This is a genomic window from Novosphingobium sp. PY1 (assembly GCF_017312445.1).
Lineage (GTDB): Bacteria > Pseudomonadota > Alphaproteobacteria > Sphingomonadales > Sphingomonadaceae > Novosphingobium.
This window is the reverse complement of the sequence record NZ_BLTI01000006.1, coordinates 287,869-345,539: the sequence shown is the minus strand read 5'-3', so window position 1 is coordinate 345,539 and position 57,671 is coordinate 287,869. Positions and strand designations below refer to the sequence as shown.

Below are 57,671 nucleotides of genomic sequence, written 5' to 3'. Positions count from 1 at the left end.
GCCATGGCCGCGCGCAAGTCACTTGAATTGCGCGGCGACGAATCCACCGGTTGGGCAACGGCATGGCGCGCCAATCTATGGGCTCGCCTGCGCGAGGGCGATCATGCGCACCGTATCCTGCGCTACCTTCTCGGTCCCGACCGGACCTATCCCAATATGTTCGACGCGCATCCCCCATTCCAGATCGACGGAAATTTCGGCGGCGCAGCGGCGATTGCCGAGATGCTTGTCCAGTGCCGCGATGATGAGATCCGCCTTCTGCCTGCCCTTCCCCGCGCGTGGCCGGATGGCTCCGTAAGAGGCTTGCGCATACGCGGCGCCTGCAAGGTCAGCCTGGAATGGCGCGCTGGCGAACTTGTCTGCGCAAGACTGATCAGTCGCATTGCGGGAATGCGGATCGTCCATCTGAACGAGCGCAGCGCTGAAGTGGAACTGGTCCCAGGGCGACCCGTCACGCTGAACGGGCCGCTGCTGAGGACCTGAACAGTGGTTACTTCGGCAGCGTAACCGCCTTGTCGACCGAGAAATCGGCCGATTGCGTCGCGGCACTGAAGCCCGGCTGACCGCTTCCCACCGTCACCCTGTAATGGCCTTTCAACACCTTGCGAACGCCATCCGGGGTGACCGAGCTGAGATCGCGCGGGGAAAGAGTGAAGGTTACGTGACGCGTTTCTCCCGGTTGCAGCGACACTTTCTGGAATCCGCGCAAGGCGATGTTGGGCGTGCCGGGTGCATCGGGGAAATCGAGATAGAGCTGAACGGCATCGCCGCCGGCGCGCTGGCCGGTGTTGCTCACCTGCGTGGTTACCCGAATGCCATCTTGCGCCCCGCCCGAAGCAGGTTCAACTGCCACCGGGCCATAGCCGAATGTCGTGTAACTGAGACCGTAGCCGAAGGGATAGACCGCTTTCCCGGTGAAGTAGCGATAGGTTCGCCCTTTCATGTCGTAATCGTCGAAGGGAGGCAGATCCTCGACGCTGCGATAGAAGGTCAGGGGCAGCTTCCCGGTCGGATTGGCCTTGCCAGTCAGAACATTGGCAATGGCAAGCCCCCCCGACTGGCCCGGATACCATGCCTCCAGGATAGCATCGGCGTTTTCCTTCGCCCAATGCAAGTTGATCGGGCTGCCGTTCATGGCCACGACGATCAGCGGTTTACCGGTTGCCTTCGCCTGCTCAAGCAACTCTCGCTGGTCCGCCGGAATATCGAGGGTGGTCTTGTCGCCGCCCTTGAACCCCGGAATCTCGATCGGCGATTCTTCTGCTTCCAGATCGGACGTAAGGCCGACCACAGCGACAAGGACATCGGCCGCCTGAGCAGCGCGGCGCATGTCACCGGCGGGGTCCGTCGAAATCCGCTTCCAGGCAAAACCGATCCCGGCCGTGCCGGTATGCGCCTCGCCGATGATCCGGACCGGATAGCGATGCCCTTTCTCAAGGGTTAGCGTCTTCATGGTCGGCAGGCTGCCCCATTGGGCATCCTTGAGGTCCACGAACGGCTTACCGTCGAACTCCATCCGACCGCTCTGGAAGCCGGAAAGCCCGAGGCGATAAGTGCCGCTCTCCGGCGGCACGAGGTAGCCTGTCCAGACCACCCGGTGATGATCGGAGACCTGCGCCAGATCAAGGCTCCGTCCGTCGACGCTTCGCTCTCGGCGGGTCACGACCGGCTTTTCGGAGAACTTAACGGTCTTCAGGTATTCGTCACGCTTCCCCGGATCGAAGAGCTTGGGCGGCGTGCCCTGCACATTGTAGTAGCGCGCCGTGAGACCCGGCTTGCCATCGTCGCTCACCAGTGCCGATTCCGGCACCGGATCGCCATCGGTCACAGTCTCGCCGAAGGGCACGTAGGAAACAGTTGCCTTCGGCATGGCCTGTCGCAATCCGTCGACCACCGAGATCGGCGGGGCCGAAATAGTCGAGGAATAATTGCCCCGAAGCACGCGGGTGGCATCACCGAAGGGACCGATCACGGCCACTTTCATTCCGGCAGTCTGGAACGGCAGGATTCCGTCATTCTTGAGAAGCACCAGGCTCTCTTCCGCGGCCTTGAGCGCCAGCGCCCCATGGGCCGGGGTGCCGACATCGGCGGCAGAGGACGTAAAGGTGCTCAACTTGCGCACGCCCGGCAAGTCGCCATTGCGCAGCCGAGCGGAGAAGAGGCGGATGAGTGTCCTGTCGACATCGCTTAACGTGATCAGGCCGCGCTCCAGCGCCTCGCGATAGCGGTCGGTCAATCCGTCGGTGTCGGACAGGGTCCATGTGTGGCATTCGCTGTCGACGCCCATGCGCATGGCGGCAGCGACGGCTGCTGCGCCATCAGGCGCATACTTGTGATTGTCGCTGATGTCCTTCACCGCATCGCAGTCGGACACGACGTAGCCCTGGAAGCCCCAAGCATCGACAAGGTGCTCTTGCAGAAGTTCCTGGCTGGCGCAGGCTGGTTGTCCGTCGACGCGGTTGTAGGCGCACATGACCGAACCGGCCCTGCCCTCGACGATAGCGGCGCGGAAAGCGGGGAGGTATGTGTCCTCCAGATCGTGGCGCGAGACGAAGACATTGGCGTGATGGCGCGTCGATTCCGGACCGTTATGGACAGCGAAGTGCTTTGGCGTGGCGATCACATCCGGAAGATCGGGATCGGGCCCCTGCATCCCTTCCACGAAGGACACGCCCATGCGCGCTGTCAGATAGGGATCCTCTCCATATGTTTCCTGCCCGCGGCCCCAGCGCGGATCACGGAAGATGTTGATGTTGGGAGACCATGTGTCGAGCCCGGTGCCAATGCGCCCCATCCGGCCCGTCTTGCGTGCCAGTGCGTGAAGTCCTCGGACTTCGGTGCTGATTGCACCGGCAACATCCTTCACAAGCGACGCATCGAAAGTAGCGGCAAGGCCAATGGGCTCGGGAAAGTTGGTCGTCGGAAGGGAACCCAGCGCCCCATGCAGCGATTCCGTCCACCAGTTGTAGGCCGGAATGTCGAGACGCGGAATGGCCGGAGCGGTATTCAGCAACTGACCCAGTTTTTCATCCAGCGTCATCTTTGCGACGAGATCCGCCGCCATGGCTCTGGCCTTCGCGCGCACTGGCGAGATCCCGGTCATGGAACCGGCCTCCTGTGCCGCTACGGAAACCGGCGAAATTGCGACAGGGAACACCATGACACCGGCAAGGAGCAGGGACGTCAACCGGTGAAGGCGCGATGGGGGGTGAGTCATGCGTATTCCTCGTCGTTTGCTGGAATGGTTCGTGCTCTGGAATGGTGAGAAACTTACGTGGGCAGTTCGGTCAGCTCACACCGGGAGGCTCCACAACACCCGCAAGCCCCGTCGAGACGCTTGCGGACGGCAACTCGTGCGCCATCCGCACGTTCGAAAGGGATGAATTCCCCCTGCAACTGCACCCGCGACAGGATCGCCTTCAGACCGGCTGCAAACCATGATCGACGATCTTCCGGATCAGGTCCCTGTGACGGGGAAGCCCTGCCCGCAGCCGCTGCGTCTGAGCCGCGTTTTCTCGCATGGCCCTGGCGGCAAGTCCGGCGTCGCCTGCCAGAGCTTCGTGCTCCACCTCCGTGCGGAAACCCATGCCGTAAAGGACATATTGATAGCTTGCCGGAGGAAATACTTCCTCAACCCGGTCGAACTCGTCGTGGAACCACGGGCCCTGGTATTTCCAGAGGAGCAGAAGCTCCTGCAATCTTTCGGGAATGGATTCGGGCCGCAGGTTGTCCTGCCAGAACGCGCTGTCCCTGCGCTGCGTCAGGACATAGTGAAGCTTGAGGAAGTCGATGATCCTGCCCCAACGATAGTCGGTGGTGGCGTTGAACCGCCGCGCGATGGGGTCCATGACCTCGCGGCAGGCGGGCATCTGCTCGGCAATCAATTTGGCCGACAGCTCGATCAGGACGATGGCGGAGGCTTCCAGCGGCTCGAGGAATCCCGCAGCCAGGCCGACAGCCACGCAATTGCGCTTCCAAAAAGTCTCGCGGTGGCCAGAGCGGATCGGGATCTTGCGGATCGGCAGATCCTTGCCCGCAGCGCCAAGATAGGTGCGCAATTCGCGCTCGGCATCGTCACCGCTCGTGTGATCGCTGGAATAGACATAGCCGATACCGCGCCGGGTCGGCAGCCCGATGTCCCAGATCCACCCGGCGGACTGCGCGGTGGATATGGTGTGCGAGGCTATCGCGCTCGTCTCGCTTTCGTAAGGCAGTTGAACCGCCAGCGCCGTGTCGCAAAACAACACATCGCTGCAATCCTTGAATGGCACGCCCAGCGCTTCGCCGATCAGCAGCGCCTTGAAGCCGGTGCAGTCGATGAAAAGATCGCCTTCGATTTCACCGGCCTGCTCGGTGACCACACTCTTGATATCGCCATCTTCGGTCATTTCGACACGCTGGACGTCTGCCAGAACATGGCGAACGCCAAGCTTCTGCGTACAATGACGCTGCAGGAAGGGCGCGAACTTGCCCGCATCGAGGTGATAGGCATAGTTCGCCAGCGCTTCGAATTCGGGTGTTGCGATGGTCTTGGGGGCAAGGCCATCGTCGCAGATGCGCCCTTGCGGACAAACCGCGTCGCAAAAGCTGCTTTCGCCATTTGCCAACCAGTGCGGAGCGAGGTTCAGTTGCGCGAAAGACTGAGGCAGCATCAACGGGTGGTAATACGCGTCATCGTGCGCGCCGGTGGTCCAGCGGGCGAACTTGGCTCCCTGCTTGAAGGCCGCATCGCATTCCCGGAAAAAGTCCGTTTCCGATACGCCGATCTTGGCCAGCGTCGTCCGCAAGGTCGGCCAGGTCCCCTCGCCCACGCCAATGATCGGCGTATTCGGCGATTCGATGAGGGTAACCGAAAATCCGCCAGGCATCCGGCTGAGGTGCCTGGCGGCGATCACGCCGGCGGTAAGCCATCCGGCCGTGCCGCCGCCAACGATAACGATCTTCTTGGTGGGTCGCTGCATGAGCTGAGGCAAAACCAGTTTGCCGGAGGTGTCAATCCTTTCGACACCTCCGGCCAGGGAGGAGCTAGAAGCGGTAACGGACACCCGCGGTGAAGCGGCGACCGTAACCGTAAACGTCAAGCAACTGGTTCTTGTAGCGACCGTGCGTGCTTTGCGTTTCGTTGGTCAGGTTCAGGATCTCGCCGAAGACGTTCAGGCCTTCGGTGATCTGGTAGCTGGTGCTGAGGTCGATCTGCGTGCTGGCATTCACGAAGGTCGGCTCGGCTCCGAAGGCACCGGTGTTCTGAACCTGTCCGAACTGGAGCAGATACTCGTCACGCCAATTGAGCGCTGCGCGGAACTCGAACCCGTACTTGTCGAAGAAGCCGACGAAGTTTGCCGAATTCGCAAGGCCGGTGACAGCAAAGCCGCTCTGGCTGATGTCGCTGCGGTCATAGGGCTTGTTGGTATCGACGAATGTGGCGTTTGCGATGAAGCCAAAGCCGGAGTCACCGAAGGTATGCTGCAAGGCAAGCTCGATGCCGCGAACGGTGGCATCAGGACCATTGAGGCGCTGAGAAACCGTAAACTGCGCAGGCTGCCCTGTCGACGGATCGACGACACCGTTGATCGTCTGACGCTGCGTGCCCTGAACGATAAAGTTCGAGACGTTCTTGAGGAAGAGGTTGACTGCGAAATAGGAATTTCGCTGGTAATACCATTCCGCCGCAAGATCGAAATTGTCCGAAAGATAGGGCTTCAGGGTCGGGTTTCCGCCATCGGCCGTGAGCGCGCCGATACGCTGGCCGGTACCGATGTTGAGAACCGGAGTCAGCAAGTTGAGCGTCGGCCGGGTCAAGGTACGTGACGCATCGAAGCGCAGGACGAGATCCGGCATGACCTCTAGTTTCACATCAACAGCGGGCAGGAAGTAGCTGTAATTGTTCTTGGTCGTGACCGGCTGCACCGGGCCGAAATTGACCGTCAGCAGGGTGGGATCGGTCGTGCTCGGCGTGATCGACAATGGCAGGCGGCCGAGGCCGCTTGAGCTCAAGTGCGTCGTTTCCTGGCGCATGCCCGCCGTGAAGGTGAATGGCATCCCCGCCAGTTCGGTCTCGAACCGGGCCTTCAGGAAGAGCGACCAGGTCTTTTCGCTTATGTTGCGGTAGCTACCAACATCGTCAGCGACATCGAACGTGCCGGTGAAATCGCCATTGCAGCATCCGTAGTTGTAGCCTGGAATATTGCCAGCCTGTGGATTGCCCAGCGACGTCAGGAAGTTCTGATAGTCGACCGCGTTGAAATTGATCAACGTAGGCGGCAGCATTCCGTCAAATCCGGGAATGAAACCGCCGGTTCCCACCATTCCGTTGTAGAGATCCAGCGGAATTGCAACACCACCGCTGGTGCCCGAAGCTGGGCCATAGCCGGAATAGGCCTGCCAGAAGTTGTTCCCGAATGTATTGGCGCTACGGAACTTGAAGGTATCATCGAGGTAGGTCCCCCCGAAGGTCAAGGTCAAGTCGTCCTGGGTCCACTTGCCCGACAGCCGGGCCTGCTTGATTGTATCCGTATTCTTGTTGGCGATATTGACGGTGACATGCGAACCGATGACCGACGTGTCGGCCCAGCGGCTTGGATCGCCATTCGCACCATAGTCATGGAGCGAGGGGAACGCACCGCTGCTGTTGCCATCGATGGAGATACCCAGCGTCGGGCCAATGCCGAAGCCATAGCCGATGTCCGCACCGCGCGAGCTGATCCGGCCGTCCGGATTGAGCCAGCTCTTCGAGAAGCTGCCATCGGCCTCGACTTCGAAGTTGTCGCTGACGTTCCACTTGACATTGAGGCCAGTCTGATTGGTTCGACGCAGGTTGCTGGCGCGCTCAGCCGTGAAGTCGGTCTGCGAACCTGCCTGCGTGAAGTCCAAAGGTACGCCGTTGTCGTCGAGAACGACGTTGCGCAGCGAACCCTGGTTGAACCAGATACCGAAGCCAAACGTATTCGAATTGATGCGCTGCTCGGTATAGTTGTCGTCGAGCGTAAGCAGAATGTCGTCGGAAGGACGCCATTGCAGCGCGATCCGTCCATCGATGCGCTCATCCTTGGTATAGGTCTGCTGGGCGCCGTACTGCTGCTCGAAGAAACCCACGACCGACTTGACCTGGCTGGGATCAGCCGTCGTATCGTCCGTGGGATTACAGACGGCCGCCGTGCTGCCCTGAAGCTGGCAAGGCGCGTAGAAGCCGCCCGGAAAGCCATGCACGTAGACGTTGTTGGTGCGCGTATCGTGGCGGGTATAGATGACATCGGCGAGAATGCCGAAGGTATTGTCGGCGAAGGTGTCGCTGATCAGCAATCCGACAGAGGGCACGACCTTCTTGGCATAGTTCTGGATCGATCCGGATGCGCTCGCAGCCATGTGGAAGCCGGGCCTGTCGAGCGGCTTGGGATAGGCGATATCGATGGTGGCACCGATCGAATTCGAGCCTACCGCTACGTCCGGCGTCTTGTATACAGCCAGCGACCCGATGAAATCGGAACCGACCGTGCTGAAATCGATGGAACGGCCGCCGGTTGCCGTCGAAAGGCGACGACCATCGACCAGCGTCTCGTTGAAGTCGCCGCCAAAACCGCGAATGGTCACGCCATTGGCTTCGCCGCGCGGTCCGTCGCGCTGGATCGAAACGCCCGGAAGGCGCTGAAGCGATGCCGCCACGTTAGAGTCAGGAAACTTGCCGATTTCTTCAGAAGAGATGACGTCTACTACGCCAGGGGCTTCGCGCTTGGCATCAAGATTGCGCTGCAACGAACCGCGAATACCGGTGACGATAATGACGCCGTTCTCGCCATCACGGGCTTGCGGAGCGGTATTTCCGGCCTCGCCTCCCGCTTCCTGCGCATAAGCAGGAGCCGTGAGCGCAAAGGCGAGGACGCCCGATGCACTGGCTGCAAAAAGACCATGCCTAAGGCGACTGCTCAAAGTTCGGCCAGTATGATTGGAAATCATCATATCCCCTCCATGCCCTTTTATGTATCGACCGCGTTGATCCGGTTCGATCAGACATCGCTTGCGCGACAGATAGAAATTAACTTGTCCAGAGAGGCCGACGCTGCCAGCCGTCATCAGCACGGCGCTTCGCCCTGATCCTCCCCGATTCCTTTCTTCTGACCAATTCGTAGCACCGGAAGGTAGCGCTATCAATAGTCTTTTGTAGGTGTATTGATTAAAGTTCTGCAGTGCTTGGCGAGAGCCGGTTTTTGCGCTATTTGCTGCGGAATACGGCGATAAGAAGCACCGATTTACGCCGTCTGCAGCATGCGGACGCCGTCCGGGAGAGAAGAATATGGCAAATCAATTGGTAGCGCTAAATTCCCATGAACATCGGAGCTTGCGCTTGCGGCAACGGCATTCCGAAGCGGCGCATTTCACCGAAATCATGCCGAGTGAATTTGCCGGCGCGGCCGCGAGCTGTCCGATCCTGCTGGCAAAGAGCCCGGAGACCGGCGCCTTCTATGTTGGCGCCATGTTCGGCTTCAAGCCGGGTGAGAACCTGCTTTCCGACCATCGGGATGGTGCTGCGCCCGCATACCGGACGCTGGACCAGCAGCGCGAGGGTTTTTACGTATCGGAGGATGAAATCGCCATCGACCCGACCTGCCCCAGGTTCAGCGAATACGAAGGAGAACTCTTATTCGATATGGATGGGCGGCCCGCCACGCCTTTACGCCATATTCGGCGGGTCCTGACTCAACTGGTAACCGGCAAGCGCGAATCAGAAACCTTCACTGCCACCCTCCTGCGCCTCAAGTTGATCGAGCCGATCGATATTTCACTGAATTTCGACGATGGCGAGAAGCTGGTGCTGCAAGGCCTCTATACAGTTAGCCTTGATACGGTGAATGAACTGGAAGACGCTGCGGTGCTCGACTTGTTTCGCAAGGGCTATCTTCAACTGATCTACACCATGGTCGGCTCGCTCAAGCATGTCAGCGCCCTGGCCCATATTCGCAATCACCGACTCAGCCGGGCTGCTTGAAAGCGATGCCGGAAGAATCGGTTGCCGAGATTTCTCTCGAAGAGATTTCCGGTCCGGAGGCATTTCAAAGGAATGTCATCGAGCCGTGCCAACCGGTCATCCTGCGCAAGGGTTGCGCCGATTGGCCCGCGCATAGAGTGGCGACGAAGTCCGACCGAGACCTGCGGGAATACCTTTGTGCGTTTGACAGTGGGCAGCCGGCAATGGCTTTCGTTGGCGACACCTCGATCGCAGCCCGGTATCATTACGGTTCGCACCGCGATGGTTTCAATTTCGAGCGTGAAACCATGGCCATCGGCCCCGCATTGGATCGGATTGCCCAGTGCGCCGAGAATCCGTCACTGGGCTCTGTCTACATGGGATCGCTCCCGGCCGAGGTCCACTTGCCCGGCTTCGCCGAAGAAAACGTACTGCCCTTTGTGCCGCCGACTGCAAGGCCACGAGTCTGGATAGGCAATGCGTCGACAGTCGCATGTCACTACGACACGTTCGACAACGTCGCTTGTGTAGTGGCCGGCCGACGAACATTCACACTCTTTCCTCCCGAAGCCGTCAGCGATCTTTATGTCGGCCCGATCGATCACACGATGGCGGGCCAGCCTGTAAGCCTGGCCACTGGATCAAGCCGCGAAGATCCACAATATCCTCGCTTCGAAGCCATCCGCGATCGTGCGCTGGTCGTCGAATTGGAGCCGGGTGACGCGCTCTATCTTCCCAAGCTGTGGTGGCATCAGGTAGAGGCGCAAGGCGATCTCAATCTGCTCGTCAATTACTGGTGGGACGCTTTCGCTGCCGGACCCGATGCACCATTCACGACCATGATGCTGGCCATGATTGCCATCGCCGAACGTCCTGCGCCTGAACGTGCGGCCTGGCGGGCGTTTTTCGATCACTATGTTTTCCGTCCGAACGGTCATCCCCTGGCTCATCTGCCGGCAGAGCAACATGGCATCCTCGGCCCGCTCGATCAGGGGAATTACGGCAGGATACGGGCGATGGTCATGCAATTGCTGCGGGGCAGCTGAGCGCAATCCGCAAGGGTCGAAAAGAAGGGCGGAACCGCAACCGCGATCCCGCCCAGTTCGCCCGTCAGGCATTCGGACTAATTTCTCAAGGGAAACTCGTAGACCACTATCGAGATCGGCGGGACCGACAGCGCCCCCTGATACGGCATTGCCTGGCTACTGGTAATCGTGACTTGAGGCGTAGCGCCGACCTTGTTTGCAGCGTCTACCGACTTACCGGTCAACACCCAGCGCTCGCCGGCTCCCGCGATCGAGAGCCCCTTGAAAGAGAGATCTGCCGACTGCTTCTGGAACGTGGCGTTGACCAGGCCGATGCGTAACGACTTGCCGTCCGGACCCAGTGCAGCGATGATGTCCAGCGGATAAGTCGGACTGCCGGCGCGCACTTGCGGATGATCGTAACCGACCGGGTAACGGGGCTCCGGCTGCGGCGAATTTCCGGTAACTGCCAAGGGAACCGTGCCTTCACCGAAATGCTCACCGTATAATTTGAACACGAGACCGGTGCTGTTGAGAACCGAGTCGGTGGCCGTGATGTCCATCGTCGATGCCCCAGTGGTGAAGGCACTCATCTTCAGAAAATCGGTATGGCGCAGCATCTCCTGCATGACCATTGCATAGGCCAGTGCTGACTTCAGGTTGGCGCCGCCGAAGTAGGCATATTCGTCGATCGACAGGAAGATATGGTCCTTGTCGATCCTGGGGAACCGTTGCCGATAGATATCCCAGATTTCCGCTTTCATTCTCACCTGATTCGAAGGCGAACGCGCGTACTCCATGAGTTCGGCATCGGCCGGTGCGTCAGGGCGCTTTTCCGCTGAGTCATACCAGTGCTCACTAACGCCGTCGAAGTTCCCCCACGCCTTGGCGAACAGTCCGCCAGTCCAGTCTTCCTCGGTTCCAAACTTGTGACGGATACTTTCCAATGACGGGTTTTCCTTGGTATCGCGCGGCTTGAGCTGATCGGGCATCGCACCCGATCCAATCAGAACGATCGACGGATCGACAGCCCGCATGGCTTCCGCAAAGCGGTTATGCTTGATCATGAAATAGTCAAGCGTCGTCCGGCCGATCTGCCACCAGCCATAGGGTTCATTGCCGATGTTCCAGTACTTGACCGCATAAGGCTTCGGGTGCCCGTTCGCGGCCCGCCTGGCTCCCCATTCACTGGTGGCCGGACCGTTGAGATATTCGACTTCCTCGGCAGCAGAATGGGCATCGCCAAGACCGGCATTGACCGTGACATAAGGATCGACACCGAGAATCTGCGTCAATTTCATCCATTCGTCCATGCCGAGGTCGTTTGGTTGCATGGCGCTCCAAGCATGGTCGAACATCGGAGCACGCTTGTCGCGCGGGCCCAGTGCGCCGTGCCAGTCCCAATCGGACAGGAAGTTTCCGCCGGGTAGACGCCACATGCCGGAATTCAGCGAACGGGCAATCGCTGTCGTATCGGCGCGCCAGCCATCGATATTGTCATCGGGCATGAGGGAGATCGCATCGACCCTGAAGGTGCCGGAGCCTGTACCGGTGATCTCCAATCGCGCATCGCTCGCGTCAGTATTGGGCGAGAAGGCGAATTCGGCTTTCTGCCAACCGCGTCGGGGAGCCTGGAGCGCCACGACCATGCGATCCGCGCGTCCTTTGCCCCAAACCAGTGCGACCTGAACCTTGACACCGGGATCCCCCGACAGCCAGAGGTGGCCGACATAGCGCTTACCGGCCGCGATGCCGATACCCGATTGGCCGAGGCCGCGCACTTCCTTGCCCTGGACAACGACTTTGGGGGACTGCTTGCCAACGAATGGATCGGAGGTATCCATTTCCACGGCACCGTCATTTCCGATGGGACGCCATTTCCTGTAGGTTACTCCCGGCCTGCCCTCCGGGTTCGGCGGCGGGGGCACGTCTTTCGCTGCGGTCACAACCGGATAGTAGAACTTGCGGTCATCGAGCATCTCGGCCCAGAGGCTGCGCGCCACAAGGCCTCCAATGGGCTCGATGAACATGCCATAGGCATGGCGCGTCACCGGCTCCGACCGGTTGCGGGCGTCGATCGTTGCGCTAACGGTATCGGGTGTCTGCGCCCGGATTGTCGCGGGCAGCGCTATCGATGCGCCCAGTGCCAGAACCAGCCCTGTGCACGCGCCATTCAGCGCAATCCGCATGGCATTCTCTCCCCATTTTCACTCTGAGTTATTAGTGTACCAGCGATTCTATGATATCGCTACCTCAAATACATACTCAGGCGACCTCAGGGAGGCGTCCGGCTTATATATCTGTAATACCGCCATTAATATCGCACGAAAGGCGTGTTTGGCCAGCGCCGTGAACACCAATCATTACGATCTGCAATTGACACTCAGAATATTTACGCTGACAAAACGGCCATTACCGGGCCGACGTGTTTCGAAACTCAGATCCGGTACCATTCGCAAGGGGACAGGATGAGATGGCGCAATTCCGCGAAGTGATGTCTTTTGCCGTGCAAGGCCTCAGCGGCATGGCGACGTGCTGGTCGAGGCCGTCGCGACCATTCATGGTATCGACGGCGCTGGCACTCGCATCGGTAGCCTTGCCCGGGCATGCGCAAGTGCAGACCCTGGTGCCCACGCCAGTGGCGGGAGCGAAACCGGCTACGGTTGAGCGCATCAAGGTCCATTCCATTGCGATCGAAGGGAATCTCGAAGGCGAATCCGCAGATCGGGATGTCGTCGTCATTCTTCCACCAAGCTACGGCAAGGAGCCGAGCAGGCGCTATCCGGTTGTCTATGCGCTTCACGGCTACTCTATCGGTGCAGAACAATGGATGAAGGAAATCCACGTTCCCCAGACAGTCGAAGGCGCCTTTGCGGAAGGTGCAGCAGAGATGATCGTGGTCCTGCCGGACAGCAAGACCGCCTATAACGGATCGATGTATTCCAGTTCGCAGACGACCGGCGATTTCGAGACGTTCGTTTCGCGCGATCTCGTGGGTTATGTCGACAGTCATTACCGCACACTTCGTGACAGGCGCAGCCGCGGGCTGGTTGGGCACTCAATGGGTGGCTACGGAGCGACGCGGATCGGGCTGAAGCATGCCGACGTATTCGGGGCGCTCTATCTTATGAGCCCATGCTGTCTTTCGGTGCGCGATCCGCAGAGCTTCGAGCCGGACCTGGAGGCCAAGGTGGCCCAGCTCAGGATGCCAGCCGATTCGGAGGACTTGTCGTTCGGCCCGCGCGGAGCGCTGGCCATGGCTGCGGCATGGTCTCCCAATCCCCGAAATCCGCCCCTCTATCTCGACCTGCCGGTAAAAGATGGCACGGCCCGGCCTGAAATCATCGCCAAGTGGATGGCCAATTCCCCCCTCGCCTTCGCCGATCAGTACATCGACAACCTGCGCAAGTACGCGGCGATTGCCATGGATGTCGGCGATCAGGACGGATTGAAGGTGGATACCCGAAAATTGCACGCCCTGTTCGACAGCTACGGCATCGCCAACAGCCTCGAGATCTATCCGGGCACGCATACCAGCGCGGTGGCCAATCGGTTCCAGAATCACGTCATGCCTTTTTTCAGCGCCCACCTCGCCCATTGATCGCGCTGCAACGCTGGACCCTGCGGATATGCGCCTGACAATTCTTGCCGCGGCGGCCGCCCTGTGCGCCTGCACATTCTCCCGAACCCCCGCCATGGCGCAGGTCTGGCAGGCCGATCAGGGCGATGGCACATTCCGCAATCCGGTGCTTTACGCTGACTATCCCGACCCCGACATCATTCGCGTGGGCGAAGATTTCTATTTTTCCACCACGACTTTCGTGAACACTCCCGGTATCACCATCCTGCATTCGAAGGACCTGGTGAACTGGGAATTCTACAGTCATGTGGTCCAACGTATCGATGGCACGCCGGCCTATGATCTGAAGGGCGGCAATGGATACAGACGCGGACTCTATGCAACGAGCCTGCGTCACCATCGGGGCATGTTTTACCTTGCGGTGACGCCCGTGGGGCTCAATACCCGTATCTACTATGCCCCGGATCCGCGCGGTCCCTGGCAATATCACGAACTGAACCGCGAGGCGTTCGATCCCGGCTTGTTCATCGATGACGATGGTACAGGCTATATCGCCACAGCTGTCAATTCGGACGGCACAATCACGCTGCTGACGCTCGCTCGCGATTTCGACAGGATCGTGGGTTCGCGCAAGATCCATTTCGTACCGGGCGGCGAGGGTTCCAAGATCGTCAAGCGCAACGGATGGTATTACATTTTCAACGCCGTGCCGCCGCGCATGGCGCTTACGGTTTCGCGCTCGCGCAACCTCTCTGGCCCCTGGGAAACCCGAGAGCAGATTGACGACAGGACCGGTGGCCACCAAGGCGCGCTTGTCGACCTGCCTGACGGTCGCTGGTTCGGCTTTGTCATGGCCGATGCCGGTTCGATAGGGCGAATGACCAACCTCAGTCCCGTGTTCTGGAAGGATGACTGGCCCATCTGGGGCACACCGGAAGAACCGGGAAAAGTGCCCGGACGGGCGCGCAAGCCGATCGATGGATTTGCGCCATCGCAGCTCGCCGCGTCGGACGGATTCACGCAAGCCCGGCTTGGTATGCAGTGGCAATGGAACCATAATCCGGATGATAGTGCATGGTCCCTCAACGAGCGGCCGGGATGGCTGAGACTTCATGCGATGCGTGCGGATAACCTCTGGTCGGCGCGTAATACGCTGGTGCAGAAGGCCCAGGGACCGCGCAGCCGCGCCGTCGTGAAACTCGACATCGCAGGCTTGCAAAAAGGCGATCGGTGCGGGTTCGGCACTTTCGGGCAATACAGTGCGACCATCGCTGCAAGCCGCGATCCCAAGGGGCGCCCGTTCCTGACCATGGGCCTTCTGGAAAGCACGCAGAGCGGCCCGCGCGAGGAAGTGAAGGTGGCCGGAACAGCTATCGCGGGCTCGGAACTTTGGCTTTCCGTCAATGCCGATTTCACGAGGGACAAGGCCAGCATGGCCTACAGCCTCGATGGTAAGGACTGGGTCCCGCTTGGAGGCACGTTTCCGCTCGCCTTCGCTTGGCGGACCGGCACGTTCCAGGGCGAACAGTTCGCGCTCTCCTGCTTCAACACGCAGGGCGAGGGCGGCTTTCTCGATATAGACAGCTTCATACTCCAACCGGGAGATCCCGAATGAAACGAGGTTTTCGCCTCCTTGGCGCGGTTGCCATCCTGGCTCTGACCGTGACTGCGGCCCATGCCGACGAACTCGATCCGAAAGGCGATTGGACCGCCTATGATAAAGGCAATGCCGCCCTGCCACCGATGGGATGGAACAGTTGGAACGCCTTTGCTCTCGAAATCAATGAAGCCAAGATTCTCGGCGCTGCCGAAACCATCGTCACATCCGGGCTGGCTGCGAAGGGCTATCGCTATGTCGACCTTGACGAAGGCTGGTGGGCTCGGCGCGGGGCAGACGGCCGTCTCGTCATCCGCACCGACCGTTTCCCTTCGGCAATCCGTAGCGACGGGACGACCAGCTTTCGCCCGCTGACGGACAAGCTGCACGCCATGGGACTAAAAGCCGGCATCTACTCGGAGATCGGGCGCAATTCCTGCGGTCAGATCTACAGCGAGGAAAAGGCCAGTCTGCCCAGCGGCACCGTGGCCGAGCGCGAAGTGGGCCTTTACGATCACGTCGACCGGGATATCGGCCTCTATTTCGCGGAGTGGGGCTTCGACCTGATCAAGGTGGATGGCTGCGGCATCAGGGGCCTGCCGCAGGGGAGCCCGCGCGTGGCCTCCGGAGAGTTTCGCGCCTTTCCGCCGCTGATCGATTCCGATTCGCTGGGCCGGACGAACATTCCGGCGGTGCGTGCCCTGTTCGACAAGGTGGCCGACGCCCTGGAACGCTACAATCCCGACAACGACTTCGTGTTCTCGCTATGCATCTGGGGATCGGCCGATGTGCGCTCCTGGGCGAAGAACGTCGGGAACCTCTCTCGCACCAGCGAGGATATCTTCCCGATCTGGGGCCGCATGCTGTTCAACATGGATAGCACTTCGCGGCGAGCCCTCTACGCACAGCCCGGATCGTGGAACGACCCGGACATGCTTTATATTGGCAGCGGGGAATTCGACGCGGATCATCTGACCGAGGCACGCACCCATTTCTCGATGTGGGCAATGCTCAACGCCCCCCTGATCATCGGCTACGACTTGCGCCATGCCGCGCCCGAGCTGATGGCGATCCTCGGCAATGAACGGATCATCGCGCTCGATCAGGATCCGGCCGGAAATCAGGCGGTACTGGCCTACGACTCCGACGATGTGCAAATCTATGCCAAGACTCTTGCCGACGGCACCAAGGGCGTAGCGATCCTCAATCGCACCTCCGCGCCGCTGGACGCCGTGCTCACCGCCGAACACCTCAAGTTCCTCGCGGACGCCCAGATCGAACTCACCGATCTTTGGACGGGCAGGACCGCGCAGTTCAAGGGCGAGCAGAAGTTCAGGCTGGCCCCGCGCGAGACGCTGGTATTCAAGGCGAAGGGCAAGCGCGTGCTGGCCGATGGCTACTATCTGTCGGAAATGCCGGGCAGCGTGAATCCGGCCGTGGATGGTGTTACCGTTCCGCAAGCAGAACCGATGACCCATCGCGCGATCCTGCCCTGGCAGTCAACCCACGGCAATGGAGAACATCCGCGCTATGGCGGTTGGGGCGGCGCCCAGGCGGATGCAACACCATATGGCGAGGAACTGGCCGTTTCCGGGCAACGTTACCAAAACGGGATCGGAGTTCTTGCAAATTCGCGACTGGAAATCCGCAATGCCGGATACAAGCACTTTTCCGCTGAGGTCGGTGTGGATGACAGCGCGCGGGACAGGAGCGAGCCTGTGACATTCTTGGTCTACGGCGATGGCAGGTTGCTTGCCCGGTCCGAACCCAAGCGCTTCGGCGAGGCTCCCTCCACGATCAAGGCTGACGTCTCGGGTGCAAAGCTTGTGGAGATCGTCGCCCGGACCGCGACGCCTGTGCGTTTTCCCGATCCCGTGACTTGGGGCAATGCTGCCCTGACCCACTGATCTGGAGGGACTTGGCGGCCCACCTCGGTCGGGTGGGCCGCTGCCATTTCCTTATTCGTCAAGCCGAAAGACCGCGACGGACTTGGCCGGAAGGTCCACGGTGACCTTGTTATTGCGCACCGTTCCGGAGATCGGTCTTGGCACGACCACATCGGGACCATCGAAGCTGTTTATCGAATTGACCTTTGGGCCGGTCAATACTTCGCCTGCCAGCGCCTTTATCGTCAATCCATCGAAGCTGGCGGAGATCGTCGCCTTTCGTGAGGGGTCGAGATTTGTCACGGACAGCCAGAGCTTGCCGTCCCTTCCGCGCGCGGCAATCGCATCGACGCGCGGCAGTTCAACGCTTCCTTCACGATAGGTGCCAGCGTCGAAACTCACCGGTACGAAGCGCGCATCCTGAAACGGCACATACATCTTGTAAATGTAATAGGTAGGCGTCAGCAGCATCTTTTCGTCCTGGGTCAGGATCATGGCCTGCAGGACGTTCACCATCTGGGCGATGTTCGTCATCCGCACGCGATCGGCATGACGGGCAAAGATGTTGAGGTTCAGGGCCGCGATGATCGCATCGCGCAGCGAGTTCTGCTGGATCAGGAACCCCGGGTTGGTGCCCGGTGCGGGTTCCAGCCAGACGCCCCACTCATCGACCACCAGCGGAACTTTCTTGTCCGGATCGTACTTGTCCATGATGGCGGAATGGCTGGCGATCATGGCGTCCATCCCCAGCGTTTCCTTGACGAGCGAGGCATAAGCATCCCGGCCGAAATCGGTGCTCGACATCGATGGCGGCCAACCGCCAGTCGTGTAGGAGTGTAGTGAAAGGCCCTCGATATTCCAGGCCCAGTCGTGCTGCGTCCAGGTCTTCATGACCTGCTCTGTATAGGCTGTATCCGGACCATTGGGCCCCACGGCTATACGCTGCATGGGAGCCGTGCCCTTTTCCATCTGCTCGGGCCGGTAGTTGCGGACAAAGCGGGCGTAGCGCTTCATCAGATCCGTATAGTATTCTGGGCGCATGGCGCCGCCGCATGACCAACTCTCGTTGCCGAGGCCGAGATAGCGAACCTTGTAGGGCTCCGGATGACCGTTCGCCGCCCGCTCCTTGCCCGCAGCGCTGCTGGCAGGCGCTGTCATGTAGGCGAGCCAGTCCGCGGCTTCCTGCACCGTGCCGGAACCGACATTCACCGAAATGTAGGCTTCGCTGTCTATCTGGCTGACAAAATCCATGAATTCGTCCGTTCCGAATGTATTCGGCTCGCCCGAGTCGCCCCAGTTCGCGTTGACCGTCGCACGGCGCGCACTTTGCGGTCCGATCCCGTCACGCCAGTGATACTCGTCGGCAAAGCAGCCACCCGGCCACCGGACATTGGGCACCTTTATAGCCTTCAGTGCGCTGACCACGTCCTTGCGAATACCCCGAACATTGGGGATCTCCGAATCCTTGCCTACCCAGACTCCGCCATAGATTCCGTAGCCGAGGTGCTCTGCAAATTGACCGAAGACATTCCGGTCAATCGTGGCACCGATCTTGTCAGCCTCGACCTCGACCGGAATGACATCATCATCGCTGGCGGCTGAGGCCGCCTGTGCAAGCGACATCAGGCCCAAGGTCGCGGCATACCGCCATCCTGTTCGGTACATTCTTTCCTCTCCGCAAAATGTGACATGCCCGGCAGCACATCGATGCTTCAATCAAATTGATCCTTGCATTTTCGCACCCTGCATTCACGGATACCGTGACTTTCCATGTTCACCGGTTGAATTAATCGATCTGCTTGCACAGACCTCTTGCGCAGTTGCTGGATTCTGTTTTAGGTAGCGCTAACAAAATGGCAAGTCCGCATGTTGGGCGGGTGAGAGGAAAACTGATGAACGATAGCGGGCAAGACAATGTCAGGATGTCGCTGGTCGGCGCAATCGTCGCGGTTGCGACTATCGGCGGATTGCTTTTCGGTTATGACAGTGGCGCAGTCAACGGAACCCAGGCAGGTCTTCGGGACGCTTTCGCGCTCGACGACGCCGGGCTTGGCTTCACCGTCGGCTCTCTGCTGATCGGCTGCGCCGCCGGCGCCTTCCTGGCCGGACGTCTGGCAGACGCCATGGGGCGCAAGCGGGTCATGATGATTTCGGCAGTCATCTTCCTGATCGGTGCCCTCATCCAGGGTCTGACGCCCGATCACACGATCTTCGTGATTGCACGCTTTGCCGGCGGCATGGCAGTGGGCGCGGCCAGCGTTCTTTCTCCGGCCTACATTTCGGAAGTCGCCCCCGCTCACATGCGCGGCCGCCTTACATCGGTTCAACAGGTCATGATCATCACCGGCCTGACGCTGGCTTTCGTGGTGAACTACTTCCTGGCTCAGGCAGCGGGCGATTCGCTGGGCATGATCGGCGGTCATCCTGCCTGGCGCTGGATGTACCTTGCACAATCGGTGCCAGCGGCGGTCTACCTGATCGCGCTATTCACCATTCCTGAAAGCCCGCGCTATCTTGTCAGCCGCAAGCGCGACACCGAAGCGGAAGCCATTCTCGCAAGGTTGTTCGGCGCCTTCTCGGCAAGCGCCAAGGTCAAGGAAATCCGGGCCAGCTTCTCGCACGACCACCGCCCGCGCCTGCGTGACGTCATGGCACCCGGCACAATCCTGCGGCCGATTGTGTGGGCCGGGCTCGTTCTGGCGGTTTTCCAGCAACTCGTCGGCATCAACGTGATCTTCTACTACGGCGAAACCCTGTGGAAGCTCGCCGGTGCGTCCGAGGAGACTGCCCTGCAACGCAACATCGTATCCGGTATCGTATCCATTGCGGCCTGTTTCGTGGCCATGGGCCTTGTCGATCGGATCGGACGCAAGCCGCTCCTGCTGATAGGCTCGGCCGGCATGACAGTGACGCTGGGCACAATGACCTGGGTCTTTACCAGCGGAACGCTCGATGCGGCAGGTAACCTGGTGCTGGATCAGTCGATCGGCCTGGTCGCGCTGGTCGCAGCCAATCTCTACGTTATCTTCTTCAACGTGAGCTGGGGCCCGGTCATGTGGGTCATGCTGGGTGAAATGTTCCCCAATCAGTTGCGCGGCTCGGCTCTCGCCGTGTGCGGTCTTGCCCAGTGGGCCGCGAACTACGCAGTGGTCCAGTCCTTCCCCGGTATGGCAAGTGGCTTGGGCCTTGGCCTCACTTACGCGTTCTACACCATCTGCGCCGCCATCAGCTTCTTCCTCGTGCGCTCTTTCATCAATGAAACGAGAGGCAAGGAACTGGAAGAAATGGAGGGCTGGGACGAACGCTGAACCTCTCCCCCCGAGGCCGGGGAACTCTCTCTCCTCCTCCCCGGCACAAAGAAGGGCGCGGTCTTACAGTGCGGAAAGGCCGCGCCCTTCCATTTCCAGGATACGAGAACGGAGGCTTCATGGTGCAGATGGATCGATCGTACGGCACGTCCCGGCAGCTATCGAATGCGCGAGTTGACGCTGATGAGCCCGTAGAAGGGCCAAACATTGCGGATAAGAGCCATTACGCGCCCATCATTTGCTTGCGGTATGCCGGAAACCGGTACTAGATCGCAACATGGCGAAGGATGACGCAACAAGCCGGAAAAAGAGGGGCAACCGCAAGCAATTAGGTCGGCCGACGATTGCCGACGTGGCGCGCTTGGCAGGTTGCTCGCCGATGACGGTCAGCCGCGTGATCAACCACGAAGCAAGCGTACGCGAAGACACCCGCAAGGTTGTGCAGGCGGCGATAGAACAGCTCAACTATTCGCCCAACCGCGCCGCCCGAAGCCTGGCCGGCGCGTCGCAATTACGCATTGCGCTGCTCTACACCAACCCGTCTGCTTCCTATCTCAGCGAATTCCTGATGGGCTGTCTGGAAGAAGCGAGCCACAGTGACGTTCACCTCGTAGTCGAACGCTGCGCGTTCGGCGAAGACGAAGACGAAGTCATCCGACGTCTCACGAAAAGCGGCATCGACGGTTTCCTTCTGCCCCCACCTCTGAGCGACGAAAAGCCGCTTCTGGAACTGCTTCGCCAGTTGGACAGTCGTGCCGTTCTGGTCGGCCCGGGCACGGCGGAAGCAGACGACTGGGCGGTAATGATCGATGAGTATCAAGCCGCCTATGACATGACGAACCACATTATCGGGCTTGGCCACAAGCGCATCGGTTTCGTCATCGGCAACCCCCACCAGACGGCAAGCGGACAACGCCTGTCCGGCTATCTTGACGCGATGGCGGCGGCCGGGCTCGATGTACCTGAAGGTCTCGTGCGGCAGGGTCTCTTCACATATCGCTCGGGCATCGATGCAGCCATGTACCTGCTCGACCAGCCAGATCCCCCTACCGCGATTTTCGCCTCCAACGACGACATGGCGGCAGCCGCAGTGGCGGTGGCGCAGCGCCGTCACCTCGACGTGCCGCTAGACCTTACGGTTTGCGGCTTTGACGATACGCCGATTGCCAGCACGATCTGGCCTGAGCTGACGACCATCCGCCAGCCCATCCATGAGATGGCAAGCAAGGCGCTCGAAATGCTGGCCACTGAACTGCGGGCAGAACGTAGCGGCAAACCCGGCGTTCCCGTGCATCTCAAGCTCGATTACTCGATCGTGCGGCGCCAGTCCGACAACGCGCCGGGCCTTGCCCGCAAGGCCATGAGGGGCAGCAGGCAGGAGGAATGATACCCCCCGTAACGGCATCCACAATGCGGGCCTGTTCAGCGCGAGGCGATATCGAGTTCGAAACCGGGTAAGGGCATGGCCTTGTCATCGTATGCGTTGACGACCGGGCTGTCGGCCCAGGCGTAGCGAACACGGGTCGCAGGCTTCCCATCGTCAGCCAGCAGCACGCTGGCGCCGTCCACCCGCGCCGCTGCATAGCGGCAGGTCGACTGGGTATCGCCGCACAGTTCGAATGCGAGCGGGCTGCTTGCGCTCCATGCGACGAGCTTCCCAGCAACACCGGCAAAGCGGACCCGCACATTTTCTCCGTCGCGCATGGCATTCACCGGCTCAGGCAAGGCAATGCCTTGCGCTGCAAGGGCAAGCCGATGGCCGAGCACCTGTTTGTTGGCAGGATGGATATCGGTGCGCTCACCTATGTCGATGGCAGTCACCAGTTCGGCGTTCTTGTCAGCCAAGACCGATTGACGCTGCTCTTCGCGCAAGTCTGCCCAACCGGAATTGGTCGGAGCCAGTTGCACCGGCCCATAGTTGGCAAGCTGAACCACGAGCATACGCATGTCTGATGAGAACTGTTTGCGCCAGCCTGCAAAGAGTTCGCGCATGCGGTCGCGATAACCGGGAAGGTCGACATCGCTCTCACCCTGATACCATGCCGCGCCCTTGAGCGCGACATGGCCTAGCGGCGCGACCATGGCATTATGGCGAACGCCGATACCGGCATTGGTATCCCAGGGACTGCGCGGGGGAAGCTCCTTCATCGGTGCCTTGCTGTAGCGCCAACCGTCAGCCAGCGGAACCGCGGCCCCACCGGCGGGCGTGAGGCTCAACTTGTCCGCAGGCGAAGTAAATCCGCCCGTGCTCCACGTATTGGTGGCGGCAACGATGATTTCATTCCTCCCCGGCTTGAGAAAGCGAGCGGGCACTTCATAATTACGCTCGACGTCCCAACCGAAGGTATTGCCGACCGGATGGCCGTTGACCCAGGTCATGTCGATTTCGTCGATGACGCCAAGCGACAGTTTGGCCCCACCTTTCGCCTGAGCCGGAGTCAGATCGACTTCCCTGCGCAGCCAGACGGTTCCGATCGGGCTTTCGACAAGGGGCGAGCCCTTCCATTCGTTCCATACGCTGATCTGCGGCACGGGCTGCCATTGCAGACTGTCCGGCTTGACCCAGGGCGCCGTGCCGCCGGAATGCTGAAGATACCAGTTCTCCCAGGTGGGAGCGAAACGCGCGACTGTACCCAGTTCATCCGAACCGAACGATTGCAGCATGTCCATCTGCTCGGCGCCGTAAAGAGCCTTGCCGCTTTCGGGAGTGAGCCAGACGCGGATTTGCGAACCGCCATAACTGGAATTGATCACGCCCACGGGCACGCCAAGGGTGGCGCGCAGCTCGCGCGCCATGAAATAGCAGGCGGCGGAAAAATCGCGAACTGTATCGGGAGCGGCTGCCGCCCACTGTGCAGGCGTGCTGAAACGCGCTTGCGGACTTACCGCTGATCCGTCGGGTACGCGCAGCAAGCGCAAGCCATCGTCCGCAGATGATGCGATTTCCGTGGCGGCATTGAGGCCCTGTTGCACCATGAAGGCCATGTTGGACTGCCCCGAGCACAGCCAGACATCGCCCACCAGCAGATCGCGGACCTGACGGTTGCCGACCGTGAGGGTGAGAGGAGACCGGCTTGCTTCATGGGCCTTGAACTTCAGCGTGAAATACCCGTCGCTGCCTGCCACGGCTTCGCTGCTCTCATCGCCGAGCGAGCCGCTTACGCGCTCACCGGGATCGGCGCGCCCTTCAACTGCAATCGGCTTGCCGCGCTGGATCACTGCATGATCGGTCCAGTACGGTGAAAGAGCGGGAGCCGCGAGGGCCGGCATTGAGGTACCGAGAAGGGCAAGCGCCAGGGGAATGCGATAGGTCATTTCATCTCCACCGGTGTCGTGGCCAATCCGGCCACTTCGCTGCGGAAGGTAAAGAGCCCGCCTGCCTGCGGCTGGGCTTCCAACGCGGCCCCATCGAGGCCCTTTCGCGCGGTCGTGACGAAGGCAGTCCGCAGATCCGCTCCGCCAAAGGCAAGTTTGGTGACGTTTGCGACCGGCAAGGGCACGGTTTCCAATAGCCGCCCCTCAGGTGAATAGCGGGCCACTGCCCAGCCATTCCAAAGGCCGGTCCACACGCATCCTTCGGCATCGACGACAGGACCGTCCGGATAGGCCTCGGCAAAATCCTGCGCGATGTCCGCGAAGAGGCGGGGTGCGCCAGGCAAGCCGTCTTCGCCCAGCTCCGCTACGTATATCTTTCTGCCAAGGGTATCGGCGAAGTAGACGAGGTCTGCGTTTCCGTTCACCGCCGGACCGTTGGTAATGGTGACGCCCGTAGGACCGACCGCGACGATGGAGCCGCGTTCATAGCGATAGAAGCGCCCTGTTTCCTGCTGCTCGCCATCATCCATCGATCCGAACCACACGCGCCCTGCCCGGTCGGTGCAGGCATCGTTGAGGCGATTGTCCGCCGGTTCGCCGGGAACCGTCGCCGTCTTCTCAAAATGCCCCAGATGCGGATCGATCAGGTGCAGGCCGCTCTTCAGTCCGGCAAGCAACCGACCAGCACTGGTCGGAAGGACCCAACCCACCTGGTCGGGTGCATCGATCCGGCGCGATGTGCCGCCTTCAGGATCGAAGCGCCATACCGCGTGCCCCTTGATGTCGACGAACCACAAGCACTGACGCGCCGTGTCCCAGACAGGCCCCTCGCCCAGCATCGCGCCGGCATCGAGGGCAAGCGATACCGGGCCGCTCACCGCCATCCGGCATCCACCCAGTAATTGTGCGATGTGCAGAACCGCCCGTCATCGGATGCCAGAAACAGCGCCATGGCAGCAATGTCCTGCGGCTGAATACGACCGTCCAGACATTGCGCAGCGACAATCTCGGCCTCACCCTCGGGCGAGTACCACTGCATCTGCCGCGGCGTCTGGACATTGCCGGGAATCACCGAATTCACGCGAATGCCGGAACGGCCCAATTCCCGCGCGAGACTGCGTGTGAGACCCTCTATGGCCGCCTTTGCAGTCTGGTAGATGACCAGGTCTTCAAGGCCGAGATGCCAGCTGATCGATCCGAGGTTGATGATGCTACCGCTGCCGGCTGCCTTCATCGCCGGGATCACGGCCTTTGCGGCGAAGAACTGATGCCGCAGGTTCACTGCCATGCGTTCGTCCCAATAATCGGGCGTGATGTCTTCAATTGCGTGGCGGTCGTCGTTTCCAGCATTGTTGATCAGGACATCGCAGCCGCCAAGGGAAGTGAGCATCTTGTCGAGCACCTGACCAAAGGCTTCGATATCGGTTATGTCGCAAAGCTCGAAGTCCGGCTTGAACGGTGCATTCGCAAGTCTCTTGACCAGGGCCAGCGACGCCTCTTCCTGGATGTCCAGGAAAGTCACCTGCGCACCTTGGAGGGTAAACGCCTCGACCATGCCCTCACCGATACCGGAAGCGCCACCGGTTACGATCACCCGCTTGCCCGACAGGCTCGGATAGATCGCGTGCCGCGCCTCGACGTTCGCTTTATCTGCCATTATCTGAGCCGACCTGTCGCAGCTGTGTTTTTCATTACCATACTGGTTCATTCCTTATCGACGCTTTCGGCACTTCTGACCGGCAACTGCGCCTGTCCGGTCGGATAGCTACCGTGTGCCATGCGCTTCAGACCTTCTCGATCAGGCCTCGCGCGGCGAGATTTCGCATCAGGGCCGCAATGCCCATCGTCCAGGGGGGAGCTTCACGGGAAGTGGTTACCACATTGGACAGGCTTCCGAGCTTTTCCGAACGAATGGTGACCTTGTCGCCGAGCTTGTGCGTGAACCCACCGCCGGGCGTGTCGCGATCCTGGGTCGGCGCGAACAGTGTGCCACAAAAGAGCACGAAACCATCCGGATAGTGATGCTCGCTCAAAGTCTGGTTCACCAGATCGAGCGGATCGCGGCTGATCTCGCTCATTCGGTTCGTGCCTTCGAGCCGATACCCGTCGGTGCCCTCGATCAGAAGGTCGACATTTGCGGAACGCACATCGTCGATCGTGAAACCGTCGTCGAAAAGACGGATAAAAGGGCCGATCGAGCAGGACGCGGTATTGTCCTTGGCCTTGGACAGCAGAAGCGCCGAACGACCCTCGAAATCGCGGAGATTGACGTCGTTGCCGAGGGTCGCGCCGACAACCGTGCCACTCGCATCGGCGACAAGCACCACTTCGGGTTCGGGATTGTTCCAGCTCGAATCCGAGCGCACGCCAATCAGTGCGCCATGGCCGACCGTCGAAAGAACCGGCGATTTGGAAAAGACTTCGGCGTCGGGTCCGATCGCGACCTCAAGATATTGCGACCACATACCCTGATCGATCAGCGCAGTCTTGAGCGCAATGGCCTCGTCGCTTCCCGGAACGACGGACCGGATGCCGCTGCCGACACGCTCTTCCAGCAGATCGCGGATTTCGGCGGCCTTCGCCGCATCCCCGCGCGCCCGTTCCTCGATCACCCTCTCGATTGCAGAGAGGGCAAAGGTGACGCCGCAGGCCTTGATGCACTGCAGATCGACAGGTGAAATCAGGCGCCAGCCTTCGGGCAGGCCGTCCTGCACTGCACCGATGTGGCGCCCACCCGAGAAGCTGCGCCGCGCGACGGCACCCGACATCGTCGCAACCTGCTCGGTAATGTCGAACAATTCGCCATTCCGGATTGCGATAACATGGGGCCCGCACTCACTTTCTGCACGTCCGGCGAACAAGCCTTCGCGGAAATCCGCGGGCAGGATATCTACTAGATTGTCGGGCATTGACCCCGAATCCCCTCCGTTTGATAGCGCTATCATAGATTGATTCATGCCTTTCGGCAAGTCCTGCACGTTCGATAATGGCAAGTATTCGCCTATTGATTAGCGGAGGCCTGCTGCGCGAATGGACCGATTACAGTTCCGGTGAACAAACCGCCGTGCACAGAAGCCATGTGTTCAACGTTCTGGCCGCGCACAAGATATCGCCAGTCGCCCTGCCCTGCCGGACGCCAGGCGAAGTCGGCGGTTCCCCGGTCGAGAGAAATGGCGAATTCGACCGGTCCTCCATCCGATAAGGGCATGCTGGCAACGGTTACGCCGCTTTCAGGCTGATCCGCGCTGCGCCTTTCGCGCAAGGCTATCCTTTGCTGCCCCTCGACCCTCGTGATCCCGATGCTGATGAAATGGTCTTCGTTCATAAAGGCCATCAGGCCGGCATAGTCGTCGTCCCGTTCGGGCGTAAAGGCAATCTGCGCGCTGACGCGTGCCGTCTGCTGGCGCAGGCGCCGACCGAGAAAGGCGGGCTGCCCATCCAGGCTCCCCGGCGCGACCGGGCGTGCCGTCAGGTCCAGCCCATTGTCGATCCGATACCACGGCGGTCCCGACGGATCGCGCAGTTGCAGCCATTGCGCCGCCAGTTCTCGACCGGCGAACGTGTCCCGCCAGCGAGTCCAGTCCACTTTACCGTCGGTGGCTAGGGCCGGCCGCTTTGCCGTCAGGGGAACGGCGGCGCCTTTAGGCAGGATCAAGGGCCAACCGTTCTTCCAGGTCACCGGGAGTAGAAACGTTTCGCGACCGAGCAGCGTCGACTGCCCTTCGAAGGGCACTGTGGCAAGGAAGACCGCCCACCAGCTGCCATCGTCCAGACTCACGAAGTCCGCGTGGCCGGTCGCTTCGACACGCGAGGGGCGATCCGCCGGCAGATCGCGCTGCGTCAGGATCGGATTGACCGGACCGGCTTCATAAGGGCCATCGGCCCGCCGCGAGCGATAAATGGTCTGCGAATGGTCCTCTGCAGTGCCTCCTTCGGCAGCTGTCAGGTAATACCATCCGTCGTGCTTGAAGATATGCGGTCCCTCGGCCCAGATTGGCTTGTCTTCAGGATGCACTCCGCCATCGACCAGGACCTTGCGCGGGCCGAACATCTTGCCCGAGGCAAGATCGATGCGCTGGATCCAGATGGCGCGATGCCCCTCATAACGGGGTTCGCCTTCGGGCGCACCATTGTTGACCACCCATGCGCTGCCGTCCTCGTCGACGAACAGCGACGGGTCGATGCCTTCGAAGTCTAGCCAGACCGGATCGGACCAGGGACCCTCAGGCCGGTCCGCCACGAGCATGAAGTTTCCGCCACATCGCACGCATGTGTCGAGAATGCGAAACTTGCCGCCGTAATGGCTGATGGCGGGTGCGAATACCGCATCGTTGGTACGCATGCCCTTGAAGGAAAACATGCCGGGCCGGTCGATGGCGTTCCCGATCTGCCGCCAGTTCACAAGGTCGCGGCTGTGGTAGATCGGGATCCCCGGAAACCAGGCGAAGGTCGAATTGACGAGGTAGAAGTCCTTGCCCACCTTCACCAGCGAAGGATCGGGCTGGAAGCCGGGCAGGACTGGATTGCGGAATTCGCCCGGAGCCGTATCTGGCTGGGGACCAGCCTGATATTCCACCTCGGCTACGTGCGCGACAGGTTGTGCGGCGATGGCTCCCGGCAAACTGGCCGCGGCCATGGCAAGGATCAGGTACCTGCTGCGGATCACGTTGCTCTCCTTCTTGTCTCGTTCGCCAAAGTCATGGATTGCCCGGGGCATCGGGAAAGCGCAGGGCCTCGTACCAATCGAGCCCATGCGCAGGTGGCCGGGCTCCGGACGGCAAGGGGCAGCCGCAGACCGTGCTGAAATAGGCGATAGACGCATCGCGCCACCAACGCGCTTCGCGCTTCTGGATCGCCAGGAATTGCGCAACATCGCGATGGCGCTGCGCATCGACATAAGGTGACAGTTCGGCCCACTGCGCAGCCATCGCGTCCACCCCGGCAACGCCGCGATCGTACCGCGCGACCAGTTCGGCCCACAATGTGCTGCCGGACCGTGTCCGAAATTCCCACGGAAGATGATGGAACCAAAGCAGGTAGTCTTCATTGCCTGTCGCGGGATCCGCCCATTGCGCCGCGACGCTCGGCGCGTATTGGGCCAATGCATTGCTGCCTGTTGCCATCCGGTCAAAGCCGATACCCGACTTGTCTGCGCGGTTGTAATAGGTTGGGTTCCATTCGGGTCGCGGCAGATCCGATACCCACGGGGCCGGTCCGTAATGATGTCCGGTGCCCATCTGGTGGGCAAGCCCAAGTGGGGTCATGTAATCGACTACGGTCTGCCGGCTGCCGACCATCATCTCCGCCAGAGGCACTGTAAAGGCGGGATCACGGCTAAAAGTCTGGGCGGCCCATTCGCGCGCGATAGCATCGGCTGTCAGCTCCGGGTACCAGGCGAGCCGACCAAAGGCATACCAATTGGCCTGATCGAAATGCCCGCCCGTCCAGTTGCGGTCAGATCCCGTATTCGCGACGCCAGCCATGCCACCCTGCGCCAAAGTCTGCGCTACGCTGAGGGTCCGGTTGCCCTTGCCATGGCCGGTATCCGCATCCAACGTTTCGGTCCAGAGCGGTGCGAGGAACGCAAGATGGGTCGCAAAGCCCAGATATTCCTTGGTGATCTGTGCTTCCAGCATCATTCTGGTGTGCGGCATTGCGCCGAACAGGGGGTGAAACGGTTCGCGCGGCTGGAAATCAAGGGGGCCGTTCTTGACCTGAAGGATCACATTGTCGGCGAATTTTCCGTCAAGAGGCTTGAATTCCTCATAGGCGAGTTTGACCCGATCGGTCTCCGAACCGCTTGCGTAGACGAAGGCACGCCAGATCACCGTGCCTCGACTTCCGAGCGCCTGCGCCAGCATGTTCGCGCCATCGGCATGGGTGCGACCATAGTCCTGCGGACCGGGCTGGCCTTCCGAATTGGCTTTGACCAGGAATCCGCCGAAGTCGGGAATGGAGGTATAGATCTCGTCGGCCTTTTCCTTCCACCAACGGCGAACTTGCGGATCGAGCGGGTCGGCAGTGGTCAGTCCGCCCAGGTCGCGGGGAGCAGAAAAGCGCGCTGACAGGAATACGCGGATGCCGAAGGGGCGCCATGCATTCGCCAGGCGGGCGAGCTTTTCGATGTAACGCGGCGTCAGCATCAGGGGCGACGCATTGACGTTGTTCACGACCACCCCATTGATCCCGACCGACGCGTTGGCGCGGGCGTAATCGATGAGGCGCGGATCGAGATGATCCGGAAGCAACCACCAGTCGAATATCGAGCGGCCGGCATAGCCGCGCTCCACAAAGCCATCGGGGTCATCCCAATGGTCCAGCATTCGCAGCGGAAGGGCAGGAGCCGAGGTCAGATCGATGGCGTCCAGATCCTCGCCGCTCGCCACATGACGCAGCAGCGCAAAGCTGCCGTAGAGGAGCCCGATATCGTCATTGGCGGCGATGACGACACGGCCATCATGCCCCAGTGCAATACGATAGGCCCCGCTCGGCAATCCTGCCAGCGGCCTTGCCAGACCGGCATCTTGTCCGAAAAGGCGCCCGGCCCGGGCGAGGACTGGCGCTTCGCCCTTACCCGACTGACCGAGCATGGCCTCCAAGCCGCGCGCCAGCTCCGCTTGAGCAGCCTGCGTGATCGGCGAGGATTTGCCGAGCAGTTCAGGAGTACCAAGGCGCGCGTTCACCGCGCTTGCGGTTGCCTCGTCCAAGGGAGCGTACCGCAGCCAAAGCGCATAGCCGTCTTCGGCGCGGGCAGGCCCTGCCTGGATCGCGCACAGCGATACCAACAGCAACATGCCAATGCGCGCAAGGATCGACACCTGTCCGGCGCCAGAAGCGAAACCTCTCCCAATCATTCTGGTAGCGCTATCATACGGGCGCGCACAGTCAAGTCTCGATAGTTCGGCTTGCAAATGAGGTCATGGTAGCGCTATCTATCACGCGATGAGGTGGGGAATGGACCCATATCGCGGAGAGGAATAGATGCGCAGATCCCATGTTTTGTTCATAAGAACCGCGATTCTCGCGGGGGCGGCGGCAGCGATAGCCGGTTGCTCCAAGCCGGAGGAAGCACCCAAGGCGCAAGAGACGGACAAGTACATCGCGCAGCCTCTCGTCACCGAGATCTTTACTGCGGACCCTTCGGCCCATGTATTCGACGGGAAGCTCTACATTTATCCCAGCCACGACATCGATACCGGAATTCCCGACGATGACCTGGGCAATCAATATGCGATGCGTGACTATCGCGTATTGGAGCTGGACAAGCCCGGCGGGAAAGTAGCCATCGGGCCAGTCGCGCTGGATGTGGACGATGTGCCCTGGGCCAGCAAGAGCATGTGGGCGCCTGACGCGGCATACAAGAACGGCACCTATTTTCTCTACTTCCCGGCCAAGGACAAGGACGGAATCTTTCATATCGGGGTGGCGACCAGCGACCACCCGATGGGTCCGTTCAAGGCGGAACCCGAACCGATCAAGTCCAGCTTCTCCATGGACCCTGCGGTATTCACGGACGATGACGGTACCAGCTACATGTATTTCGGCGGCATCTGGGGCGGACAGCTACAGAAATGGGCGAGCGGGAAATACGATCCCTCGATCGGCGATGTCGATCTGAAGCAGGACGACAAACCCGCCCTGATGCCGAAGGTCGCCAAGATGGCGCCGGACATGAAGGAATTCGCCGAAGCGCCCCGCGATGCAGTGATACTCGACACGGACGGCAAACCCGTACTTGGCGGCGATCACGACAAGCGCTTCTTCGAAGCCTCGTGGATGTACAAGCGCGGCGGCAAATACTACTTCACCTACTCGACCGGCGATACGCATTTTCTCAACTATGCGATCGGCGACAATCCATACGGACCGTTCACATATACCGGGCACATACTGCTGCCGGTGCAGGGCTGGACTTCACACCATTCGATAGTCGATTGGGATGGCAAGACCTGGTTGCTCTTCCACGACACGCAGTTGAGCGGGAAGAACCACCTACGCAACGTCAAGATGACCGAGCTGCATTTCAATGCCGACGGGACGATCCGGACGATCGATCCCTTCAAGCACTGATTTTCCATTGAAAAGGGCCCGGTTCCCGCCCGCATCGGGCAGGAACCGGGCCCTTCGCATTGCGGCTTTTGAGATCGGATAGACCGTAGCCGGAGTCGGGAGGCGTACGCCGAATCCGGGCCCTGCGGAGTGATGGAGCGCGGAGCGAAATCCATCACTCCTGCCCTCCATCACTCCGTGTTTAGTGGTTATCGCGCGGCAGGCCCATGGTCTGGGCGATGCGCTGGTATTTTTCGGATCCTTCAAGGATGGCGCCGGTATCCATTTGTCCGACGATGCTGCGCTGGATCTCCTGCCAGGGTGTTTGCGACGCGGGATAGGGATAGCCGCCGCTTGCTTCCAGGTCGGCGCGGCGCTGTGCCAGTTCCTCGTCGGATATGAGGACGTTGACGGAGCCCTTGCCCAGGTCGATCCGGACGCGGTCTCCGGTGCGCAGGAGGGCGAGGCCGCCCATGGCCGCGGCTTCCGGGCTGGCGTTGAGGATCGAAGGGCTGCCGCTCGTGCCCGACTGGCGGCCATCGCCGATGCACGGCAGGGCCGAGATGCCCTCGGTAATGAGGTAGGCAGGCGGGCGCATGTTCACAACTTCGGCGGCTCCGGGATAGCCGATGGGGCCGGCTCCGCGCATGAACAGCAGCGTTTCGCTGGTGATGCCGGTTGCGGGATCGTCGATGCGGTGGTGGTAGTCTTCCGGGCCGTCGAACACCACGACCGGGCCTTCGAAGGCATCGGGGTCTGCCGGGTTGGAAAGATAGCGTTCGCGAAACTCCGCGGAGATCACGCTGGTCTTCATGATCGCGGCGTCGAACAGGTTGCCCGACAGGACCAAAAAGCCGGCTTCCTCGACCAGCGGCTGGTCGAAGGTCTTGATGACGCGCTCGTCCTCGATGGTGGCATTGCGGCAGTTATCGCCCATGGTCCTGCCGTTGACGGTCATGGCCCCCTCATTGATCAGGCCCTGCTTGATGAGCTGGGCGACCACTGCGGGCACGCCGCCGGCGCGGTAATAGTCCTCGCCAAGGTACTCACCGGCCGGTTGCAGGTTGACCAGCAGCGGGATCTTGTGGCCGATGCGTTCCCAGTCCTTGAGCGGCAGGTCGACGCCGATGTGGCGGGCGATCGCGGCGAGATGGATCGGGGCATTGGTCGAGCCGCCGATGGCGGCGTTGACGGCGATGGCGTTGTGGAATGCCTCGAGCGTCAGGATGTCCGAGGGCTTGAGATCCTCGTGCACCATTTCGACCACGCGCTTGCCGGTGTGGTAGGCACATTCCTGCCGGTCGCGATAGGGCGCGGGGATCGCCGCCGAGCCCGGCAGCATCATGCCCAATGCCTCGGCCAGCGAATTCATCGTCGTGGCCGTGCCCATCGTGTTGCAGTATCCCGTCGAGGGTGCGGACGAGGCGACGAGCTTGATGAAGCCTTCGTCGTCGAGTTCGCCTGCTGCCAGCATCTGCCGGCCCTTCCACACGATGGTGCCCGAACCGGTCCGCTCGCCCTTGTGCCAGCCATTGAGCATGGGGCCGACCGAGAGCGCAATCGCCGGGATGTTGACCGTTGCCGCGGCCATGAGCAGCGCCGGGGTCGTCTTGTCGCAGCCGGTGGTCAGGACCACGCCGTCGATCGGATAACCGTAGAGCGCTTCGACGAGTCCGAGATAGGTCAGGTTACGGTCGAGGCCGGCGGTCGGACGCTTGCCGGTCTCCTGGATCGGATGGACCGGGAACTCGATGGCGATGCCGCCGGCTTCGCGGATGCCTTCGCGGATGCGCTCGGCCAACACGATGTGGTGGCGGTTGCAGGGCGACAGGTCGCTGCCGGTCTGGGCGATGCCGATGATCGGCTTGCCCGACCGCAGTTCCTCCAGGCTGAGGCCGAAGTTCAGGTACCGCTCGAGGTAGAGCGAGGTCATGTCGATATTGTCGGGATTATCGAACCAGGCGCGCGATCTCAGCTTCGGGGATGGCGCCTTGGGAGGATTCTGGTTTGTCATGGCGGTTCGTTTCGATCAGCGCGAGGTGGAGAGGCGATAGATCATGACATGCCGGTAAGGCTTGCCGGGATCGACACGGGCGGAGACGAAGTCGGGATGATTGGGCGCATCGGGGAACTTCTGCGGTTCGAGCGCGATGCCATCGCCCATCCGGTACAGGTGGCCCTGCTTGCCCACCAGCGTCCCGTCGAGGAAATTGCCGGAGTAAAATTGCACGCCCGGCTCGGTGGTGAGCACTTCGAGCACGCGGCCCGACACGGGGTCCTCGAGCCTTGCGGCAAGCTGCGGCGTGGCGGTCACGCCCTTATCGAGCGCGAAGTTGTGGTCATAACCCCTGCCGAAGACGATCTGCCGGTCGGTTCCATCGCGCAGTCCGTCCGCGACGCGGCGCGACTGGCGAAAATCGAACACGCTTCCCTCGACCGGGCGCAGTTCGCCGGTCGGGATCAGGTCCGCATTGACCGGCGTGAACCGGCTGGCCGGGATCGTCAGCATCTGGCCCGTCGCGCCATCGCTCGACCCCTCGCCGGCCATGTCGAAGATCGCGTGATTGGTCATGTTGATGACTGTTGGCCTGTCGGTCCTGGCCTCGAAGGCAATGCCGAGGTTTCCGGCCTCGTCGAGGGTGTAGGTAACCGTGGCGACGACCTTGCCCGGATAGCCTGCATCGCCGTCCGGGCTGACGTGGCTCAGCACGACGCTGGCGGTCGGACCGGACTTCACGGAGACGACCTGCCACGCGACCTTGTCGAAGCCATGACCGCCGCCGTGGAGGCTGTTGTGGTCGTCGTTGAGGGGCAGCTGGTAGGTCTTTCCGTCGAGCGTGAAGCGGCCACCGGCGATGCGATTGGCATAGCGGCCAACCGTCACGCCAAAGTAATTGGGATGCTCGACATAGTCGGACAGCGTGTCATACCCGAGGACTACGTCGGCGATCTTGCCATGGTTGTCCGGCGCAAGCAGCTTCTGCAGGGTGGCGCCGTAGGACAGGATCGTGGCCGAGATGCCGTTGTCGGCCTTCAGGGTGATCGCGCTCACTTCGGTGCCATCGGCCAGGGCTCCGGCGATTTCGCGCTTCGCCTCGGCCGCATGCGCGGATGGGCAAAGGCCTGTCGCCATGACTGCCAGGGCCGCGCCGGCCAGTGCCTTTTTCAGATTCCTCATTCCCGATCGCTCCAGACCCTGCGTGGAATTTTTGCGGCCCATTGACGGGGCCCACACCGCGATATAGTCCGACAAATGGAAAAAGCGCAAGCCGGTTCGCAAAGGAAGTCGCGCGGACCCCGTTCGAGAGGATAGACATGCCTACAGTTGTCTCGTCGTCCGGCACATCCGCCGAAACCGCGCAGGAAACCGCAATTCGCTATGGCCCGGCGCTGACCCTGCTTGCCAGCCTCTTCTTCATGTGGGGGTTCATCACCGTCATCAACAACACGCTGCTTCCGCATCTGCGCAGCGTGTTCGAGCTCAATTACACCCAGACCACGCTGATCGAGTCGGTCTGGTTCATCGCCTACTTTGTCGCCTCGATTCCTTCGGCCAAGCTGATCGAGCGCATCGGCTACAAGATGTCCCTGGTCGTGGGCCTGCTCATCATGGCCGCGGGCGCGCTGGGCATGATGCTGGCAGCCAGCATCCCGTCCTACGGCGTCACCTTGACGATGCTGTTCGTGATCGCCAGCGGGATCACGCTCCTGCAGGTGGCGGCAAACCCCTATGTCGCCATCGTCGGCAAGCCCGAGACCGCCTCTTCGCGCCTCAACCTGGTGCAGGCACTCAACTCGGCCGGAACCATGCTCGCCCCGCTCTTCGGCGCCTACCTGATCCTGGGCCGCTCCAAGAGCGGCACCTCGGCGGTGGGTACGGTGCTCAGCGAAGCCGAGCGCATGGCCGATGCCCAATCGGTGATCCTGCCCTACGGGCTGGTCGCGGTGGTGCTCGTAGTCCTCGCCATCGTCATCGCCCGCTTCCCGCTGCCCGCCATGGGCACCTCCAATGCCCGCGTGGCCAAGGAAGAGCGCAAGCACCTGTCCTTGTGGAGCCACCGCAACCTGGTCTTCGGCATCCCCGCCATCTTCATCTACCTGATCGCGGAGATCGGCGTGGCCAACCTCTTCGTGAACTTCGTCAGCCAGCCCGACATCGCCAACCTGACCCATGAACAGGCCGGTCGCTACCTCACGTTCCTGTGGGGCGGCATGATGGTCGGCCGTTTCGCCGGCTCGGCGATCATGCAGCGCTTCGATGCCGCGAAAGTCCTCGCCGTCTTTTCCGTCGGCGCCTTCGTGGTGATGCTGGTCACCAGCTTCGCGCACGGCCCGGTCGCGATGTGGTCGCTGATCCTCGTGGGCCTGTTCCACTCGATCATGTTCCCGACCATCTTCACCCTTGGCATCAAGGGGCTGGGGCCGCTTACGGAGGAAGGTTCGGGGCTGCTGGTAATGGCCATCGCGGGCGGCGCGCTTGTGATCGTGCAAGGCTGGATCGCCGACAACTACGGCCTCCAGACCTCCTTCCTGCTGACCGCGGCCTGCGAACTCTACGTGCTGTTCTATGCGCTGTGGGGCAGCAAGCCGACGCATGCCCTGCCCGATGAGGTGCTCGAAGCACAGCCGGTCTGAACCAGCGACCAGGGACATTCCTCCTGAGCAAAAGGGACCGGATTGCACGCAGGGCCGGCGACCATGTCATCGGCCCTGTGCCTGTCTCGATGCAGGGAAGGATCGGCGCGCGGCCCTCGCCGTCGTCAGGGACGCATTGCGCTGCGGGTATCGTCCAGCGCCAGCTCGACCAGCACGTTCATCGCTTCGGCGGCGGCATCGCCGTCCCCGGCGGCAATCGCCTCATAGACCTTGGTGTGATCGGGTATCGGACTGCGCGGCAGCGCGCGCGCGCGCAACTTGAACTGCGTCGTCCAATTGACCGCCGCTCCGATGCTGGCACTCAGGACCATGAGCGCCTGATTGCCGGTGGCGTGCAGGATCGCTGCATGGAAATCCCTGTCGGCCGCGCGCCCCGCCTCGGTCGTGAGCGTATGGCTGCGCATTTCCGCCAGGGCGGTTTTCATGGCCTTGAGGTCGGCCTTGTCGCGCCGATTCGCCGCCAGGCGGGCTGCCGCCGGTTCGACGATGGCGCGCAGCTCGAACAGGCTGCGTACGAACTCGATGTCCGGTTCGCCGGCAAAGGCCCAACCCAGCACTTCGGGATCGAGCAGGTTCCAGCGCTCGCGCGGAAGCACGCGCGTTCCCGCCTTGGGCCGGCTTGCCACCAGCCCCTTGGCGGTAAGCACCTGGATCGCCTCGCGATAGGCACTGCGGGAAACCTGGAGCTCCTCGGCAAAGGCGACTTCACCGGACAGAACATCGCCGGGCGCATATTTGCCCGACAAGATGTCCGTCCCCAGCTTATGCGCAATCGCACCGTGCAGACGCCGACCCGGACCACGGGGTTCCTCGCCAGGCCTTGCAGCATCCTTTTCCTTGCTCAGTTCAGCATCCGTCACGATTTTCCTTACCTCCGCAAGCGACCCTATCAGCCCTCCTGCAAGGAAGGAACGACAAACATTGCGTTTATCGCCAGCTCGGAATATGTCGGAGTAAATAGGGAGACCCCGAATGACAGATTTCCGATCCGTAGCGGCTGAAACCGGTCAGCCCCATGGCGAGCCCTTCAACGTCGATGGTCCTGCACAAGTTGCGCAGGCCTGCGACAGGGCCGACGCCGCCTTCGATGCCTATCGCGCCACGAGCCGTGAAGAACGGGCCGCCTTCCTCGAACGAATCGCCCAGGAGATCCTCGCCATCGGCGATTCGCTGATCGAGGCCGCGATGACCGAGAGCGGCCTGCCCCGTGCACGCCTCGAAGGCGAACGCGGCCGTACCGTCGGGCAGCTTCGCATGTTCGCCGACGTCGTGCGCAAGGGCCTCTGGCAACAGCTGCGCATCGATCCCGCCATGCCCGAGCGTCAGCCCCTGCCGCGGCCGGACCTGCGCCTGCGCATGATCCCGGTCGGGCCCGTCGCCGTATTCGGAGCCTCGAACTTTCCGCTCGCCTTCTCGACTGCCGGAGGCGACACGGCCTCGGCGCTGGCAGCCGGCTGCCCGGTCGTCGTGAAGGGACACCCGGCCCACCCGATCACCGGTGGACTGGTCGCACAGGCGATCACCAGGGCTGTTGCTGCCTGCGGACTTCCGGAAGGTGTCTTCCAGCACCTCGTCGGCCCCTCGAACGACTTGGGCGCCGCGCTCGTCAGCGATCCGCGCATCATGGCGGTCGGCTTCACCGGCTCGCGCAGCGGCGGCCTGGCCCTCGCCCGCATCGCCCAGGCCCGCGAAGTGCCGATCCCGGTCTATGCCGAGATGTCGAGCATCAATCCGGTCCTGCTCCTGCCTGAAGCGCTCAAGGCGCGCGGCGAGGCACTGGGCACGGCCTTCGTCGCTTCGCTAACGATGGGCGCAGGCCAGTTCTGCACCAATCCCGGTCTCATCCTGGCCATCGCGGGCGAAGGCCTCGACGCCTTCATGGCGGCCGCCACGGGCAGCGTATCTCAGGCAAAGCCGCAGACGATGCTGACCGCTGGCATTCGCGAGGCCTATGCCAAGGGCGTCGAGACGCTTTCAGGTTGTCCGGGCGTCGAGACGCTGGCGCGCGGGGAAGACGGCGATCGCACCCACGGCGGGGCCGTCCTGTTCCAGACCACCGGCGAGGCGTTCCTCGCCGACAAGGCCATGGGCCACGAGGTCTTCGGCGCCTCCTCCATTATCGTGCGCTGCAAGGACGAAGCCGAACTCGCCAAGGTACTCGCCGGTCTCGAAGGCCAGCTCACCGCCACCCTCCACATGGACGCCGCCGACGAAGACCTGGCCGCGCGCCTCCTGCCGGTGCTGGAGCGCAAGGTCGGCCGGATCCTTGCCAATGGCTGGCCGACGGGCGTCGAAGTGTGCCACGCAATGGTCCATGGCGGCCCCTTCCCGGCCACGTCCGACCCGCGCACCACGTCGGTGGGCAGCATGGCCATCGACCGCTTCCTGCGGCCGGTCAGCTACCAGAACCTGGCGCAAGACGTCCTACCCGCGGAACTGCGCGACAGCGCCAAGGGCGACGGCGCACCGCGTCTGATCGACGGCACCCTCAAGCTCGGTTGACCACCCCCACCTTCTGCCCGGCGCGCGCCGATGAATGAGCGCGCGCCGCGGCCCGGGAGAGAATCATGACTTTTCTTCGCCTGCTCCAGCATCGCGCGGTCGACGGTTCGCGATCCGTCATTCTTGCCGAAGGCAACACCGCCCATTTTCTTGAGGGCGTCACCTCGGTGCGCGAACTGGCGCTGCGCGCGATCGCTGCGGGCGACACGCTGGCCGATACCGCTAAGGCATGCGGGCAAGGCGCCGCCGTCGACATCCGCGCCGAGTTCGACGCGGGCCGCCTGATCGCGCCGATCGACCACGAAGACCCGGCGCACCTGATCCTTTCGGGCACCGGCCTGACCCATCTCGGTTCGGCCGAAGGCCGCGACAAGATGCACCGCGAGGCCATGGCCAGCCAGGCGCAGACCGATTCCATGCGCATGTTCCTCGAAGGCCTGGAAGGCGGAAAGCCCGCTCCGGGCGAAGTCGGCCAGCAGCCGGAATGGTTCTACAAGGGCGACGGCTCGCAGCTCGTCGGCCCGAACGATCCGCTGCTCATGCCCGCCTTCGCCAAGGACGGCAGCGAGGAACCGGAAGTCGCCGGCATCTACATCGTCGGCGAGGACGGCGCGCCCTATCGCATCGGCTTCGCGCTCGCCAACGAGTATTCAGATCATGTGACCGAGCGGCACAATTACCTCTGGCTCGCCCATTCCAAGCTCCGGCAGGCAGCCTTGGGCCCCGAACTGCTGCTGGGGCCTGCACCAGCAGGCATCGAAGGCACAAGCCGGATCCTGCGCGACGGAAAGACACTTTGGGAAAAGCCGTTCCTTTCCGGCGAGGCGAACATGTCGCACACCATCGCCAACCTGGAACACCATCATTTCAAGTACAACCTGTTCTGCCGCTCCGGCGACGTTCACGTCCACTTCTTCGGCACCGCCACGCTCTCGTTCAGCGACGGCGTGACGACGCAGGAAGGCGACGTCTTCGAGATCTCGGCGTTCCCCTTCACGCTGCCGGTATCCAATCCGCTCGTACGCGCTCAGGAGCGCACCGTTACGGTCAGGACGCTCTGAACCATGGACCCGATCCGCATTGCCGTCGTCGGCCTAGGCAAGATCGCCCGGGACCAGCATCTGCCGGCCATCGCCGGGAACGCCGCCTTCAGCCTCGCCGCAACCGTCAGCCCCGATGATCCCGGGTTGGACGGCGTTGCCCACTTTGCCGGCCTCGAGGAACTGCTGGAGCACGGCCCGGCCATCGACGCCGTCTCGCTGTGCACTCCGCCGCAGGTCCGCTACGACCTCGCCGCGCTGGCGCTGAAGCGCGGCGCCCACGTCTTCCTCGAAAAGCCCCCGGGCGCAACGCTCAGCGAAGTCGTCGCCTTGCGCGAGCGCGCCGACAAGGTCGGCGTCTCCCTGTTCGCGGCATGGCATTCGCGCTTCGCCGCAGGCGTCGCACCGGCGCGCGCATGGCTCGCCGAGCGAAGGATCGATACCGTATCCATCGTCTGGCGCGAGGACGTTCGCGTCTGGCATCCCGGGCAGGCGTGGATCTGGGAACCCGGCGGGTTGGGCGTGTTCGACCCGGGCATCAACGCCCTGTCCATATTGACCCATATCCTGCCGCGCCCGGTCTTCCTCAAGACCGCCACGCTCAGCATACCCGAAAACCGCGCAGCCCCGATTGCAGCAGACCTGAACTTGCGCGACACGGCAGGCGCTCACATCCACATGGACCTCGACTGGCGCCAGACCGGCCCGCAAAGCTGGGACATCGTCGTCGAAACCGACGCCGGAACGCTCAAGCTCTCCAGCGGCGGCGCAGTGCTGGCCCTGCCCGGACGAACCGAGCGCAACGAAGACCTCGAATATCCCGGGCTCTACGCTCGCTTCGCAAACCTCATCCGCGGCGGACGCAGCGACGTGGATCTCGATCCCCTGCGCCTCGTCGCCGATGCCTTCCTGCGCGCACAACGCATGACCACAGACCCTTTTCACGACTGATTCCCAAAGGGAGGAGAGAACACGATGCTGAAGGCCCTTCGCCAAGCGACGAAGCTGCTGTTGCTGGGCGCGACTGCGCTTGCCGGCGTCGCCCAGGCCGATACCGGCGGGAAGTCGACAACGGCGACCATCTATGCCGATACGCCTGGCCCGGTCTACAACAAGGATATCTTCACTCAGTTCGCCGAACACCTGGGCAACGGGATCTACGGAGGCCTGTGGGTGGGCAAGGACAGCAAGATCCCCAATACCAACGGCTTTCGCAACGATGTGGTAAGCGCCCTTCGCGACCTCTCGGTGCCCGTGATCCGCTGGCCGGGCGGATGCTTTGCCGACGAATATCACTGGCGCGAAGGCATCGGCCCGCAGAACGAACGCCCGGTCAAGGTCAATACCCATTGGGGCGGCGTAACCGAACCCAACAGCGTAGGCACGCACGAGTTCTTCGAGCTTGTGCGCCAGGTGGGCGCGCAGGCCTACGTGGCCGGCAATGTGGGCAACGGTTCGCCGCGCGAGATGGCTGAATGGGTCGAGTACATGACCGCCCCCGCAGGCAGCCTTGCCGACGAACGTGCCAGGAACGGCCACAAGGAACCCTGGGCGGTTCCTTATTTTGGCGTGGGCAATGAGCTGTGGGGCTGCGGCGGCAATATGCGCGCGGAATACGCCGCCGACGTGACGCGCCGCTATGCAACCTTCATCAAGGCCCCTGCCGGGACCAGCATCCTTAAGGTGGCCGCAGGCGCGAATGGCGACGACTACGACTGGACCGAGACGCTGATGCGCGTCGCCGCACAAACGCTCGATGGCCTGTCCTTGCACTACTACGTGCTGCCCGATGGCGGCTGGCCGCCGCGCGCGCCTGCCGTCGGTTTCGACGAAAGCGCCTGGGCCGACACCCTGCATGAAGCCTGGCGCATGGATGAGCTCATCACCAGGCACAGCGCCATCATGGACAAGTACGATCCGGAAAAGCGCATGTTCCTGGCCGTCGATGAATGGGGGGCATGGTACGCGCAGGACCCGGGAACCCATCCCGGCTTCCTGCGCCAGCAGAACACCCTGCGCGATGCGCTGATCGCCGCGATCAACCTCGACATCTTCGCCAAGCACGCAGACCGCGTGCGCATGACCGCCATTGCCCAGATGGTCAACGTGCTGCAGGCAATGATCCTGACCGATGGCGACAAGATGGTCCTGACGCCGACGTACCACGTGTTCGAGATGTACAAGCCCTGGCAGGACGCCACTGTGCTGCCGATCGATATCGACACCCCCACTTACGCCAAGGGCAAGTACACCTTGCCCGCCGTGAGCGGATCGGCGGTCAAGGCAAAGGACGGCAAGATCCACATCGGTCTTTCCAATGCCGACCCCAATCAGTCGAATACCGTGACGATTGCACTCGATGGCGTAAGCGCGAAGCGGGTGTCGGGCCGCGTCCTCACAGCCGCGAAGATCGATGCGCACAATACCTTCGATGCCCCGCAGGCAGTAAGGCCCGCATCCTTCCACGGAGCGAGCATCAAGGGCGGCAAACTCATCGTTACCTTGCCGGCCAAGTCGGTCGTCGTGCTCGATCTACAATGAGCGAGGCCTACGTTCTCGGCGACTGGGGAACCAGTCGCCTGCGGCTCTACCGGATGAGCGGCGCGGACCCGACTGCAAGGCTCAACGGCCCCGGAACGGGCGCGCTGGAAATCAGCGCCGAGAGCGTGCTGGCCGAAAGGCTGGAGGTATGGCTTGGCGAAGGCCGTCTGGCAGACGTCACCCTGTGCGGCATGGCCGGGGCACCCGGGGCACTTCTGCCCACAGGCTATGCCCCATGTCCCGCGGATGCGAACTCATGGTTGGCCTCACGCGCGACCACGCAAGTCGCGGGCGTGAATGTTGCGGTTCTGCCGGGCCTGAGTTGCCGCACCGAAGCCGGGGTGCCGGAAGTCATGCGCGGCGAGGAAACCCAGGTCTTCGGCGCACTCGTGCTGGAGCCGTCTCTCGCCCAAGGTGAAAACATCGTCGTGCTGCCGGGCACGCACAGCAAGTGGGTCCGGCTGCGTAACGGGTCCATTACCGGATTTCGAACCCATCCTACCGGCGAGCTCTTTGCGCTGCTGGCCGGCCAGTCGACCTTGACCGGGCCCGACATGGCCGGCGACGGCACTTTCCAAGACGGCTTTGCACGCGGTCTGGTGCGGTCGCACGAGCCGTTCACTTCGGCCCTTTTCGAGGCGCGAGCCGCGCGCATGCTCGACGGCAAGTCGAAGGACTGGTCGCGCGGCTACCTCTCCGGCCTGCTGATCGGTGGCGAGGTCAGGGCCGAGGCCGGGGCGGGATCGGACATCGTCCTGATCGGCGACCCATCGCTGTGCAAGCTTTATGAGGACGGCCTGCTCAGCTTGGGCTGCAAGGCCACGCGCATCGACGGCGATGCAGCGGTTGTGGCCGGGCTGCGACTTGCAAGAGGACCCAAGTCATGAAGATCGAAGACGCCCTGGCAACTGGAGCCCCGCCCATCGCCGCCATCCTGCGCGGCATCAGGCCGCCCGAGGCAGTCGCGGTCGGAAATGCGCTGATCGAGGCGGGCATCCGCATCATCGAAGTGCCGTTCAATTCGCCCGATCCAGCGGCCTCGATCGCGGCCATGGCCGATGCGCTTGGCGACCGCGCCGCGATCGGCGGCGGCACGGTGATTTCCGCCGCCCTGGCTGAAACCCTTGGCGGCGCGGGCGGGGCCTTCATGGTGTCGCCCAACGTCGATCCCGCCGTCATCGCCCGCTCGATCGCATTGGGCATGGACGTGCTTCCGGGTTTCCTCACGCCGACCGAGGCCTTTGCCGCCATCGATGCCGGGGCACGGGACCTGAAGCTCTTTCCCGGCTCTTCGCTGGGCAGCGGCTATATCAAGGCCATCGGTGAAGTCCTGCCCAAGCACGTGCGCATCTGGGCCGTAGGCGGCGTGGGACCGGCAAATCTGGCCGAATACCGGGCCGCCGGCTGTTTCGGTATCGGCGTGGGAAGCAGTCTCTACAAGCCAGGATTCGATGCCGACACCGTCGGTGCAAAGGCGCGCGAGATCGTCGCTGCCTGGCACGCTGCGAGCGCCTGATCAAGGCTAAGACGTCTCTCATCCTGGCTGGGCGCTTGGCCTGTGCGCCGGTGTCGCCAGTGCCGAGGCGCAACGGACGCCGCAGAACCACGACAGCGCCTCGCTCACCTTCAATGCGCAGCATTCAGGCGATCTGACGGCACACGATCCGGTGATCATCCGCGAAGGCGACACCTACTATGTGTGACCTGACTGTTACCTGTCGCAGTCGCCCTGACATGAACACCACGGGCCTGCCCACAATGGACCCACTCCATTTTGCAGGTCTTCGTCTTCGCGAACACGAGCGCTCCTTCCCGCAATGGTTGCTGACTACCGGCTCGGCACTGACACACGACTGTAATCGATTTCACCCTGTAGCGTCATCTTTCGCAGCTAGTGCGCCCGAACTTCGGCGGCACGGTCGCACGCCGGCAAGTAGCAGGGATTTCGATGAAGAACTTGATCACGGTAAGCTGGATCGCGCTTGCGTTCACGGGCGCGCCGGCCATGGCCCAGACAGCCGCAGCCGAGGCTGTAACCTCGAGCCAATCGGACGCTATAGTCGTTACCGGCACCCGCGAACGCTCGCGCACCATCTTCGAGACACTCGCCCCGATTGATTCGCTGAGCCAGGATGCCGTGCGTTCAAGCGTTTCGGGCGATCTGAACGACACTCTCGCCCAGTTGCTGCCATCCTACAATATCCAGCGCCTTCCGGCCGCGGACGGCCAGGCCTTTGTGCGTCCGGCTACCCTGCGCGGGCTTTCCGCCGACCAGACGCTCGTCCTCTTGAATGGCAAGCGCTACCACCGCTCGGCGCTGCTCGGCACGCGCGGGGCCCAGGCCGCCGATCTCGCCAGCATTCCCTCACTGGCGATCAAGCGCATCGAGGTACTTCGCGACGGTGCAGCGGCGCAGTATGGTTCGGATGCGATTGCCGGCGTCATCAACATCATCCTCGAAGACGAGCCGGGCATGAGCGCGTATTCGCAGTTCTCGCAATACTATGAGGGCGATGGCAACGAGTACCAGGTCGGCGCGCGGGGCGGCATCGCGCTCGGCGACAGGGGCAGCATTGTCCTTACCGGCCAGTACGACCACGCCGAGGCAACCTCGCGCACCCGCCAGCGCGCCGATGCCGAAGCGTTGCAAGAAGCTAACCCCGATCTTGACGTGCCCAATCCCGTCCAGCGCTGGGGCCAGCCAGACGAGGAGCGCATTCATGGCTCACTCGATGCACGCTACGAATTTTCCGAGGCGATCGAAGTCTATGGCTTCGTCACGGCGCAGGACGGCGACGGCGTAACCCACTTCAACTGGCGCAATCCCACTGCGACAGCCAGCGTCTTCAAGGACACCGCGGCCTTTCCCGGGTTCAACTTCGCCCAGTGGTACCCTGCCGGTTTCACGCCGCGCTTTTCCACCCGGTACAGCGACATCCAGAGCTCTGCCGGACTGCGCGGCGAGATTGCCCCTGCCTTCACTTATGACCTGAGCGGGTCATATGGCCGCAGCACGATCGAATACGGCATGACCGAAAGCCTCAACGCCTCGATGGGACCGGACAGCCCGACCGGCTTCTACATCGGCAAGCTGGAACAGCGTGAGTTCAACCTCAATGCCGACTTCGTCTATCGCCTCGATGTCGGCTCGACCGAACCGATCAACGTTGCCTTCGGCGCGGAACGCCGCCGGGAGACCTATGAGGTCGGCCAGGGTGACGACGCGTCGTGGACCATCGGCCAGGGCGCAGCCGAAGGCCTCGCTTCCAGCTCGAACGGCTATCCCGGCTTCGGACCGGATCGGGTCGGCACCTGGCACCAGACAAGCTACGCCGGTTACCTCGATCTCGAATGGCGGCCTGTCGACATGCTGACCCTGGGTGCGGCAGGGCGATACGAGGATTTCTCCTCATTCGGCGACACCTTCAACTACAAGCTGTCGGCCCGCGTGGACCCGATCGAGGGTCTAGGCATCCGGGCGACCTGGTCGACCGGCTTCCGCGCGCCCACACCGGCCCAGCTCAACACCCGCGCCACCACGCAGGGTCTAGATACGACAACGATGACGATCTACACGCAAGGTCGCCTCTCGCCATCCGATCCTCTGGCGATTGCGCTGGGAGCCAGGCCCCTGACGCCCGAGAAATCGCGCTCCTTGACCGGCGGGGTGACCTTCCAGACCGGCTTCGGCCTGTCAGGCAGCGTCGATCTCTACCAGATAAAGCTCATGGACCGTTTCAGCCAGTCGGCCACGTTCGCCGTGCCTGCGGACTACAACAACGTCGAGGGCTATTCAGCCATCAGTTACTTCACCAACGATTTCGACACCCGCACCCGCGGCATCGATGCCGTATTGTCCTATGTCACGCAGCTTGGCGCGGGACGTCTGAAGGCCAATCTCGCCTACAACTACAATGAGACGAAGGTGACTTCGGGCACCAGCGCGGCGATTTCCAATGAAACCCAGCGGGTGCGTTTCGAGAACGCTCTGCCCCACCACAACGGCACCGCTTCGCTGGGATATGACGTGGCGGGCTTCGAAGTCCTCGCCCGGGCGCGCTACTACGGTCCCTGGACCGATGTCTCGGGGAATGCGACCGGCGAGATCTTCCAGAAGTTCGGATCGATGGTGCTGTTCGACCTGTCGGCCGCCTACACGTTCAATGAACACTTTTCGCTGCGGGTCGGGGCGGAGAACATCTTCGATTCCTATCCTGACGAGGCGACGTTTCAGGCAGTTCGCGGCCTGATATATTCGCGCAACGCGCCCTACGACACCGATGGCGGCCAGTACTACGTCCGCCTGGGAGTGAACTTCTGATGATCGACACCCGCACACCCCGCCGCACTGTCCTCAAGGGCGCACTTGGCTTTGCCTCGCTGACGGTCGGAACGAAAGGGGTGGCGGGTGCCGTTCAACCGCATCTCCCGGTCGAAACCGGCGACGAGGAGGCTTTCTGGCAGGCCATCGCGGGGCAGTACGACGTCACGCGCGAGGTCGTTCAGGTGGAAAACGGGAATTGGGGCATGATGCCCCGGCCCGTTTTCACGGCCTACCAGGAACACCTCGCGCGCGTGAATCGCGATACCAGCTACTATTCGCGCCGGGGCTTCGGCCGCGATGCAATGGCGGTCCGCGAGGAGATCGCCGATGCGCTGGGGGTTCAGCCCGACGAGATCGCCTTTACGCGCAATGCCACCGAGGCCCTCAAGGCGCTCATTCTAGGCTACAATCAGCTCAAGCCGGGCGAGGCGGTGCTCTATTCCGACCTCGATTACGATTCCATGCAGGCTTCGATGGATAGCCTCGCCGCGCGGTGCAAAGCCCGCGTGGTTCGCATCGCTTTGCCCGAACCGGCAAGCCATCAAGGCCTTCTCGCGGCCTACACGCAGGCTCTGGACGAGAATCCGCACGTCAGGTTGCTGCTGCTTACCCGGATCGGACACCGCACGGGCCTGGCTGTGCCGGTGCGCGAAATCGCTGCCATGGCCCGCGCCCGCGGGGTCGACACGATCGTCGATGCAGCGCACTCATGGTACCAGATCGATGGCGACATCGCCGCGATGGATTGCGACTTCGTAGGGGTAAACGGCCACAAGTGGCTCGGCGCCCCGCTCGGCCTCGGCGTGATCCACATTCGCCGGGGCGCCCTGCACAAGATCGATCCGGACCCCGCCGAGAAAGGCGATGCCGGTGTGTTCAGCCGGGTCCACACCGGAACCACGGATATCTCCGCTTTGCTGACTGCACCTGTCGCCCTCGCCTTTCATGCCCGGATCGGATCGGAGCGCCGGACCCGGCGCCTGCGCGCGTTGCGCAGCCGATGGGTGGACCAGGTGCGAACTATCGCCAATGTGCAGATCCTGACGCCCGAAGACCCGGAGCTGTCCGCTTCGATCACTTCGTTCCGGCTCAAAGGCCGCACCAGTGTGCAGGCTAACAAGGCCCTCGCGAAGCAGTTGCTCGACCGACACGGGATCTTCTCCGTCCACCGCGACGGCGTCGCTTCGGGAGCTTGTGTGCGGATCACTCCCGCACTGTTCAATTCCATGGCTGAAATGGACAAGGTTGCTGCCGCCATCGCCGCGATCGCATCGAACTGATCCACTGGCTTCTGCCCGGGAAGCCGGCAATTCGCCACGAGACGCACGGCCGGATTACGCCCTGACCCGGACGGACTTCCTGCCGAACCTGCGTTGGTTCCCACTGCCCATAGCAGGCTTACATCTGGGGACGGCAGGGCTTCCCGTCGTACTGATGCCGGTTCAGGACGTAGGCCTTGCCGTTCCAGCGCTCTACCGGGAAGCAGAAGCCCGGACCGCCGATTTCGATATCCGGCCAGCCACCCACGCCCCTGGTGGCGAGGAATGTCGGGATGCCGGTCCCGCCGGTGATGTTCTTCCAGCTGCCGTCGGCCTGCTTGCTGACGATCGTGTAGCCGGTTCCCGTCATGCCGAAGCAATAGGTGCCGCCTTCGGTGATCACCGCTTCGGGTCGTCCATCGCCGTTGAGATCGCGCACGGTGTCGATTTGTCCGGGCGAATAACTGGGCGTACCGGGATCGCCGCAAGCGGACCATTGACCGCCCTGAAGCGTGAAACCGGCAGCGCGAAAAGCGGCGGCGCGGTCCTTCGCCGTCAAGTTCGCCTGGGCCAGCACCGGGGATGCAAGCAAGGCCAGGGACACAACGAGAGCGCAACGAAGCCACATGTCATCCTCCACGAACGCTGCGCTGCATCCATAGCACGCTGACGCATGCGAGCAGAAGCGCTTCTCTATGGGTAGTGACCGACGCGACCCGCTTAGCCGGAGAGCATCGAAGAGCACCAGTGCCGAAGAGCTGCCTCAATCGGAATGCACGACGCGGAACACCGCGCCGGATCCGGCGTCGCGCACCAAATCGACGCCGGTGCCGTCCCAATGATAGTCGAGATGACGGCCCTGAACGGGCTCGAAAGCGCCATCGGGGTAGAACAGGGCAGCGCATTGTCCGCCGCGATGCCGGATACTGGGATAGACGATGCCATCGGAACCAGCGGCCCTGAGCGTGGCCGCGAGGCCTTGCGACGCGGCATAACTGTCGGGATCTAGCGCGCGTTTGTCTGCGGCGCTGTCCCTCATGTCATGCAAGTCGGCGCCGACCGAGAGGACGATCTCCCGGAACTGCGAAGTCCAGCCCGGCGCTTCGGCCGTGCGGGCCATGAAGCGGGCATGGTGATGGATCGTCTCGAACAGCGCTGTTTCGAACCCATTGCCGACATAGAGTACGCCGTAGCTGCCATCGGTGAAGCGACTGGGCCGGTCGGTGCTGACGTGGGTGAAGGGTGCCATCAGGTAGGACGCGCCGTTTCCGCCGACCCGGCGTTCGACCGGCACCAGATCGAGATTGCCGATCGTCGTCATGATGCGCGGATTGGTCTTCTGCTCCGCCGAGATCAGCAGCGGCCAGTCTGCAGGGTCGGCAATATCCTCGAACAGGTCGATCGGCGGATAGGTACTGCGGATGATCCGGACCGCATCTTTCCACTCGACCCGGCTAACCTGCAGAGCCTCGGGCCCGGTCACCAGGCGCCGCGTTCGGCATCGAGATAGCGGCGCACCCGCATGAGATCGGTCAGCTCTCCGCCAAGCATGATATCGAGCGCACTCGCACCGGCAAAAGCGGCGTTGTCCGCCTTGATCCAGGCATAACCGCGCCGGGCTTCGGAAAAGATGATTCGCAGCGCCTTGTGTATCCCCATCAGGTTCGAAAGCCGTGCCGCCCCGTCGCGCGAGATGCGTCCGGGCCCTTCGGCCTTCCAGCGCCGATAAGTGCGTACGGGCATGTCGAGCAGCGTCGCTGCCTGCTCGTCGGTCAGGTCCCATCTGGCGAACAGGTTCAACACGGCACGGAACATCGCCGCGGACTCGTCCTGGGTCACCGGGTCGGGCCGGAAGACCCCGGGGGCTGTATCAATGGGTTCCAGAGCCAGCATGGCAGTTCTCCATATGGCACCATATAGTACATTCGATGCCAAATGGCAATATTGCAGGGCCTGGCTTCAGCGCCCTCAGGTTTTGCCCTCACAAGACTGAATGATCTTGTTCAAACCGAGCCTGTCGATCGCCGTGGCAAAGGACTGCACCGGCGAGTGAACCCGTTCAGCTATCCAACAATCTCAGAGCCTGCCCCACCAGCGCTTCCGCGAGCTCTTCACGATCCGGCTCAGGTTCCGGCGTGCGAATCATCGAGCGGTTGGTCTGCAATGCAAAGCCGAACACCGCACACCATAACGTTGCGCAGCGAATGCTGCGTTCCCGGTCCGAAAGATCGGGCGCCACGGCCATCATGAGCTCATGCAGGCGCCGAAATCCAAGATCCTGCACTTCCTGGATCTCTGGCGCGAGCCCCTCGCGTACAAGCTCGCTTTCGTACATCAGGGCAAAGATGCGCCGGTTTCCGGAAGCAAAACGCAGGAAATTCAGCAACTGGCCACGCAGGTTTTCGCGCGGATCAGTGTCGTCCACGCCTATGTGCGCATCCGCGAACATGGAATGGTAACCGTCGACAGCCACTGCCAGCAGAAGGGCGCGCCGATCCGGAAAATGGTGGTAGGGCGCAGCGGAACTGACCCCGATCTCTTCAGCAAGGCGCCGCATCGACAGGTTTTCGTAGCCTTCGCGCACGATGAAGGCCTTGGCCGCATCCAGCAGCTCCTGCCGCAAATCTTCGCGGTGATACGGTTTGCCTCTTCTTTTCCCGGGCGTTCGCTTCGTTGCCATGTTGCTCATGTGCGGCGTTACGTACCCGTTAGCAAGCCTGAAGACACTTATAAATAGCACCGCTTAATTTATGGCTTGCGGACCAAATTAACATCGCTTAAATGGTGGCCAACTAAGCGGTGATTAAAACATTGCCGCATCAGGGGGGAGAATACCTGTGACAGGCTTCCGGTACGGCGTTTCACTGTACAGCTATACCGACGACTTCGGCACCGTCATGACGCTGGACGACGCGTTCGATCATGTGGCAGACACCGGGGCGACGGGTATCGAGATCCTGGGCGAGACGAGCGTGCCGCTCTATCCCGAACCGCCTGCCGCATGGCTCGACCACTGGTTCGCACAGCTCGATCGCTACAAACTCGAGCCGACCAACTTTGCCTGCTGGGTCGACACGCGCATCCAGATCGACCGCAACATGAACGTCGAGGAAGGCGCCGCCCAGATCACTCAGGACCTGCGCCTGGCCCACCGCCTCGGCTTCAAGTTCATCCGCCCCAAGTTCGGCGTGATTGACCACGAACTGACACCCGATCCGATCTGGGAAGGTGCAGTCGAGCGCAATCTCGATCTGGCGCAGCAGCTCGATCTGGTGATCCTGCCCGAGATCCATTCGCCCACCCCGATCCGCCACCCGGTGACCGACGCCTATGTCAACTTCATCGAGCGCACGGGGACGCAGCACTTCGGCCTGATGATCGATACCGGCATTTTCCAGGATCGTCCGATCGACAAATGGGGCGGAGGCGAGACCGATGAAATCAAGAAGGGCGCGCTGAGCTTTCTCAACGGCATCAAGGTGCCGGTCGAGCATCTCGAGGACGTGATCCAGTACGTGCCGTTCATCCAAGCCAAGTTCCACCACATCGATGAAACGCTGCACGACCACCAGATCCCGTGGGAGCGCATTGTACCGATGCTCAAGAAGCTGGGCTACTCGGGCTATCTTTCGAGCGAGTACGAGGGCGAGCGCGCGCCATGGGTGGCGATAGAGCAGGTGCGCCGCCAGCACGCACTGATCCGCCAACTCGAAGAGGAATACGATGCGTCTCATCCGGGGATGGCTCAAGGGGGGACGGCCAATGCTTGAACGCACACATATCCAGAGCACCGGTTTTCGTAACATCGGCCCCGAAGGCGCACGCACCGGTTTCGAATTGCGCATCCGTCAGGCCAACTATCGCTCGTCCCGTCTCAGCCTGATCGAAGGCGTAGACATCACGGTCGACGGGGTTCTCTACCCTGCCGCACACAACCGCTTTCGCCTCGGCGACAGGGAATACACGCGCAGCGAGCTGAACGAGGCGACCGAGACGCGGCTCTACGTCGGCGACTATTTCACAGTCGTCGTTCCCAAGGCAGGCGGGCTGACGCGCGGCGTGCATCTCGTCGGTAGCGCGATAAGCTACCGCCACCCCTATTTCCCGCCTGAATTCCAGCCCGCTATCGCGCGAAACGAGCGCCACGCAACGATTATCCTGTCCTGAACCGGAAGGGTCCCTGGGACACGACGCCGGATGCGCGGACCGGCAACAAATACACAAATCCGCGAGAATTTTTCTGGGAGGACAAACATATGAACATGAGAAGCAGGAATAGGCTTGTACTGTCCGCATCGGTTGCCGCCATGGCACTGTTTGCATCGGCACCTGCCCTTGCACAGACTGCCGATGAGCAGGCCTCGGGGGAGGCTTCGACACCTGGCGAAATCATCGTCACTGCGCAGCGCCGAAGCGAGAATGTACTCAAGGTTCCCGTCAGCGTGACCGTCGTCGGTGCCGAGCAGTTGACCCAGCGCGGCGCGAACGACCTTACCGCCGTCACCAAGCTTGCGCCGAGCCTTCAGGTCCAGCAGGACAACACCTTCTCGGTGCGCGGGGTCGGTACGGCCACATTCTCGAACACGGTTGAAGCCAGCGTCTCGCAGGTGATCGATGAAGTCGTCCTCGGCAATCGGGAATTCGCAGCAAACGCATTCTACGACATCGCGCGCGTTGAAGTGCTGAACGGGCCGCAAGGCCTGCTGTTCGGCAAGAATGCCTCGGCCGGCCTCGTCAACATCACCACCAACAAGCCGAAGCTTGGTGAGATGACGTTTAGCGCCGATGGGGAACTGGTCCAGCGCGCGCGCCCCGGCAATGACGGCACTGGCTTCCAGATCCGTTCCACTGCCAACGTGCCGGTGGGTGAGAACGCCGCCCTGCGCCTGAACTTGATTTACAGCGATCAGGACCCGATCACGGTTTCGCAGGTCAACCCGGCCGTCCGCAACGACCTTGGCCTGGAGAACCTGGGCGTGCGCGCCAAGTTCCTGTACGAGCCGAGCGACACCCTCTCGGTCTACGTGATCGGCGACTACAACCGTCAGCGCGGCATTACCGGCAGGTACGACATCACTTTCCGTGAGTTCGGCCCCGGCAGCCAGTATCCCGATCGCGGCCTGGTCGCCGGCCCCGAAAACTTCACTTTTGCGGCCGAAGCACCGAACTACCGCGACAGCGATACGGGCGGTCTCCAGGCGAATATCAACCTCGCGCTGGGCAATGGCATGGACCTGACCAGCATCACCGCGTGGAAGCAGGCCAAGACCGACTTCCAGTTCGACTCCGACCAGACGCCGTTCAACTTCTTCAGCTACAATTCTTCGAACCAGAAGTACGACCAGTTCTCACAGGAACTGCGCCTTGCCCTGCCTAGCGAAAGCGTCCTTTCCGGCCAGTTTGGGCTCTATTATTACCGGTCTGTCGGAAACACCGCCGGCTTCCGCGGCGGTAACAACGGCCTGCCCGATTTCGTCGCCGTGGGCTTTCCGTTCTGCGTCGGCGCGACCGTCACTGCAGGGCCACCACCCGCGTGCAACGTGAGCAATGCCTCGTTCCTCGGGCAGGACTACCAATACCGGCTGGTGAACAATAGCTACGCCGGTTTCGGCCAGTTGAGCTACCAGCTGACCGATGCGTTCAAGCTGACTGCCGGCGCTCGCCTGACCTACGAAAAGGCGCAGATCGACCTGAGCGAGAACTTCGGCCAGTACTTCGTAACGTTGGGCGTGCCGAGCAATGTCACCAAGCAGTCCACCGACGCGACGGACCTCAGCTACAGGGTCGGGTTCGACTGGCAGGCGACGCCGGACCTCATGGTCTATGGTTTCTACGGAGAAGGCTTCAAGGGGCCGGGCTTCTCGAACACGGCACCTGCCCCCAACGCGGATCTGGCCGTGCGCCCAGAGATCTCTCGCGGCGGCGAGCTGGGCATCAAGGGCAAGGCGCTGGACGGCGCGCTGACGTTCAGCCTCTCGGCCTTCTACACGAAGTTCTATGACTTGCAGGTCCAGGCCTTCGTGCAGTCACTGCGCACTTTCGTGCTCGGCAATGCCGCAACCGCAACGACCAAGGGCCTGGACTTCTCGTTCCAGGCGCGGCCTTTCGAGGGACTGACGCTCTCGGGTTCGGCAGCCTATGCCGATGCGACCTTCGACGATTACCCCGGCGCCCAGTGCTATCCGACACAGACGACCGACGGCTGCAAGGCCGACGTCAACTCGTCGCTGCCGGACTTCGTCGGCACGTTCAACGCCAAGGGCTACCAGCTGCCTCTGTCCTCGAAGTTCACCGCCACTCTCGGCGCTGAATATGCAGCGCCGATCTCGGACGCGCTCGAGGCGCAGTTCGGGCTCGGCTACTACCACCGCTCGCCGCAGTCGGCGGGGATCGGTGCGCCGTTCACGATCCCCACCTGGGACACGATCGACCTGCGCGCCGGCATCAAGGCCGAGAACTGGAACATCAGCCTGTTCTGCAAGAACTGCACTAACGAGATTCGCCCGATCTCGATCGGGTCTGACGGCGGCGATGCCAACCCCATCGGTACGGCGCCGCCAGTGCTGACGCTCAACCAGCGCTTCAGCTTCGATTCCGTGCGCACGATCGGTGTGCGTGCCGGTATCAACTTCTGATGCGACAAGGGCCGCCGCCCGATGGTGGCGGCCCTTATCACTCCGTATCCGGCCGGGCCCGGAGCGCGGCTGACCCTACGAGCAGGATGATAGTCATGGCCTTACCCGCACTTCGCAGCCCGTTTCTGACTCTCGGGTTGCTCCTGATTGCGGCCGGCTCGCCCGCCGCAGCGCAGACGGGCATTTCCACCGAAACGGTTGCTGCACCGGCGCAGCCGAACACCATCGTTCTGCAAACCGCGGAAAAGGTCGACCGCGAGATCTGGCATATGAGCGAAAGCGGCCGCTATGCCGTGCGCAACGTGACAAGGCCGACGTTGACTGCTTTCAGGCCCGTGGGCCAGCCTTCGCCTGCATCCGTGATCATTGCACCGGGGGGCGCCTTTCTTGGTCTCGAGATGGACAAGGAAGGTTGGGAAGTGGCGCGTTGGTTCGCCAATCGTGGCGTAACCGCCTTCGTCCTCAAATACCGCACGCTACCCACACCGCCCGACCAGAAAGTCTTCGTCGCGGAGCTGGACAAGCTGATCGCCGGGGAAAAGAGCACCTTGGCCCCACCGTCTGACACGCCCACAAAGGCACTGGCCGATGGCCTTGCGGCGCTGCGTTATGTGCGCACTAACGCTGCGGAATACGGCATTAACCCGCAGCGCGTCGGCTTCATGGGCTTTTCTGCGGGAGGTTTCCTCTCGCGCAGCGTCGTTGAAAAGGGCGGTGAGGACCGGCCGGACTTCGTGGCGCCAATCTATCCCAATATGGCTGCGATGAATGTACCCGCCGATGCGCCACCCATGTTCGTGGCGATTGCTGCCGATGACTTCCTGCTTGCCCGTCAGGACGGTCTACCACTTCTGGAAAGCTATCGCGCCGCCGGAAAATCGATCGAGTTCCATCTCTATTCGAAAGGAGGTCACGGTTTCGGTGCCGGTCCGGTTGGATCGCCCGAGGAAGGATGGCTGGATCTGATGTATCGATGGATGCGCACCCAGGGAATGTTGAGCAAGGACAAGTGAATATGATCGATCGCCGCAATCTGATCGCGTCGGCCGCGGCGTTCGGCGCTTCTGCCGCCATGACCGGCAGCAGTGCCCTGGCCCGCACTGCCAAACCGAAGCCCATCGATCCGAAATTTCCGCAAGGTTTCCTCTGGGGCGCCGCCACAGCCGCGCATCAGGTCGAAGGCAACAATATCAATGCCGACCTCTGGCCAATCGAGAACGCGCCAGGAACGACCTTTGCGGATCGTTCGGGCGATGCGGCCAACAGCTTCGAGCTCTGGCGGGCAGATCTCGATCTGGTGAAGGGCATGGGCCTCAATTCCTATCGCTTCAGCCTCGAATGGGCACGGATCGAGCCCGATGAAGGGTACTTCTCCAACGCCATGCTCGATCACTACAAGGCAATGATCGATGGCTGCCGGGAACGAGGCCTCAACCCCGTCGTCACATTCAACCACTTCACCACGCCGCGCTGGTTTGCCGCCAGGGGAGGTTGGCACCACCCGGATTCCCCCGCGCTCTTCGCCCGTTTCTGCGACCGCGCCGCGCGCCATCTGTCGCAGGGCATGGCGCTTGCCACCACCCTCAACGAGCCCAACCTTGTAGGCGTGATCGGCGAGATCCTTCCGCCCCAGCTCGTGGCCGGCGACAAGGCGACGCAGGAAACCGTCGCGCAGCAACTGGGCGTGCCTCTCTATTCGCCTGGCGTTGCACTCTATGTGAAGGACCCGAAGACCTACCGCGCCAACATGATGGAAGCGCACAGGCTAGGCGTGGCTGCGATCAAGGCGATGCGCAGCGATCTCGACGTCGGGGTCAGCCTCGCGATCATCGACGATCAGGCGGCGGGCAAGCATTCGATGCGCGATGCGATCCGCGAGCGCTACTATGGCGAGTGGCTGCGCCTTGCGGCGCAAACCTGCGATTTCATCGGCGTGCAGAACTATGAACGCAAGGTCTGGAACGACAAGGGCGCGCTTCCCCCACCCGCCGATGCCCCCCGTAATGCTGCGGGCGCAGAAGTCTGGCCAGGCTCGCTCGCCGGTGCGGTGCGCTATGCTTGGGAAGCGACCAAGCTACCGGTCTACGTTACCGAACATGGCGTCAACACCGACGACGATGCCTTGCGCCAGTGGCTGATCCCGGCGGCGTTGACCGAGCTCAAGCGCGCGATGGACGAGGGTGTTCCGGTCCGAGGCTATTTCCACTGGTCGCTGATCGACAACTTCGAATGGGGCTTCGGCTATCACCACCACTTCGGCCTGCACTCCTTCGACCACGAGACCTTCAAACGGACGGCCAAACCGAGCGCAGCGGTGCTAGGCATGATCGCGCGGGCCAATAGCCTGTGATGACCAATGCAGGAAACTGACGGCACCAGCGCCCATGGTGAATCGAGCGCACAAGGAAACGAGAGCGATTTTGTGCGCGAGATGCTGGCACTTCCCGCTTGAGCATAAGGCAGAGCAGTCTTCGACTCTAATTGAATGGCATGATCCGAGCCCTGGATCATAGGTCCCAGGCCTACCCCCGCGCACTGAATTACGCGCACGAGTGCGGCCCCAGGTGGGATGGAGGCCGATTACGCTTCGTGCGTAGCCGGCACGCTCGCGCGCGCGCGGTCGCGCTGCGACAGTGCGCCGTTTCCGGCCTTATGCCGAAGCAGGCGACCGGGCATCGCGCCGGTGGGCTCGTCATACTCACGGGTGATGGCACCATTTACCATCGTCATGCGATAACCGCTCACGGGTTGAAGCAGTCTGCTGGCGCCCTGCGGCAGATCGTCGACTATGGTGGGCTTGCCTAGCTCGAGCTTGTCGAAATCGATGACATTGATGTCTGCGCGCATCCCGGGCTCCAGCGTCCCACGGTCGGCGATGCCCATGGAACGCGCAGTATCGTGCGACATCATGCGCACCACCTGCTCCAGGGGAATGATCGGACCGCGCGATCGATCGCGGGCCCAGTGGGTCAGCATGAAGCTGTTCATGGAACCG

At 62.1% G+C, this 57,671-nt stretch carries 42 protein-coding genes (2 of these 42 only partly in view); 23 read left to right on the top strand and 19 right to left on the bottom strand.

What is annotated here, in order from left to right; translation table 11 throughout:
- A protein-coding gene (locus J3474_RS09560; RefSeq protein WP_207093943.1) for a glycoside hydrolase N-terminal domain-containing protein crosses the window boundary here: on the top strand, window positions 1–483 show its end. The gene continues 1,938 nt to the left of window position 1, outside the view; only the last 483 of its 2,421 coding nucleotides appear in the window; its start codon lies beyond the left edge, outside the window; it ends in the stop codon at window positions 481–483.
- A gap of 7 nt (window positions 484–490) precedes the next feature.
- Here the strand turns inward: J3474_RS09560 and J3474_RS09555 are convergent, their stop codons facing one another.
- From J3474_RS09555 to J3474_RS09545, 3 genes are all read right to left on the bottom strand, one after another.
- Window positions 491–3,217: a glycoside hydrolase family 3 C-terminal domain-containing protein gene (locus tag J3474_RS09555; protein ID WP_376706523.1), complete on the bottom strand. Its 2,727-nt coding sequence runs from the start codon at window positions 3,215–3,217 to the stop codon at window positions 491–493.
- A gap of 202 nt (window positions 3,218–3,419) precedes the next feature.
- Complete coding sequence (locus J3474_RS09550) at window positions 3,420–4,961, bottom strand: tryptophan halogenase family protein (RefSeq protein ID WP_207093942.1); 1,542 nt, start codon at window positions 4,959–4,961, stop codon at window positions 3,420–3,422.
- Between the two features lie 64 nt (window positions 4,962–5,025).
- Window positions 5,026–7,950: a TonB-dependent receptor gene (locus tag J3474_RS09545; RefSeq protein WP_207093941.1), complete on the bottom strand. Its 2,925-nt coding sequence runs from the start codon at window positions 7,948–7,950 to the stop codon at window positions 5,026–5,028.
- A gap of 337 nt (window positions 7,951–8,287) precedes the next feature.
- Here J3474_RS09545 and J3474_RS09540 point away from each other — a divergent pair, with 337 nt between their 5' ends.
- Window positions 8,288–8,980: a SapC family protein gene (locus J3474_RS09540; protein WP_207093940.1), complete on the top strand. Its 693-nt coding sequence runs from the start codon at window positions 8,288–8,290 to the stop codon at window positions 8,978–8,980.
- 5 nt (window positions 8,981–8,985) lie between these two features.
- Window positions 8,986–10,005 carry a cupin-like domain-containing protein gene (locus tag J3474_RS09535; protein ID WP_207093990.1) on the top strand — a complete coding sequence of 340 codons (1,020 nt, stop codon included), beginning with the start codon at window positions 8,986–8,988 and terminating at the stop codon, window positions 10,003–10,005.
- 77 nt (window positions 10,006–10,082) lie between these two features.
- Here the strand turns inward: J3474_RS09535 and J3474_RS09530 are convergent, their stop codons facing one another.
- On the bottom strand, window positions 10,083–12,173 hold the full coding sequence (locus J3474_RS09530; RefSeq protein ID WP_207093939.1) for an alpha-L-arabinofuranosidase C-terminal domain-containing protein: 2,091 nt from the start codon (window positions 12,171–12,173) through the stop codon (window positions 10,083–10,085).
- A 371-nt stretch (window positions 12,174–12,544) separates the two neighbouring features.
- Here J3474_RS09530 and J3474_RS09525 point away from each other — a divergent pair, with 371 nt between their 5' ends.
- From J3474_RS09525 to J3474_RS09515, 3 genes are read left to right on the top strand one after another with little or no spacing between them, the layout of a single operon-like run.
- Window positions 12,545–13,585 carry an alpha/beta hydrolase family protein gene (locus tag J3474_RS09525; protein ID WP_207093938.1) on the top strand — a complete coding sequence of 347 codons (1,041 nt, stop codon included), beginning with the start codon at window positions 12,545–12,547 and terminating at the stop codon, window positions 13,583–13,585.
- Between the two features lie 28 nt (window positions 13,586–13,613).
- Window positions 13,614–15,179: a glycoside hydrolase 43 family protein gene (locus J3474_RS09520; RefSeq protein ID WP_207093937.1), complete on the top strand. Its 1,566-nt coding sequence runs from the start codon at window positions 13,614–13,616 to the stop codon at window positions 15,177–15,179.
- On the top strand, window positions 15,176–17,068 hold the full coding sequence (locus J3474_RS09515) for an NPCBM/NEW2 domain-containing protein (RefSeq protein ID WP_207093936.1): 1,893 nt from the start codon (window positions 15,176–15,178) through the stop codon (window positions 17,066–17,068). Before J3474_RS09520 ends, J3474_RS09515 begins: the two co-directional genes overlap by 4 nt.
- A gap of 51 nt (window positions 17,069–17,119) precedes the next feature.
- On the opposite strand, the gene J3474_RS09510 is transcribed toward J3474_RS09515, so the two are convergent.
- On the bottom strand, window positions 17,120–18,670 hold the full coding sequence (locus J3474_RS09510; protein ID WP_207093935.1) for an alpha-N-arabinofuranosidase: 1,551 nt from the start codon (window positions 18,668–18,670) through the stop codon (window positions 17,120–17,122).
- A 269-nt stretch (window positions 18,671–18,939) separates the two neighbouring features.
- Between J3474_RS09510 and J3474_RS09505 the strand changes: the two genes are divergently transcribed.
- Window positions 18,940–20,355, top strand: a complete 1,416-nt coding sequence (locus J3474_RS09505) for a sugar porter family MFS transporter (protein ID WP_207093934.1) — start codon at window positions 18,940–18,942, stop codon at window positions 20,353–20,355.
- Between the two features lie 277 nt (window positions 20,356–20,632).
- Window positions 20,633–21,742, top strand: a complete 1,110-nt coding sequence (locus J3474_RS09500; RefSeq protein ID WP_207093933.1) for a LacI family DNA-binding transcriptional regulator — start codon at window positions 20,633–20,635, stop codon at window positions 21,740–21,742.
- Between the two features lie 35 nt (window positions 21,743–21,777).
- Here the strand turns inward: J3474_RS09500 and J3474_RS09495 are convergent, their stop codons facing one another.
- From J3474_RS09495 to J3474_RS09470, 6 genes are all read right to left on the bottom strand, one after another.
- A complete protein-coding gene (locus tag J3474_RS09495; protein ID WP_242528311.1) occupies window positions 21,778–23,670 on the bottom strand; it encodes a sialate O-acetylesterase in 1,893 nt (630 codons plus the stop codon).
- The gene (locus tag J3474_RS09490) at window positions 23,667–24,554 is read right to left on the bottom strand and encodes an SMP-30/gluconolactonase/LRE family protein (RefSeq protein WP_207093932.1); all 888 of its coding nucleotides are present in this window, start codon (window positions 24,552–24,554) and stop codon (window positions 23,667–23,669) included. Before J3474_RS09490 ends, J3474_RS09495 begins: the two co-directional genes overlap by 4 nt.
- Window positions 24,545–25,327 (bottom strand): SDR family NAD(P)-dependent oxidoreductase, encoded by a 783-nt coding sequence (locus J3474_RS09485; RefSeq protein ID WP_207093931.1) that lies wholly within the window; start codon window positions 25,325–25,327, stop codon window positions 24,545–24,547. Before J3474_RS09485 ends, J3474_RS09490 begins: the two co-directional genes overlap by 10 nt.
- 127 nt (window positions 25,328–25,454) lie before the next feature.
- Window positions 25,455–26,579 (bottom strand): fumarylacetoacetate hydrolase family protein, encoded by a 1,125-nt coding sequence (locus tag J3474_RS09480; protein ID WP_207093930.1) that lies wholly within the window; start codon window positions 26,577–26,579, stop codon window positions 25,455–25,457.
- Window positions 26,580–26,671: 92 nt separating this feature from the next.
- Window positions 26,672–28,336, bottom strand: coding sequence for a glycoside hydrolase family 43 protein (locus J3474_RS09475; RefSeq protein ID WP_242528310.1), 1,665 nt, complete (start codon window positions 28,334–28,336; stop codon window positions 26,672–26,674).
- 31 nt (window positions 28,337–28,367) lie between these two features.
- A complete protein-coding gene (locus tag J3474_RS09470; protein ID WP_207093988.1) occupies window positions 28,368–30,464 on the bottom strand; it encodes an alpha-glucuronidase family glycosyl hydrolase in 2,097 nt (698 codons plus the stop codon).
- Window positions 30,465–30,651: 187 nt separating this feature from the next.
- On the opposite strand from J3474_RS09470, the gene J3474_RS09465 reads away from it, so the two are divergent.
- Complete coding sequence (locus J3474_RS09465; RefSeq protein WP_207093928.1) at window positions 30,652–31,740, top strand: glycoside hydrolase family 43 protein; 1,089 nt, start codon at window positions 30,652–30,654, stop codon at window positions 31,738–31,740.
- Between the two features lie 181 nt (window positions 31,741–31,921).
- Here the strand turns inward: J3474_RS09465 and J3474_RS09460 are convergent, their stop codons facing one another.
- Together J3474_RS09460 and J3474_RS09455 are read right to left on the bottom strand one after the other, a co-directional pair.
- On the bottom strand, window positions 31,922–33,733 hold the full coding sequence (locus tag J3474_RS09460; RefSeq protein WP_207093927.1) for an IlvD/Edd family dehydratase: 1,812 nt from the start codon (window positions 33,731–33,733) through the stop codon (window positions 31,922–31,924).
- A gap of 15 nt (window positions 33,734–33,748) precedes the next feature.
- On the bottom strand, window positions 33,749–34,897 hold the full coding sequence (locus J3474_RS09455; RefSeq protein ID WP_207093926.1) for an aldose epimerase family protein: 1,149 nt from the start codon (window positions 34,895–34,897) through the stop codon (window positions 33,749–33,751).
- 137 nt (window positions 34,898–35,034) lie between these two features.
- Here J3474_RS09455 and J3474_RS09450 point away from each other — a divergent pair, with 137 nt between their 5' ends.
- On the top strand, window positions 35,035–36,354 hold the full coding sequence (locus J3474_RS09450; protein ID WP_207093925.1) for a sugar MFS transporter: 1,320 nt from the start codon (window positions 35,035–35,037) through the stop codon (window positions 36,352–36,354).
- 125 nt (window positions 36,355–36,479) lie between these two features.
- Here J3474_RS09450 and J3474_RS09445 read toward each other — a convergent pair whose 3' ends face one another.
- On the bottom strand, window positions 36,480–37,235 hold the full coding sequence (locus J3474_RS09445; RefSeq protein ID WP_207093924.1) for a FadR/GntR family transcriptional regulator: 756 nt from the start codon (window positions 37,233–37,235) through the stop codon (window positions 36,480–36,482).
- Window positions 37,236–37,347: 112 nt separating this feature from the next.
- Here J3474_RS09445 and J3474_RS09440 point away from each other — a divergent pair, with 112 nt between their 5' ends.
- The 8 genes from J3474_RS09440 (at window position 37,348) to J3474_RS09405 (ending at window position 48,062) form a co-directional block, all read left to right on the top strand.
- Window positions 37,348–38,877 (top strand): aldehyde dehydrogenase (NADP(+)), encoded by a 1,530-nt coding sequence (locus J3474_RS09440; RefSeq protein ID WP_207093923.1) that lies wholly within the window; start codon window positions 37,348–37,350, stop codon window positions 38,875–38,877.
- 65 nt (window positions 38,878–38,942) lie between these two features.
- Window positions 38,943–39,938: an AraD1 family protein gene (gene araD1 / locus J3474_RS09435; RefSeq protein ID WP_207093922.1), complete on the top strand. Its 996-nt coding sequence runs from the start codon at window positions 38,943–38,945 to the stop codon at window positions 39,936–39,938.
- A gap of 3 nt (window positions 39,939–39,941) precedes the next feature.
- Entirely contained in the window at window positions 39,942–40,868 is a 927-nt protein-coding gene (locus J3474_RS09430; RefSeq protein WP_207093921.1) for a Gfo/Idh/MocA family protein, read from the top strand.
- Between the two features lie 24 nt (window positions 40,869–40,892).
- Window positions 40,893–42,458: an alpha-N-arabinofuranosidase gene (locus J3474_RS09425; RefSeq protein WP_207093920.1), complete on the top strand. Its 1,566-nt coding sequence runs from the start codon at window positions 40,893–40,895 to the stop codon at window positions 42,456–42,458.
- Window positions 42,455–43,345 (top strand): 2-dehydro-3-deoxygalactonokinase, encoded by an 891-nt coding sequence (locus tag J3474_RS09420; protein ID WP_207093919.1) that lies wholly within the window; start codon window positions 42,455–42,457, stop codon window positions 43,343–43,345. Before J3474_RS09425 ends, J3474_RS09420 begins: the two co-directional genes overlap by 4 nt.
- A complete protein-coding gene (locus tag J3474_RS09415) occupies window positions 43,342–43,974 on the top strand; it encodes a 2-dehydro-3-deoxy-6-phosphogalactonate aldolase (RefSeq protein ID WP_013836362.1) in 633 nt (210 codons plus the stop codon). The genes J3474_RS09420 and J3474_RS09415 overlap by 4 nt, the downstream gene beginning before the upstream one ends.
- Window positions 43,975–44,406: 432 nt before the next feature.
- Window positions 44,407–46,779 (top strand): TonB-dependent siderophore receptor, encoded by a 2,373-nt coding sequence (locus tag J3474_RS09410; protein ID WP_207093918.1) that lies wholly within the window; start codon window positions 44,407–44,409, stop codon window positions 46,777–46,779.
- Window positions 46,779–48,062: an aminotransferase class V-fold PLP-dependent enzyme gene (locus J3474_RS09405; protein ID WP_207093917.1), complete on the top strand. Its 1,284-nt coding sequence runs from the start codon at window positions 46,779–46,781 to the stop codon at window positions 48,060–48,062. The genes J3474_RS09410 and J3474_RS09405 overlap by 1 nt, the downstream gene beginning before the upstream one ends.
- A gap of 118 nt (window positions 48,063–48,180) precedes the next feature.
- Here J3474_RS09405 and J3474_RS09400 read toward each other — a convergent pair whose 3' ends face one another.
- From J3474_RS09400 to J3474_RS09385, 4 genes are all read right to left on the bottom strand, one after another.
- The gene (locus J3474_RS09400) at window positions 48,181–48,669 is read right to left on the bottom strand and encodes a hypothetical protein (protein WP_207093916.1); all 489 of its coding nucleotides are present in this window, start codon (window positions 48,667–48,669) and stop codon (window positions 48,181–48,183) included.
- Between the two features lie 135 nt (window positions 48,670–48,804).
- Window positions 48,805–49,524, bottom strand: a complete 720-nt coding sequence (locus tag J3474_RS09395; protein ID WP_207093915.1) for an RES family NAD+ phosphorylase — start codon at window positions 49,522–49,524, stop codon at window positions 48,805–48,807.
- The gene (locus J3474_RS09390) at window positions 49,521–49,934 is read right to left on the bottom strand and encodes an MbcA/ParS/Xre antitoxin family protein (protein ID WP_207093914.1); all 414 of its coding nucleotides are present in this window, start codon (window positions 49,932–49,934) and stop codon (window positions 49,521–49,523) included. Before J3474_RS09390 ends, J3474_RS09395 begins: the two co-directional genes overlap by 4 nt.
- A 166-nt stretch (window positions 49,935–50,100) precedes the next feature.
- Entirely contained in the window at window positions 50,101–50,721 is a 621-nt protein-coding gene (locus tag J3474_RS09385; RefSeq protein WP_207093913.1) for a TetR/AcrR family transcriptional regulator, read from the bottom strand.
- Between the two features lie 157 nt (window positions 50,722–50,878).
- Here J3474_RS09385 and J3474_RS09380 point away from each other — a divergent pair, with 157 nt between their 5' ends.
- From J3474_RS09380 to J3474_RS09360, 5 genes are all read left to right on the top strand, one after another.
- Window positions 50,879–51,811, top strand: coding sequence for a sugar phosphate isomerase/epimerase (locus J3474_RS09380; RefSeq protein WP_207093912.1), 933 nt, complete (start codon window positions 50,879–50,881; stop codon window positions 51,809–51,811).
- Window positions 51,804–52,208, top strand: a complete 405-nt coding sequence (locus tag J3474_RS09375) for a DUF6379 domain-containing protein (protein WP_013836370.1) — start codon at window positions 51,804–51,806, stop codon at window positions 52,206–52,208. The genes J3474_RS09380 and J3474_RS09375 overlap by 8 nt, the downstream gene beginning before the upstream one ends.
- A gap of 95 nt (window positions 52,209–52,303) precedes the next feature.
- A complete protein-coding gene (locus tag J3474_RS09370) occupies window positions 52,304–54,676 on the top strand; it encodes a TonB-dependent receptor (protein WP_242528309.1) in 2,373 nt (790 codons plus the stop codon).
- Window positions 54,677–54,771: 95 nt separating this feature from the next.
- The gene (locus J3474_RS09365) at window positions 54,772–55,689 is read left to right on the top strand and encodes an alpha/beta hydrolase (protein ID WP_207093911.1); all 918 of its coding nucleotides are present in this window, start codon (window positions 54,772–54,774) and stop codon (window positions 55,687–55,689) included.
- A gap of 2 nt (window positions 55,690–55,691) precedes the next feature.
- Window positions 55,692–57,026, top strand: coding sequence for a glycoside hydrolase family 1 protein (locus J3474_RS09360; protein ID WP_207093910.1), 1,335 nt, complete (start codon window positions 55,692–55,694; stop codon window positions 57,024–57,026).
- Between the two features lie 230 nt (window positions 57,027–57,256).
- On the opposite strand, the gene J3474_RS09355 is transcribed toward J3474_RS09360, so the two are convergent.
- Window positions 57,257–57,671, bottom strand: partial view of an amidohydrolase family protein gene (locus tag J3474_RS09355; RefSeq protein WP_207093909.1) — the 3' portion only. The gene runs 1,367 nt beyond the window's last position; 415 of the gene's 1,782 nt are visible here — the last part of the coding sequence; its start codon lies beyond the right edge, outside the window — the gene reads right to left on this strand; the stop codon is at window positions 57,257–57,259.

Bases quoted from the DNA above. Each gene is read 5' to 3' on its own strand.
- J3474_RS09555 (WP_376706523.1), bottom strand. From the start codon at position 3,217: ATGACTCACCCCCCATCGCGCCTTCACCGGTTGACGTCCCTGCTCCTT.
- J3474_RS09550 (WP_207093942.1), bottom strand. From the start codon at position 4,961: ATGCAGCGACCCACCAAGAAGATCGTTATCGTTGGCGGCGGCACGGCC.
- J3474_RS09545 (WP_207093941.1), bottom strand. From the start codon at position 7,950: ATGATTTCCAATCATACTGGCCGAACTTTGAGCAGTCGCCTTAGGCAT.
- J3474_RS09540 (WP_207093940.1), top strand. From the start codon at position 8,288: ATGGCAAATCAATTGGTAGCGCTAAATTCCCATGAACATCGGAGCTTG.
- J3474_RS09535 (WP_207093990.1), top strand. From the start codon at position 8,986: ATGCCGGAAGAATCGGTTGCCGAGATTTCTCTCGAAGAGATTTCCGGT.
- J3474_RS09530 (WP_207093939.1), bottom strand. From the start codon at position 12,173: ATGCGGATTGCGCTGAATGGCGCGTGCACAGGGCTGGTTCTGGCACTG.
- J3474_RS09525 (WP_207093938.1), top strand. From the start codon at position 12,545: ATGGTATCGACGGCGCTGGCACTCGCATCGGTAGCCTTGCCCGGGCAT.
- J3474_RS09520 (WP_207093937.1), top strand. From the start codon at position 13,614: ATGCGCCTGACAATTCTTGCCGCGGCGGCCGCCCTGTGCGCCTGCACA.
- J3474_RS09515 (WP_207093936.1), top strand. From the start codon at position 15,176: ATGAAACGAGGTTTTCGCCTCCTTGGCGCGGTTGCCATCCTGGCTCTG.
- J3474_RS09510 (WP_207093935.1), bottom strand. From the start codon at position 18,670: ATGTCGCTTGCACAGGCGGCCTCAGCCGCCAGCGATGATGATGTCATT.
- J3474_RS09505 (WP_207093934.1), top strand. From the start codon at position 18,940: ATGAACGATAGCGGGCAAGACAATGTCAGGATGTCGCTGGTCGGCGCA.
- J3474_RS09500 (WP_207093933.1), top strand. From the start codon at position 20,633: ATGGCGAAGGATGACGCAACAAGCCGGAAAAAGAGGGGCAACCGCAAG.
- J3474_RS09495 (WP_242528311.1), bottom strand. From the start codon at position 23,670: ATGACCTATCGCATTCCCCTGGCGCTTGCCCTTCTCGGTACCTCAATG.
- J3474_RS09490 (WP_207093932.1), bottom strand. From the start codon at position 24,554: ATGGCGGTGAGCGGCCCGGTATCGCTTGCCCTCGATGCCGGCGCGATG.
- J3474_RS09485 (WP_207093931.1), bottom strand. From the start codon at position 25,327: ATGGCAGATAAAGCGAACGTCGAGGCGCGGCACGCGATCTATCCGAGC.
- J3474_RS09480 (WP_207093930.1), bottom strand. From the start codon at position 26,579: ATGCCCGACAATCTAGTAGATATCCTGCCCGCGGATTTCCGCGAAGGC.
- J3474_RS09470 (WP_207093988.1), bottom strand. From the start codon at position 30,464: ATGTTGCTGTTGGTATCGCTGTGCGCGATCCAGGCAGGGCCTGCCCGC.
- J3474_RS09465 (WP_207093928.1), top strand. From the start codon at position 30,652: ATGCGCAGATCCCATGTTTTGTTCATAAGAACCGCGATTCTCGCGGGG.
- J3474_RS09460 (WP_207093927.1), bottom strand. From the start codon at position 33,733: ATGACAAACCAGAATCCTCCCAAGGCGCCATCCCCGAAGCTGAGATCG.
- J3474_RS09455 (WP_207093926.1), bottom strand. From the start codon at position 34,897: ATGAGGAATCTGAAAAAGGCACTGGCCGGCGCGGCCCTGGCAGTCATG.
- J3474_RS09450 (WP_207093925.1), top strand. From the start codon at position 35,035: ATGCCTACAGTTGTCTCGTCGTCCGGCACATCCGCCGAAACCGCGCAG.
- J3474_RS09440 (WP_207093923.1), top strand. From the start codon at position 37,348: ATGACAGATTTCCGATCCGTAGCGGCTGAAACCGGTCAGCCCCATGGC.
- araD1 (WP_207093922.1), top strand. From the start codon at position 38,943: ATGACTTTTCTTCGCCTGCTCCAGCATCGCGCGGTCGACGGTTCGCGA.
- J3474_RS09430 (WP_207093921.1), top strand. From the start codon at position 39,942: ATGGACCCGATCCGCATTGCCGTCGTCGGCCTAGGCAAGATCGCCCGG.
- J3474_RS09425 (WP_207093920.1), top strand. From the start codon at position 40,893: ATGCTGAAGGCCCTTCGCCAAGCGACGAAGCTGCTGTTGCTGGGCGCG.
- J3474_RS09420 (WP_207093919.1), top strand. From the start codon at position 42,455: ATGAGCGAGGCCTACGTTCTCGGCGACTGGGGAACCAGTCGCCTGCGG.
- J3474_RS09415 (WP_013836362.1), top strand. From the start codon at position 43,342: ATGAAGATCGAAGACGCCCTGGCAACTGGAGCCCCGCCCATCGCCGCC.
- J3474_RS09410 (WP_207093918.1), top strand. From the start codon at position 44,407: ATGAAGAACTTGATCACGGTAAGCTGGATCGCGCTTGCGTTCACGGGC.
- J3474_RS09405 (WP_207093917.1), top strand. From the start codon at position 46,779: ATGATCGACACCCGCACACCCCGCCGCACTGTCCTCAAGGGCGCACTT.
- J3474_RS09400 (WP_207093916.1), bottom strand. From the start codon at position 48,669: ATGTGGCTTCGTTGCGCTCTCGTTGTGTCCCTGGCCTTGCTTGCATCC.
- J3474_RS09390 (WP_207093914.1), bottom strand. From the start codon at position 49,934: ATGCTGGCTCTGGAACCCATTGATACAGCCCCCGGGGTCTTCCGGCCC.
- J3474_RS09385 (WP_207093913.1), bottom strand. From the start codon at position 50,721: ATGGCAACGAAGCGAACGCCCGGGAAAAGAAGAGGCAAACCGTATCAC.
- J3474_RS09375 (WP_013836370.1), top strand. From the start codon at position 51,804: ATGCTTGAACGCACACATATCCAGAGCACCGGTTTTCGTAACATCGGC.
- J3474_RS09370 (WP_242528309.1), top strand. From the start codon at position 52,304: ATGAGAAGCAGGAATAGGCTTGTACTGTCCGCATCGGTTGCCGCCATG.
- J3474_RS09365 (WP_207093911.1), top strand. From the start codon at position 54,772: ATGGCCTTACCCGCACTTCGCAGCCCGTTTCTGACTCTCGGGTTGCTC.
- J3474_RS09360 (WP_207093910.1), top strand. From the start codon at position 55,692: ATGATCGATCGCCGCAATCTGATCGCGTCGGCCGCGGCGTTCGGCGCT.